Annotated in this window: 52 protein-coding genes (2 of these 52 cut by a window edge); 21 read left to right on the forward strand and 31 right to left on the reverse strand. The window is 36.6% G+C overall.

Annotated features, from left to right (window positions below):
* The 6 genes from GHT08_RS07390 to GHT08_RS07415 form a co-directional block, all read right to left on the reverse strand.
* Window positions 1–202: the beginning of a beta-glucoside-specific PTS transporter subunit IIABC gene (locus tag GHT08_RS07390; RefSeq protein WP_163580793.1), read on the reverse strand. The gene continues 1,685 nt to the left of window position 1, outside the view; 202 of the gene's 1,887 nt are visible here — the first part of the coding sequence; it begins with the start codon at window positions 200–202; the stop codon falls past the left edge of the window.
* A gap of 208 nt (window positions 203–410) precedes the next feature.
* A complete protein-coding gene (locus GHT08_RS07395) occupies window positions 411–1,826 on the reverse strand; it encodes a glycoside hydrolase family 1 protein (RefSeq protein ID WP_163580794.1) in 1,416 nt (471 codons plus the stop codon).
* 148 nt (window positions 1,827–1,974) lie between these two features.
* The gene (locus tag GHT08_RS07400; RefSeq protein WP_163580795.1) at window positions 1,975–3,867 is read right to left on the reverse strand and encodes a BglG family transcription antiterminator; all 1,893 of its coding nucleotides are present in this window, start codon (window positions 3,865–3,867) and stop codon (window positions 1,975–1,977) included.
* A gap of 80 nt (window positions 3,868–3,947) precedes the next feature.
* Complete coding sequence (locus GHT08_RS22550; RefSeq protein ID WP_163580863.1) at window positions 3,948–4,085, reverse strand: CGNR zinc finger domain-containing protein; 138 nt, start codon at window positions 4,083–4,085, stop codon at window positions 3,948–3,950.
* Between the two features lie 6 nt (window positions 4,086–4,091).
* A complete protein-coding gene (locus GHT08_RS07410) occupies window positions 4,092–4,256 on the reverse strand; it encodes a hypothetical protein (protein WP_163580796.1) in 165 nt (54 codons plus the stop codon).
* 9 nt (window positions 4,257–4,265) lie between these two features.
* Window positions 4,266–4,895 (reverse strand): hypothetical protein, encoded by a 630-nt coding sequence (locus GHT08_RS07415; RefSeq protein ID WP_163580797.1) that lies wholly within the window; start codon window positions 4,893–4,895, stop codon window positions 4,266–4,268.
* A 347-nt stretch (window positions 4,896–5,242) separates the two neighbouring features.
* Here GHT08_RS07415 and GHT08_RS07420 point away from each other — a divergent pair, with 347 nt between their 5' ends.
* Complete coding sequence (locus tag GHT08_RS07420) at window positions 5,243–5,773, forward strand: SMI1/KNR4 family protein (RefSeq protein WP_163580798.1); 531 nt, start codon at window positions 5,243–5,245, stop codon at window positions 5,771–5,773.
* A gap of 44 nt (window positions 5,774–5,817) precedes the next feature.
* Here GHT08_RS07420 and GHT08_RS22140 read toward each other — a convergent pair whose 3' ends face one another.
* The gene (locus GHT08_RS22140; RefSeq protein WP_238343518.1) at window positions 5,818–6,621 is read right to left on the reverse strand and encodes an MATE family efflux transporter; all 804 of its coding nucleotides are present in this window, start codon (window positions 6,619–6,621) and stop codon (window positions 5,818–5,820) included.
* Between the two features lie 375 nt (window positions 6,622–6,996).
* On the opposite strand from GHT08_RS22140, the gene GHT08_RS07430 reads away from it, so the two are divergent.
* The 3 genes from GHT08_RS07430 (at window position 6,997) to GHT08_RS07440 (ending at window position 8,804) form a co-directional block, all read left to right on the forward strand.
* On the forward strand, window positions 6,997–7,962 hold the full coding sequence (locus GHT08_RS07430) for a M23 family metallopeptidase (RefSeq protein ID WP_163580799.1): 966 nt from the start codon (window positions 6,997–6,999) through the stop codon (window positions 7,960–7,962).
* Window positions 7,963–8,222: 260 nt separating this feature from the next.
* Complete coding sequence (locus GHT08_RS07435; RefSeq protein ID WP_163580800.1) at window positions 8,223–8,444, forward strand: HI0074 family nucleotidyltransferase substrate-binding subunit; 222 nt, start codon at window positions 8,223–8,225, stop codon at window positions 8,442–8,444.
* Window positions 8,445–8,498: 54 nt separating this feature from the next.
* Window positions 8,499–8,804, forward strand: coding sequence for a nucleotidyltransferase family protein (locus GHT08_RS07440; protein WP_163580801.1), 306 nt, complete (start codon window positions 8,499–8,501; stop codon window positions 8,802–8,804).
* A 315-nt stretch (window positions 8,805–9,119) separates the two neighbouring features.
* Here the strand turns inward: GHT08_RS07440 and GHT08_RS07445 are convergent, their stop codons facing one another.
* The 3 genes from GHT08_RS07445 to GHT08_RS07455 are packed head-to-tail and all read right to left on the reverse strand — an operon-like array spanning window position 9,120 to window position 12,470.
* A complete protein-coding gene (locus GHT08_RS07445; RefSeq protein WP_163580623.1) occupies window positions 9,120–9,257 on the reverse strand; it encodes a sulfatase/phosphatase domain-containing protein in 138 nt (45 codons plus the stop codon).
* Window positions 9,258–9,260: 3 nt separating this feature from the next.
* Window positions 9,261–11,546 (reverse strand): Ig-like domain-containing protein, encoded by a 2,286-nt coding sequence (locus GHT08_RS07450; RefSeq protein WP_163580802.1) that lies wholly within the window; start codon window positions 11,544–11,546, stop codon window positions 9,261–9,263.
* A gap of 60 nt (window positions 11,547–11,606) precedes the next feature.
* Entirely contained in the window at window positions 11,607–12,470 is an 864-nt protein-coding gene (locus GHT08_RS07455; RefSeq protein ID WP_163580803.1) for an AraC family transcriptional regulator, read from the reverse strand.
* A gap of 296 nt (window positions 12,471–12,766) precedes the next feature.
* On the opposite strand from GHT08_RS07455, the gene hpaB reads away from it, so the two are divergent.
* Window positions 12,767–14,194 (forward strand): 4-hydroxyphenylacetate 3-monooxygenase, oxygenase component, encoded by a 1,428-nt coding sequence (gene hpaB / locus GHT08_RS07460; RefSeq protein WP_163580804.1) that lies wholly within the window; start codon window positions 12,767–12,769, stop codon window positions 14,192–14,194.
* Between the two features lie 85 nt (window positions 14,195–14,279).
* On the opposite strand, the gene GHT08_RS07465 is transcribed toward hpaB, so the two are convergent.
* The gene (locus GHT08_RS07465) at window positions 14,280–15,173 is read right to left on the reverse strand and encodes a LysR family transcriptional regulator (RefSeq protein WP_163580805.1); all 894 of its coding nucleotides are present in this window, start codon (window positions 15,171–15,173) and stop codon (window positions 14,280–14,282) included.
* Window positions 15,174–15,320: 147 nt separating this feature from the next.
* On the opposite strand from GHT08_RS07465, the gene GHT08_RS07470 reads away from it, so the two are divergent.
* From GHT08_RS07470 to GHT08_RS07485, 4 genes are read left to right on the forward strand one after another with little or no spacing between them, the layout of a single operon-like run.
* The gene (locus GHT08_RS07470; RefSeq protein WP_163580806.1) at window positions 15,321–16,289 is read left to right on the forward strand and encodes an ABC transporter ATP-binding protein; all 969 of its coding nucleotides are present in this window, start codon (window positions 15,321–15,323) and stop codon (window positions 16,287–16,289) included.
* 3 nt (window positions 16,290–16,292) lie between these two features.
* Window positions 16,293–17,309: an ABC transporter substrate-binding protein gene (locus GHT08_RS07475; protein ID WP_163580807.1), complete on the forward strand. Its 1,017-nt coding sequence runs from the start codon at window positions 16,293–16,295 to the stop codon at window positions 17,307–17,309.
* A gap of 39 nt (window positions 17,310–17,348) precedes the next feature.
* Entirely contained in the window at window positions 17,349–19,001 is a 1,653-nt protein-coding gene (locus tag GHT08_RS07480) for an ABC transporter permease (protein WP_163580808.1), read from the forward strand.
* A complete protein-coding gene (locus GHT08_RS07485; RefSeq protein WP_163580809.1) occupies window positions 19,001–20,080 on the forward strand; it encodes an MBL fold metallo-hydrolase in 1,080 nt (359 codons plus the stop codon). The genes GHT08_RS07480 and GHT08_RS07485 overlap by 1 nt, the downstream gene beginning before the upstream one ends.
* A 235-nt stretch (window positions 20,081–20,315) precedes the next feature.
* Here the strand turns inward: GHT08_RS07485 and GHT08_RS07490 are convergent, their stop codons facing one another.
* Window positions 20,316–20,918, reverse strand: a complete 603-nt coding sequence (locus tag GHT08_RS07490) for an NDxxF motif lipoprotein (RefSeq protein ID WP_163580810.1) — start codon at window positions 20,916–20,918, stop codon at window positions 20,316–20,318.
* 86 nt (window positions 20,919–21,004) lie between these two features.
* On the reverse strand, window positions 21,005–21,601 hold the full coding sequence (locus GHT08_RS07495) for an HAAS signaling domain-containing protein (protein WP_163580811.1): 597 nt from the start codon (window positions 21,599–21,601) through the stop codon (window positions 21,005–21,007).
* 749 nt (window positions 21,602–22,350) lie between these two features.
* On the opposite strand from GHT08_RS07495, the gene GHT08_RS07500 reads away from it, so the two are divergent.
* Window positions 22,351–22,818 carry a UPF0158 family protein gene (locus tag GHT08_RS07500; RefSeq protein ID WP_163580812.1) on the forward strand — a complete coding sequence of 156 codons (468 nt, stop codon included), beginning with the start codon at window positions 22,351–22,353 and terminating at the stop codon, window positions 22,816–22,818.
* 293 nt (window positions 22,819–23,111) lie between these two features.
* Here GHT08_RS07500 and GHT08_RS07505 read toward each other — a convergent pair whose 3' ends face one another.
* Window positions 23,112–25,670 carry a rhamnogalacturonan lyase gene (locus GHT08_RS07505; RefSeq protein WP_163580813.1) on the reverse strand — a complete coding sequence of 853 codons (2,559 nt, stop codon included), beginning with the start codon at window positions 25,668–25,670 and terminating at the stop codon, window positions 23,112–23,114.
* Window positions 25,671–25,919: 249 nt separating this feature from the next.
* Here GHT08_RS07505 and GHT08_RS07510 point away from each other — a divergent pair, with 249 nt between their 5' ends.
* The 3 genes from GHT08_RS07510 to GHT08_RS07520 all read left to right on the forward strand — a co-directional run bounded on the left by GHT08_RS07510 (window position 25,920) and on the right by GHT08_RS07520 (window position 29,340).
* Window positions 25,920–26,108 carry a hypothetical protein gene (locus GHT08_RS07510; RefSeq protein ID WP_163580814.1) on the forward strand — a complete coding sequence of 63 codons (189 nt, stop codon included), beginning with the start codon at window positions 25,920–25,922 and terminating at the stop codon, window positions 26,106–26,108.
* Window positions 26,109–26,776: 668 nt separating this feature from the next.
* Entirely contained in the window at window positions 26,777–27,655 is an 879-nt protein-coding gene (locus tag GHT08_RS07515) for an AraC family transcriptional regulator (protein ID WP_163580815.1), read from the forward strand.
* A 182-nt stretch (window positions 27,656–27,837) separates the two neighbouring features.
* Window positions 27,838–29,340, forward strand: coding sequence for an extracellular solute-binding protein (locus GHT08_RS07520; protein ID WP_163580816.1), 1,503 nt, complete (start codon window positions 27,838–27,840; stop codon window positions 29,338–29,340).
* Between the two features lie 791 nt (window positions 29,341–30,131).
* On the opposite strand, the gene GHT08_RS07525 is transcribed toward GHT08_RS07520, so the two are convergent.
* The 11 genes from GHT08_RS07525 to GHT08_RS07575 form a co-directional block, all read right to left on the reverse strand.
* Complete coding sequence (locus tag GHT08_RS07525) at window positions 30,132–33,200, reverse strand: alpha-amylase family protein (protein ID WP_163580817.1); 3,069 nt, start codon at window positions 33,198–33,200, stop codon at window positions 30,132–30,134.
* A 13-nt stretch (window positions 33,201–33,213) separates the two neighbouring features.
* On the reverse strand, window positions 33,214–34,086 hold the full coding sequence (locus GHT08_RS07530) for a carbohydrate ABC transporter permease (RefSeq protein WP_018930512.1): 873 nt from the start codon (window positions 34,084–34,086) through the stop codon (window positions 33,214–33,216).
* Between the two features lie 3 nt (window positions 34,087–34,089).
* Complete coding sequence (locus GHT08_RS07535) at window positions 34,090–34,962, reverse strand: carbohydrate ABC transporter permease (protein ID WP_163580818.1); 873 nt, start codon at window positions 34,960–34,962, stop codon at window positions 34,090–34,092.
* Between the two features lie 78 nt (window positions 34,963–35,040).
* Window positions 35,041–36,558 (reverse strand): response regulator, encoded by a 1,518-nt coding sequence (locus tag GHT08_RS07540; protein ID WP_163580819.1) that lies wholly within the window; start codon window positions 36,556–36,558, stop codon window positions 35,041–35,043.
* 1 nt (window position 36,559) lies between these two features.
* Window positions 36,560–38,341: a sensor histidine kinase gene (locus tag GHT08_RS07545; protein ID WP_163580820.1), complete on the reverse strand. Its 1,782-nt coding sequence runs from the start codon at window positions 38,339–38,341 to the stop codon at window positions 36,560–36,562.
* Window positions 38,342–38,454: 113 nt separating this feature from the next.
* On the reverse strand, window positions 38,455–39,774 hold the full coding sequence (locus GHT08_RS07550) for an extracellular solute-binding protein (protein ID WP_163580821.1): 1,320 nt from the start codon (window positions 39,772–39,774) through the stop codon (window positions 38,455–38,457).
* Window positions 39,775–39,999: 225 nt separating this feature from the next.
* Entirely contained in the window at window positions 40,000–40,815 is an 816-nt protein-coding gene (locus GHT08_RS07555; protein ID WP_163580822.1) for a ZIP family metal transporter, read from the reverse strand.
* 233 nt (window positions 40,816–41,048) lie between these two features.
* A complete protein-coding gene (locus tag GHT08_RS07560) occupies window positions 41,049–42,299 on the reverse strand; it encodes a TRAP transporter large permease (protein WP_163580823.1) in 1,251 nt (416 codons plus the stop codon).
* Complete coding sequence (locus tag GHT08_RS07565; RefSeq protein ID WP_163580824.1) at window positions 42,296–42,808, reverse strand: TRAP transporter small permease; 513 nt, start codon at window positions 42,806–42,808, stop codon at window positions 42,296–42,298. The genes GHT08_RS07560 and GHT08_RS07565 overlap by 4 nt, the downstream gene beginning before the upstream one ends.
* Before the next feature lie 110 nt (window positions 42,809–42,918).
* Window positions 42,919–43,968 carry a TRAP transporter substrate-binding protein gene (locus GHT08_RS07570; protein WP_238343519.1) on the reverse strand — a complete coding sequence of 350 codons (1,050 nt, stop codon included), beginning with the start codon at window positions 43,966–43,968 and terminating at the stop codon, window positions 42,919–42,921.
* Between the two features lie 407 nt (window positions 43,969–44,375).
* Window positions 44,376–45,251: an SMP-30/gluconolactonase/LRE family protein gene (locus tag GHT08_RS07575; RefSeq protein ID WP_337747248.1), complete on the reverse strand. Its 876-nt coding sequence runs from the start codon at window positions 45,249–45,251 to the stop codon at window positions 44,376–44,378.
* Window positions 45,252–45,737: 486 nt separating this feature from the next.
* Between GHT08_RS07575 and codB the strand changes: the two genes are divergently transcribed.
* Together codB and codA are read left to right on the forward strand one after the other, a co-directional pair.
* Window positions 45,738–46,991 (forward strand): cytosine permease, encoded by a 1,254-nt coding sequence (gene codB, locus GHT08_RS07580; RefSeq protein WP_163580826.1) that lies wholly within the window; start codon window positions 45,738–45,740, stop codon window positions 46,989–46,991.
* A 3-nt stretch (window positions 46,992–46,994) separates the two neighbouring features.
* Window positions 46,995–48,251, forward strand: coding sequence for a cytosine deaminase (codA, locus tag GHT08_RS07585; protein ID WP_163580827.1), 1,257 nt, complete (start codon window positions 46,995–46,997; stop codon window positions 48,249–48,251).
* Window positions 48,252–48,337: 86 nt separating this feature from the next.
* On the opposite strand, the gene GHT08_RS07590 is transcribed toward codA, so the two are convergent.
* Window positions 48,338–49,183, reverse strand: a complete 846-nt coding sequence (locus GHT08_RS07590; protein WP_163580828.1) for a metallophosphoesterase family protein — start codon at window positions 49,181–49,183, stop codon at window positions 48,338–48,340.
* A 253-nt stretch (window positions 49,184–49,436) separates the two neighbouring features.
* Here GHT08_RS07590 and GHT08_RS07595 point away from each other — a divergent pair, with 253 nt between their 5' ends.
* The 4 genes from GHT08_RS07595 (at window position 49,437) to GHT08_RS07610 (ending at window position 51,730) form a co-directional block, all read left to right on the forward strand.
* Window positions 49,437–49,898 carry a GyrI-like domain-containing protein gene (locus GHT08_RS07595; protein ID WP_163580829.1) on the forward strand — a complete coding sequence of 154 codons (462 nt, stop codon included), beginning with the start codon at window positions 49,437–49,439 and terminating at the stop codon, window positions 49,896–49,898.
* Window positions 49,880–50,365 carry an NUDIX hydrolase gene (locus GHT08_RS07600; protein ID WP_238343520.1) on the forward strand — a complete coding sequence of 162 codons (486 nt, stop codon included), beginning with the start codon at window positions 49,880–49,882 and terminating at the stop codon, window positions 50,363–50,365. The genes GHT08_RS07595 and GHT08_RS07600 overlap by 19 nt, the downstream gene beginning before the upstream one ends.
* A gap of 75 nt (window positions 50,366–50,440) precedes the next feature.
* Window positions 50,441–50,737: a hypothetical protein gene (locus GHT08_RS07605; protein WP_163580830.1), complete on the forward strand. Its 297-nt coding sequence runs from the start codon at window positions 50,441–50,443 to the stop codon at window positions 50,735–50,737.
* A gap of 78 nt (window positions 50,738–50,815) precedes the next feature.
* Window positions 50,816–51,730 (forward strand): VOC family protein, encoded by a 915-nt coding sequence (locus GHT08_RS07610; protein ID WP_163580831.1) that lies wholly within the window; start codon window positions 50,816–50,818, stop codon window positions 51,728–51,730.
* Between the two features lie 109 nt (window positions 51,731–51,839).
* Here GHT08_RS07610 and GHT08_RS07615 read toward each other — a convergent pair whose 3' ends face one another.
* Window positions 51,840–53,123, reverse strand: coding sequence for an NCS2 family permease (locus tag GHT08_RS07615; protein WP_163580832.1), 1,284 nt, complete (start codon window positions 53,121–53,123; stop codon window positions 51,840–51,842).
* Between the two features lie 282 nt (window positions 53,124–53,405).
* Between GHT08_RS07615 and GHT08_RS07620 the strand changes: the two genes are divergently transcribed.
* Together GHT08_RS07620 and GHT08_RS07625 are read left to right on the forward strand one after the other, a co-directional pair.
* Window positions 53,406–53,552, forward strand: a complete 147-nt coding sequence (locus GHT08_RS07620; protein ID WP_163580833.1) for a BH0509 family protein — start codon at window positions 53,406–53,408, stop codon at window positions 53,550–53,552.
* Between the two features lie 264 nt (window positions 53,553–53,816).
* Entirely contained in the window at window positions 53,817–54,293 is a 477-nt protein-coding gene (locus GHT08_RS07625) for a hypothetical protein (RefSeq protein ID WP_238343521.1), read from the forward strand.
* Between the two features lie 374 nt (window positions 54,294–54,667).
* Here GHT08_RS07625 and GHT08_RS07630 read toward each other — a convergent pair whose 3' ends face one another.
* The 4 genes from GHT08_RS07630 to GHT08_RS07645 form a co-directional block, all read right to left on the reverse strand.
* Window positions 54,668–55,075: a VOC family protein gene (locus tag GHT08_RS07630; RefSeq protein WP_163580834.1), complete on the reverse strand. Its 408-nt coding sequence runs from the start codon at window positions 55,073–55,075 to the stop codon at window positions 54,668–54,670.
* 128 nt (window positions 55,076–55,203) lie between these two features.
* Complete coding sequence (locus tag GHT08_RS07635; RefSeq protein WP_420370955.1) at window positions 55,204–56,331, reverse strand: MFS transporter; 1,128 nt, start codon at window positions 56,329–56,331, stop codon at window positions 55,204–55,206.
* A gap of 351 nt (window positions 56,332–56,682) precedes the next feature.
* On the reverse strand, window positions 56,683–57,261 hold the full coding sequence (locus GHT08_RS07640; protein WP_163580836.1) for a YdcF family protein: 579 nt from the start codon (window positions 57,259–57,261) through the stop codon (window positions 56,683–56,685).
* 23 nt (window positions 57,262–57,284) lie between these two features.
* Window positions 57,285–57,671, reverse strand: partial view of a D-2-hydroxyacid dehydrogenase gene (locus GHT08_RS07645; protein WP_163580866.1) — the 3' portion only. 576 nt of this gene lie beyond the right edge of the window; the window shows 387 of its 963 coding nt (coding positions 577–963); the start codon falls outside the window, past its right edge; the stop codon is at window positions 57,285–57,287.

Below are 57,671 nucleotides of genomic sequence, written 5' to 3' on the forward strand. Positions count from 1 at the left end.
CATTACCAATAACTACTTGAAATTGACCACTTTGATTTTGGACACGAATGACCCCATCAAGTGCCTCTATCTTTTCCTTATTTGCTAAATCATCATTTTTCAAATTAAATCGCAATCTTGTATAACAATGCGTAACACTTCCAACATTTTCTTTGTCTCCGACAAGAGACAGAATATCTTGGGCAAGTTTTTGTTGATCCATATCATTTCCTCCTTCATCTATATAGAGTGAATAGTAATTAGGGTGTTAGCTCACCTGATCCCACATTTTGCTTTTTTGGTTTTCTTAAATCTTAAAATGTGGGATAAATTAGATAGATAAGCTTTTAACCAATTACTTATAAAGTGTTGAGTTATAGTAATATTTAGGAATTTAGCTACAATAAACCCTTGCTAAATTTATAGAAAAATTACAAATCCTCTCCATTTGAAGCAATTACCTTTTGATACCACTTAAAGCTTTCTTTCTTAATTCTGCGCATGTCTTTCAGATCGAAATCCTCTCGATTTACATACACAAGTCCGTAACGCTTCGACATTCCATTACGTCCACTTACAATATCCAAGAAGGACCATGGGCAATAGCCGAATACTCTTACTCCATCATTAATTGCTAATTGAACTTGTTTAATATGCTCTCTTAAATAGGAGATACGATAATCATCTCGAACAATGTCCCCTTCTTCCAACTTATCATAAGCACCCATTCCATTTTCCGTAATGATAATAGGTAGATTATAGCGTTCATGAAGCTCGCGTAATGTCAATCGCAGTCCAACAGGATCGATTTCCCAACCCCAATCTGTAGCTGCAAGATTTTCATTATTTACAACCTCAAATACACCTGCTTCCGCTTCTGGTAGGAGCGCTTTCTTTTGATACCCTATAGGATATTCTTCTGTAGATGGGAAAGCACGAATAGCTTCAGAGAAATAGTAATTTACCCCTATCATTGTTGGTGGATATTGTTTCATCAAATCCAAATCTCCATCCTCTATAGAAGGTGTGAAATTTCTTTCTTCAAGGTATCTCCAGAACATAAGACTGTATTTTCCATAGCAATGTAAATCCATCAAGTAATTATGTTTGATTAGCATCGCATCCTTACTAGCTAGTACATCATCTGGACTTGAGCTAGCAGGGTGTACCATCGAATAAGAAATGGCAGGACCAATCTTTCCCTCTATTCCCAACTCTTGAAACGTCTTAATCGTTAGGGCAGTCGCAACACACATATTATGGTTGGCTTGATAACCTAGTCGTAGTTGTTCATAATGGTCATCCCCAGTTAATCCGAGACGCGTTGGAATACGGACAACATGGTCTTGTTCATTGATCGTCAACCAGTATTTTACACGGTCACCATATGTTTTAAATAAAAATTCCGCATAGGATCGATAATCTTCAATACTTTTTCTCGATAACCATCCTCCATATTGCTCTACAAGGCTTTGTGGATAATCAAAATGATAAATTGTCACTAATGGTTCGATATTATGTTTTATCAATTCATTAATTAAATGATCGTAGAAGGCCACCCCTTTTTCGTTCACCTCTCCATTTCCATCTGGAAAAATACGCGTCCACGCAATCGAGAAACGGTAAACTTTCAAGCCTAATTCTGCCATAAGGGCAACGTCTTCCTCCACACGATTATAATGATCGGAAGCAACAGAGAAATCTGTTATATCAGGATTTTTTTGCATCACATCAATAACAGAAAGTCCTTTTCCATCTTCTTGAACAGCTCCTTCTACTTGGAAGGATGAAGTGCCTGCTCCCCATAGGAAATTTGGATCAAATGAAGCATATGATTTATATTCCATTAATAATTCCTCCCTTTAAAAAAGTCAAAATTGCTATTAGATTTATCGGATTTTCTATACATCTTGCTATAGTTCTAAAATACCGAAGAAAAAAAGAAAAGACCATTTAGTTTTTTTATCATGTACATGATAAAAAACTAAACAGCCTTTATCGGTCAAGTATATTCTTAAAATCAGAATAGTTTTTGATTTTACCTATTCGATTATTATGAGCAGGATCCATTAAAAATCGAATATACTGATAAAATGGACGCGCTATAGCATGATCATTTGCATGATAAAGTGAGATAATGATCGTATGAATTGCTTTATTTCCATAAGTAATACTCTTTGGCAATTTACCAATAATGATCTTCGACTGACCTGGACGATTTGAAATAAAAGAAGCATATGCTATTTTAGTATCGTTGGGTATGAAATGTTTATCTATCTCGTTGTTATCTATCGATTCTAAGTATCCAAGTTTTTCAAGCATATGGTCGACACACTGGTTGAGTTCCTTATATTTCTCAGAAATCTGTATGAAATGCTCCTGTCCAATTGCTGTATTTTCTATTTCTCGTAATTTCTTCATTTTAGATTTTTTTAAGTAATCTTGTAAAAGAGATTGTAAAAAATCTTGCTCTACTTTTCCAAATAGTGATTGAATGAAAATCACAGCGCAGTTATGATTTACATTAATTTGATCTGTCGTTAAGATCACATCAATATTTTTTAAAAATGCGTCCATATTTGCCTCAAATAAATATCTTGGTATCGTATTTAATATCTGCACAGATGTACCCATCAGGCGCTCAACTTCAGACACAATCCAATTTACTAGTGCAGTATGTTCATCAGAAACAAACAATATATTTAAGGTCGGTTCTTCTGTTTCAATATAGTTACCTAAAAACAGCGTAATATAAGCTAACTCTGCCTCTGAGTAAGTAACTCCCAGTTCTTTAAGGTGTGGTTTGCAATAGGCAACAATACTTGCGGACATTTGAAACATTCGGTTAATTTGTCGTTTATAAAAATTGGTGTAATCATGATTATTTTTAACCCTTTGGTTTAATTGATGGATGTAAAATAGAAAATCTTCTTCAAAATGATGATATTTTTTCAAATCTATTTTAAACAAATCACTTATTGCCCGAGTAAATACTGAAACAATCTGCCTATCCTTTATATCCCAATTATTATTCTTATAGAAATGATTTTGTTCCATAATGACTTGCTGTATGTAAAGCATATCTGAATTGGTAAAAGTGATCCCCACCTCTTTTTGAAAACGTTGCTCTAACTCCTTCATCATTGGTAAAAGGGACTCATCTATTTGGGTGTGTACTATATACCCTAACTCATCACGAATAGCACTAATTAAAAGACTGGCACCAACTAGTCCAAAAGCTTTTCCGGATATGATGAAATCGTGCTTGATCATGATTTCTCTTAATACTTTATTTATATGAGAATATTTTATAGTTATTTCGAAATCCATTGTAGGAAATAAATTTTGCAAAACCGTTTCTATATTTAAGCCTTGGACAATCATTTTAGCTAGCAGATATCGAAAATCTTCTTCTTTTCCTTTAAATTTTAATCCCTTCGTATTAGAAATAGTAAAATGAATACCAGAAATTCTGCTGATGATCCTTTTAATTTCAGTTATATCTAAATTAATCGTAGATTTGGATACGAAGAGCCTATCCGCAAGTTCTTCCATACTTACATAATCTTCTTCAAAGGAAAGCATACCTATGATCGTATAAATCCTATCCCAAACAATATGATTTTCAATATTATTTTTATCTATAAAAATTGGGTTAATTAATAAATTTCTAACCGCTTCCTTTTTTTCATTTTCTATATAACATTGACCTTTATTTGAAATGGACACTTGAGTGTCACTTTCAGAAAGGATTCTGTTAATGTTTTCTAACTCCTTTCGAATCGTATGAATCGAAACTTGAATAATACCAGCGAGTAAATCAAGCTTTATTGGAACATCTATATAAAGAATATAAGATAAGATTATTTTTTGACGTTTACTGAACATTCAAATACCACTTCTTTCTATCTAGATTAGTGGATAAAAATCAAAATTTTTCTAATCACTATCCAACCAAGACAATAACATTACTTTTGTTGCTTTCTCCTTTTTTGGTGACGTGTTACTTTTTCACGATTTACATAGATTTTCATGGAACACCATTTCCTTTTGCCTCGTTTATCAATAAATAATAATATACAGGCTGGATTTGCACAATGATGGATATATGCTCATTTATTGCTTGTATATAGCTGGATCGCATTGTATAAAATGATTGAAAGTAACTCATTAGTAGGATCACCTACAGGAATAGCAATCACAATAGGCCGATAATCATATTTATCATTTGCTGCAATGTTATGTCCCCTTTCAGTTATAAATAAGTTATATTGCATTTTTAATTCTTATCTAACTCCAAATACAAAATGTGCTTCCTCTAATGAATCATCAAAATAATAAGCAAAATTTTGATCGAAATTTTCTGATTCAGTTAAGTATTTAACCTCGATCTCTTGATCAACAATGTAACGATGCAGATCATAAACAGTCGAAATATCGTTCCAAACATTGATACGACTCCCATCGTTTAAATGAATCATGTACTCTTCTTTTACTTTTGAATGTTTGAACGGACTTTCATTCTCTATCGCAACTTTTTGCTCATGATAAATATTAGTTGCTATATAATCTACTTCTTCCCAACTTATGCTATTCGCCCAGCCAAAACGATGCTTGACTATTTTATCTGCCCCCGCTGCATTAAACCAGAAGGTGGTTGAAATAAAAGAAAATAATAATATAACCATGACAATCAAACTGCAAACCTTACCTGCTTGCGTAAGCGTCACATATTTCCTGAAAAGTACAATTAATGTAAAACCTATAACAAAATATTTCGATAAATGCATCATTGGACTTGTAAAACTAAGATATTGATTAGATTTGAAAATAAAATAATAGATTCCTTTTATAAACCAATCTATCATAAAATATTCTATTATGATAAGAATGGCTATATTTATAATCACCTTCAAAGCTGCGTCAACTCCTGTTCAAATTATTTAATGATATTGGCAGGTTGAATCTCTAGTTGATCAGGATTTACATTAATTGCATTAACACACTTGGCCAAGTTCTTTCTTAGCTAATGTTTCGCTAGCTTCTATACTTCCTGACGATTCCCAATCAATGATTGACGCTCTCAGATTTAATTTACCATCAAATGATCCTGAGAACTGAATACAAAATTACAACACTTTTCTTTATATTCATATGTTAAAATTTACTAGTGTCATAAAATAAATTCGACTGGAATAAGAACTATCAATTACAAAAAAATATCATAGAACTCATGCTGACAACTAAAAGGAGTGTGTGTTAAATGGAAGAAGGTCAAATTATTAGAAAAACTTTGCACGGTTTAAAACAAAGATTAAATAGTGATGGAATTATTACTATACAGCAAGAAGTTGGGGGTATTTTTGAACTTGCTTGTTCTTTTCAAAAACCAGCTACAAAAGAACAAATTGAAAACTTCCAATCCGAGCATAATTGGATTTTGCCAAAAGATTATCAGAGTTTCCTGTTAGAACACAATGGAGCAAGAATTTTTGAAGACTTAGATTTATATAGTTTAGAAGAATTAATTACTTTTAAATACCCCAACTTACCCGAAGGGTGCTTTTGCATAGCCAGTTTCTTAGATACTCGTATCGTAATAGATACTAGAGTTTATAAAAAAGGAATTAATGATTATTTGTTTTGTTTGGATTCAGTAGATGGGTTTGAAGATGCACTAAAATTGAATGCAAATTTTGAACTATGGTTGGATCGTTTAATTATTGCACAAGGAGTAAAATATTGGGAATGGAAAGATTCTGATACTTTCTATTACCGTTGGAGTATTTCATGATTGTTATCACAAATACCCCCTCTTAAATTAAGAGGGGGTATTCTTTAATTATTTGTCCACCAAGAGTTTACTGTACCTCGATGAAAAGATTTAGGAAGCGATATTAAATTGGCCGGGTCATTACTACCACCATAGGCTCGGGGAATAATATGGTGAATTTCAATGTTATTCCAACTTCTAATTCCATACTGAGATTCATACCAAGTTTTATAGATTTTTCTTTCAGTAGGTCCCCACTTCACTCTTTGATCCTCAGGTACTTTTTTGTACTCCGCTGAAGCCGGAGCTAATAATGTTTTACCAGATTGCTCATCTACAGATGAAGGGTACCATACACCTTTACTGTCACGACACACAGCAGTTGAAATAGCCACCCCCATTACTCCTAACTTCGGTAATCCGAATGGTCCGAAAATAACGAAGTAGTTTCCAATAATGTTGAGATTATTCATCCCTAGTGCTACATACATTACTTCTTTAGTAAAACCTTGTGCCTGTAATACTGAGAAAAGAGTCATCACCATTGCTTGAGTAAACAGTGTTCCACCAACAATCAAGATATAAATATCTGCATATTCAATCAATTCTCGGGACATATGGAATATATTTAGAAATTGGTAGCGGAATATGACGATCATGCTACTGATAAAGAAACCAAACAATAAATTAATAAAAATTGCATTCGCGATCGTTTTACTAACATCATTCAGTTTGTTTGCTCCGACAAACTGTGCTACAACCACACCTGACCCCATCGCTGTAAAGTTAAACAATACAAAGGGAAACATCATCATTTGATTGACGACACCAATGGCAGCAACCGCTTCATCTGACACAAAACTGAGCATGAAAATATCTGCTATTCTCATGAAAGTGTTTAAAAATACCTCAATAAAGATGGCCATGTTATCGCCAATAAGCCGACCTTTTTCAAAGTTTGCTTTTCGTTGTTCGCTTTTGGCATTTTACCCTCACCACTTCAATGAACCGACATTGTAACTTCATCTTTGTTTAACGACTAAACTAAAGCGCTATCATTTATGATTTTACATGATATTATAGATATACTCTAGCATAATGCTTCACTAGATTTTTCTTTATTGAGTAGATAAATTCTTTTACGCTGTTCATTTACATGAATTATTGTTATTCTTTCCTTAACGCATCTGTACATTTTGTGTAGGGCTCCTGCAAATAGGAGAATACTAGAAGGAGAGTGGGATATGAAGATATTTTCATTAGTTGGTATGGGGGTATTATTCGGGATAATACTAGTTGCATGTAGCAATGATAGTGAGAATGTACAAGAGGAAAGTAATTCCAAAGAAAAAACGATTGCTGCTGATCAATTTGCAGACGAATTTCTAGCAGGGAATTTTGATGTAATTTATCACCAGACAAGCGAATCGTTTCAAGATATGGTGACATTAGATGAATTCCGTGAAGTAGGTAGTGACTTTAATAGTGGAGTCACTAACTTTGAACTTCTATCTGAGATGCCTATTCAAAATGTAACAGAATACCAATGGATCAGTGACGAAGGAGACAAAGGTATTGTAAGTCACTTTGCAGACGATCAAACAATCGAAGGGATTCAACTTACACCTATCAGTAGTCACCCGGAAAGTGATGAAGTATATACAGAAAATACATATCAAATGCCCATGATCGGAGAGTGGTTCACTTTTTGGGGTGGTATAAATGAGCTTGTCAACTATCATTATGCAGTAGCAAGTCAGAGATATGCCTACGATTTACTTATTGTAGAAGATGGTTTCACCTATAATGGCGATCCTACAGATAATGAAAGCTATTATGCATTTGGGCAAGATATTGTCGCACCTAGAGAAGGAACAGTTGTCTCCGCAGAAAATGACATACCAGACAATACACCTACAGTTGATACTAATGCTGAGGAGCCACTTGGAAACCATGTTATCCTGGAGCATGAAAATAATGAATACAGTTATATTGCCCATTTCAAACAAGGATCTCTTGAAGTGGACGAAGGCGATCAAGTCAATGCTGGTGATTTGTTAGGAAATGTAGGTAACTCGGGGAATTCCAGCGAACCGCACATTCATTTTCATGTAGCAGATAGCGATAATTTAGAAGAAGCTACTTCTATTAGGATTAAGTTAGAAAATGGAGAAGAGCCTACTCGAGGGGATATTGTTGAGGGATTCTAAAAAAATATGTGTTATTTTATTAAGGAAATACTAATAAGGATGCAAGGATTTGGCTACAAGAAGTGTATCTTCAGAACAGCATTTGTGCTTATTTATCCGCGTCCACTTCTAGGCTCTAAAGTTAAAAATGCACAAAGAAGTTTTCAGTAGCAATTAGAATTGTGTATCCAGTTCCAATAGAACAAGAATGGGTATTAAGTTAAAATATAGTTATCACCATATTGTGGGGAGATGTAAATGGATCCATTAAAAGAATTAAGATGGAATCAACGATCGAACTTAGTTGGAAGCTACTAAAAGATTATTTAGAATCAGAAGGATATATAGTGAAAAGCCCTAGAGAGACGATTAAACAGGCTTTCCAAATGGAACTAATTGATAATGGCCATATTTGGATGGATGCACTCGCTCAAAGAAACCTAACTACTTATACTTACGATGAACAATTAGTGATTAAACTAGTCGAACAAATCAGAAGTTAATTTGTCCCGATATTACACCAATTATATGAACGATTAAAAAGGGAAAGATAGTATATGTTTGGTTTATTGGAAAGAGATCAACAATATATAATAGCAGCATTAAAACAACATCCTGAGATAGAGCAAGCAATCATTTTTGGTAGCAGAGCAGTAGGAAATTATAAAAAAGGATCTGATATAAACCTAGCTATAGTTGGAGATCATATCAGTCAATCGACATTATTACAATTACATGACCTATTGGAAGAAAGCTATCCACTTCCCTATTTCTTCGATATTGTTCATTATGACCAATTAGAAAATCAACAATTACGAGAGCATATAGACGAATTTGGAAAAGCTATTTACACTTCTAGCTAAATCAATAAGGTTACATTTAAACCACATGAAACTTTCTCATGAATAGGTTGCAATATAGCTTAAATTGCAAGCAAAAAGTATCTGTCATTATTTTTACTTAATGACAGATACTTTTTTTACAACCATGTACTTGTGATTTTATTTTTCTATCATATGGTATCCTGAACAAAAGAAATTAACATTAGCATGTTTATAAAAAATAATTGATAAATATCCCTCTTCCGCCGTTTCTCCTTCTACTCTCCGAATGTAGTCTACTAATCTCTCACGAAAATATTCTTTGACCTCACTAATCTGAATATAGACTTCATTTTTTCAATTTGTTACTTTATTCGTAACTAACGGTAAAAAGGATCTTCCCGACAGATCTTCTGGTACATCAATACCAGCTGCATCTAATAACGTCGGCGCGAAATCAATTAGAAGTGGCGTGGTTTTTTTACTCTTATTCAATTACTATTTTTCCAGTTCTATGTCTGTAAAGGTTGCCGTAGTATAGTGAATCAACTGGTTAGGGTTTTGTGAGCCATCAACTGCAAATCCGATATAAATGTTGTCGGACATATTGATTTGCTGCTGACCAACTTCTACCCAGTTTTCTCCGTCTTCAGATGCATATCCTGTCATCAGATTACCTTCTCGTTCAATTTTTAACCAATATGGGATATCAGTGTTTAATAGTGATGGAACTCCATTTTCTTCCGGTCTATCGTCTTCACCCGGTGCAATGATATCCGCTCCTTTCTCATCTCTCGATGAAAAATGTATCGCATACAATGTATCTTGACGGTCTGCCTTTACAACAGAAGTACTGATCATCGCTGTTTTAGCATTAGGTGATAGTTGATCTCTTACCATTAAACCAGATATCGCATTGTTATTTAATTTGGTTATACTAGAAACTTTTGCGGTTAAAGACCCATCACCTTTCAATTTTTGATAAGCAAATTGAAATTGATCTTTATCTCCGATTATACGGCCGGTGCCTTTTACTGTTAGAGCATCATCTTCAAGACTAGCGTTACCTTTAACTGCAACTCCTCCGATGTCTTTCGATTTCCATTCACCAGATTGATTTTTGGTATTCACATAAATAGGAGTAGATGTAGTCTGAGTAGCACGTCCGTTTTTATCTATTGCTTTAGCAGAGACATACCATGTTCCTTCGAGAGCATTTTCCCATGTGAAGGAGAATGACTTTCCTGAACTTTCCCCCATTTTTTCATCATTTCGATAATATTCTACTTTCTCAATGTCTTGTTTATTTTCTAGTTTCACGTTAAACGTGATATCCTTATTTGTCTCATGGATACTATTTACACGAGGAGAAACCAACGCTACATCCGGATTTTCTGGTTCGTGTTCCATATCTACTAATGAATTCAGATACAACTCCAAATTGGAATATCCAGATTCCGTGATCTCCTTTCCATCCTCTGGATTTTCAGGATCAAGTCCATTTTCAATCTCCCACGCATCCGGTATTCCATCATGGTCGCTATCAACTGGTGCTTCTTCTGATTTCATTTCCGGGAAACCACCTACCTCCAGTTCATTGTTAATGATACGACCTGTACCATTTTTGACATCGTTAACAATACGTGCATCTACGGGATCTCGTTTCGGCAAAGTGGCACCCGCTCTTTTTAACACGAGCTCATATGCTTCCTCTGCCGGTTTCACATTTAACTCATCCTGATAGGCAACTGGATAAGGTTCGTCTCCAAAGGTAACATCCTCTTTAATATCTTCTACCCCTAAATAATTATTAGCCGTGACAGCATCATTATTATGCATCACATTGCCATCAATATAAAACCAGCCTGGTTCACCATCACGCCCAGGGCTAATAATTCGCTGGCTGACATTGTTGTAAGTTGCCGGACCCGGCTTATAGTAGTTGTTCATAATGTTATTCCGCTGGTTTTCCCCACCATACATGGAATTAAATCCCCAATTATAAATGACATTATTAACCAGCTCATCATTTGCTACTGGATGAATTGTATTGCCACCATTACCAAGTGCAGGTGTACGACTAATATGAGTTGCGATTAGATTATTGCTGAAAGTCGCATTATGTCCGCCCCAGATTCCGCCATAGCCATGTCTGCCTTTCGAATGGCCAGAGATTAATAGACTCTCACTTATCATACTCCATTGTACCGTAGTATTTTCATTTCGATATAAAGAAAAAGCTTCATCAATCCCCCAACTTGCAGAAACATGATCAATCATGGCATCTTTTATATCTCGTCCGCCAAATGCATCAAATTCCATGTGAGTATTAGCACTACCTGGGCGAAATCTCATATATCTGATAATAATATTTTCTGAATTACTAATATCTGTACCATAGCCTGCTACAGTAATACCGTCTCCAGGTGCTGTTTGCCCAGCTATCGTCAGGTTTTTCCTGTTAATTCGCAATGGTTGTTCCAAATGAATGGTACCTGACACACGAAAAACAATCGTACGATTATCTTCACTTACTGCATCTCTCAGTGATCCTTTAATCGGTTCTTCTCCTTCACCGTAGTCCTCTGTTGTTGTAACTTCATACACATCATAACCTCTTCCTCCAGATGTGTATTTTCCTCCGCCTTCTGCTCCAGGAAAAGCAAGTACTTTCTCGTCTTCAGCTTCTTCTGCTTGTACCATATTAACTTCCATCAATGGAACCAGTAAGATCATGATGATTGCAATCATCCACATGTGCCTTATCTTCTTTAAGTTTTTCATTTCAGCATTCACCTCCATCATTGATTAACTTTATTTTATCAATGACTAGATTACATTTTTTTATGCTTTGTTTTTGAAACGCTTACATTTAGTTGTTTCTTGTTGGCGATAGTTATTTGGTGACATGCCGGTGAATTTCTTAAAGATTCTCCAAAAGTGAACATGGTTGGTATAGCCAACTTTCCTCGTAATTTGATTGATTTTCATCTTTGTTTCCGTTAGTAGCCTCTTCGCTTCCGTAATCCGTACCGCATTCAAGTATTCTGTAAAACTACAGCCAATAGATTGCTTGAATAATTTACTTATCGATTGCTCATGAAGAAAAAACGTATCAGCAAGGATGGACAATGTGATATCTTGGTGGAAACGTTCATTGATATAGGTGATCATATCATTTATTAATGCATGTTGATGACGATTAGCAGTTGCATGTTCTATAGACGTTTGACTTCGGATCAGTCGTTCACATTCCATTAGTAGTTGTGACAGAAGTAACTGTAAGTAACGATCACTGTGAGAATGATCGAGGAAATATTCTTCTAACATCTTTTCTAAAATGGTTTGAAATATGGTTGGATTTTTAACTGAGAGCAGATGAGGGCCATTGTTAAACAAAGTAGAAAGAAGGATTTGATCAGCTTCCAAAAGAAAACAATCCCGGAAGTTCAAGACGATTCGTTGATAGTTATGATCATTAACGATGGTTTTATGTAGGATGTTTTTATTAATCAGCATCATAGTATCTTTTTTTGCTACATATTTCTCTCCATCTATCAAGAAAATTTTCTCCCCTTCAAGCAAATAAAAAATCTCATAATCCTGATGAAGATGATAATGTTGCATATCACGGCTATTTTCATACCCACGGGAATAATCGATATAAAAAGACTGATTTCGTAAAGACACATTTACCTTATCTGCCAAAACTATTCCTCCTCTATTTTTATTATGGAAAGTAATTTTAGCATATCGAATTACCTTTCATATGGGAAGTGCAATAATACCTAAGTCTAAGGTATTGTAATCGTCAGTATAACTAGGGAATGTCCCTGCTTGAAACAAATACTATTATCCCTTAACCACATCATTTTCCGCCGGACTCCTTTCCTTTTTCAATTATGTCGGCAAAACTTGTTTTCAGCTATTTGCTAACCGGAACATATTTCTCCCTAAAAAATATAATAATGTAAGTTTATTTTTGTGATAAGGGGTGTAGAAGTATGCCAGCAATAACAGGGGAAGAATACCGAAATCGAATAAAAACACGACAAATAGAACTTTGGCACAATGGAAAAAAAGTTATTAACATTCTTGAACATCCTGCCTTTAAAAAGATCATTAACAGTCAGGCCTCCCTTTACGACCTACAACATAAAGAAAACTTCATGACCTATCCTTCACCTGTAACAGGAGATTTAGTTGGTACTTCTTACTTACAGCCAACTATAACGGAAGAACTTATAAAACGCAGAAAAATGATTCAACAGTGGGCGAAGATGAGTGGAGGTATGCTTGGTAGGAGTCCTGATTATATGAATACTGTATTAATGACTTTTGCTGCTTCGGCTCAACTATTAAATGGTAAAGAAAATTGCTTCCCCGAACATTTGATTAATTTTTATGAAAAGGCAAGAGAAGAGGATTTATCTTTTACACATACATTTATAAGCCCACAAGTTAATCGATCACAACTTTACTTTGAAGACACTGATGAACCAATCGCAGCGAAAGTGGTTGCCGAGAATGAAGAAGGAATTGTCATTAAAGGAGCTCGCTTACTAGCAACCCAAGGTGGCATTACCGATGAAATTATTGTCTTTTCTCCTGGTGGTATCTCTGATAAAGCTTACGCATTTGCTTTTTCCATTCCAAGCGAAACAAATGGATTGAAATTCATTAGCAGAGAATCCTTTGTCGGAGGGGAGTCAACTTATAATTATCCACTCAGCTCTCGGTTTGAAGAGTCAGATAGTTTAGTGGTATTTGATCATGTAGTCGTCCCATGGGAAAGAGTATTCTTTTATAACAATATAGAAGTATCCAACACCTTTAAGAATGCAAGTGGATTTGCTCCCTTTACCTTACATCAAATCGTTAGCAGACAGGTTATTAAAACAGAGTTTATGGTGGGATTGGCAAAGTCTATTGTCAATACGATTAATATTAGTGAATATCCCCACGTTCAAGAAATGATGGCTGAAATGATAACAGCACTTGAAACGATGGAAGCCTTATTAATCAAAGCAGAAACCAATGCAAAAAGAGACGAATTTGAACTAATGCGGCCAGAACTCACCCCTTTACAAGTTGCGACCTCTACTTTTCAAAAAGTATATGCTCGACTAACGGAAATCGTTCAATTACTAGGATCAAGCGGACTGGTATCTATTCCAACCGAGGCTGATTTTGAGTCCGAGATTAGAACAGATTTAGATCAATATTTGCAAAGTGCCACACTAGAAGCAAAAGATCGTGTACAATTATTTCGCTTAGCTTGGGATACAACAATGAGTTCATTTGGAAGTAGACAAACCCAATATGAACGCTTTTTTCTCGGAAGTCCGAATCGATTAGCAAGTGAGTTATACAAACAATATGATTTTACAAAACATACAGACTATATTAAAAATTTTTTGACATACGATTAAAGACGGGAGATGAATGGCTGTCCCCGTCTTTTTTGCACCTTCTAACCATCTACTGAAGGCGTAAAATTGAATGACCAAGTTCACATTAGTTAGTGATTTCTGACCTCTCACTCAACCCCAAAACAAGCTTCTGAAAATATCGAAACGGGCCACTTATCCATAAATTACGATGATAAACAAAATGAATTTGCCTTTCTAAGTCTTGATTTTCAAATTCAATATAAGCTAAATGATCTTCTTTTTCTATTAACCTTTTCGAAATCAATGCTACAGCTTTCCCATACGATAGCATTTTAATAATAGTCGAAACAGAATCTAGTTGAATCATTTCCATTTGTAGCTTTTGTTCTTGTAACCATGATTTGGAGAAATGTCCTGTTGAACTTGATAGTCTGTGCACGAGCAATGTTTGATGAGATAAATCACTTTCACCTAAGCCCTCCTTCCCAGCAAAAGGATGCGTCTTGCTAAAGGCCAAGACAATTTTGTCACTCGTGATTGGTTCATATACAAGGTCTGGCTCCTTATTTCCCGTTTCCATTACTAACCCACAATCTAGTTCTTGAAATAGTAGTTTTTTTTCTATTTCTGGGGCAGTTTTAACATCTAATGATACCTTGATACGCGGATACCGTTCAGCAAGCTGGTGAATTAACTCCGGCATAAAAAGCTGGGCAGGTACACCACTTGCCCCTAGTTTGATAGAGCCGTTTTCCCCATTCTTATAATCTTCCACACTTTTTTCTAATGCATCATTGATTTGACTCAATTGCTTGGCATAATGATAGAGCATCTCTCCTGCGTCTGTCAGTCTATACCCTCCCGCATTGGTACGAAAAAGCTTAATGCCGTACTCTTCCTCCAATGATTTAATATGGAAAGATACAGTAGGCGTAGACAAACCTAGTAAATTGGCTGTATCTGTCATTTTCCTCGTTTCTACCAATGAGATCAAGACATGTAATTTTTGAATATTCACTTTATCCTCCTAAAGTATTTTAGATTTTTTCTAACAGTACGTTGATTTTATCAGATTCTTTTTAATTTAATGTTAACAGTTAGTTAATATTCTCTAAACAATTGTTCTCTACACTTAATAGTGAGGAGAAAATGAGGAGAGGATAACATGATTATTCGCTTAAAAGGCATCGAGAAGAAATATGGCAATATCCAAGCAGTAAAACCGATTGATCTAACGATAGAAGACACCTTTGTTACGATTCTCGGTCAATCAGGTTGTGGCAAAACAACATTATTAAAAATGTTGGCAGGGCTGACAGAACCAACATCTGGGGAGATCCTTTTCGATGACAAGACCATCTTTTCTAAATCAAAGAAAATTAATGTAAAACCAAACAAGCGCCAAATTGCCATGGTATTTCAAGATTTTGGGCTATGGCCGCACATGACAGTCTTTGAAAATGTTGCATTTGGTCTACGAGGAAAGGTACCCAAGTCTGAACGAGCTGATATTGTTCACGACGCCCTGTTAAAAGTAAAACTAGATGCAAAGGCAGCCATGAAACCTGGGGAATTATCAGGAGGACAACAACAGCGTGTAGCATTGGCTCGAGCTATTGCCATTAATCCGAAACTTATCCTTTTCGATGAAGCGCTCAGCGCACTCGATGCAATCTTACGTGAACAGATGCGTGAGGAGATTTTAGCCATTGTCCAATCGATTGGTGCACAAGCGATCTTTGTCACACATGATCAAACAGAAGCAATGGCGATGTCAGACAGCATGATTGTGATGGATACTGGAGACGTTGTCCAAACAGGATCACCCGAAGAAATCTATCATACTCCAGCCAATCCATTTGTAGCAAACTTCATTGGCAAGACCAACTGGGTAGAGGATAAAGAGAAAATGATTCGTCCAGAAAATGTTCATCTTTATCCACATACAAATACAACATTAAGATCGGGGGTTGTGAAGAAAAGTACGTATGAAGGTGACCGTTACGTCATCTTTGTCGAAACAAATGGTCAGTTGTGGAAATTTTATGACCATCACCCGCATGAACAAGGCGCTAAAATTAAGCTTTATGTCGAAGAAAATAATATTCATTCTTTAAGAAAACAGGAGGCGTAACCTATGAGAAAATTAAAACGGACTGCAATGGCAGGAATCTTTACTTCCGCATTACTACTAAGTGCTTGTGGAGCTGACTCTGAGGAAGCTTCAGGTGCAGAAAACAACACTTCTACTGATGAGAATACGATTACCGTTTATTCTGCTGGACCAGGAGGGCTAGCAGAAAATATTCAAGAAGCTTTCGAAGAAGAAACAGGTATCAAAGTCGAAATGTTCCAAAGTACTACAGGAAAAATTCTATCTCGTTTAGAAGCAGAAGCAAATAATCCAGTTGCTGATGTTGTTGTACTTGCTTCTGTTCCATCAATGGAAGGTTTAAAATCCGAGGATAAACTTCAAGCTTATGAATCGGAAAACGGTGAAAGCATGAACCCTGAATGGAGCGATCCTGATCATTATTATTATGGATATAGTGCTGCCGCTCTTGGTGTTGTTTATAACACTATTCAAGTGGATTCACTTGATGCTGATTGGGATGAGTTTAGTGATTCAGAATGGCAAGGACGTGTCGCAATGCCTGACCCAACTTCTTCTGGCTCTGCTGTTGATTTTCTATATGGCTTAACGAATCAAAATGATAATGGTTGGGACACAATTCAAAACTGGCTAGACAACAATTTACTAATAGCAGGAGCGAATAAAGAAGCATTAAACTCTGTCATCACAGGAGATAATGATGTCGTTGTTTCTGCAGTAGATTATATGACTTATAAAGCAAAAGACAGTGGAGAACCAGTTGATATTTACTATCCGGAAAGTGGCACAGTTATTAGCCCACGTGCTGCAGGTATATTAGCAGATGCGCAAAACGTTGAAGGCGCACAAGAATATATAGATTTTCTTTTATCTGACACTGCGCAACAATTGGTTGCAGATGCATATATTTTACCTGGTAATAATGAGATTGAATTGAATAACCGCGCTCCTTTGAGTGATATACCTACACTTCCATTAGACTTGGAGAATATCGAGGAAAAACAGGTAGAAACATTAAACAAGTTCACATCAATGGATTAAAACTTCTACGTGATGACGTAAGATAATGGAGGAATACGTATGATTCTACGTAGACATGCCCCTTTTACGGCGTTGTTTATCATACTTACTATCTTAGCTGTAGCACCACTTATTGCGGTGCTCGGCTATACTTTTTTTGAGAATGGCACTTTGTCATTTGACTCATTATTATCGGTTTTACAAAATAATAGCATTGTCCAAACCATGAAAAATTCTCTATTACTTGGTGTATATGTCATTGCTCTTACAACATGTATAGCACTTCCGCTTGCTATTATCAGAACCAAAACCTTTCTGGTCAAAAGTGAATGGTTAGATATTGTCTTTATCATTCCTTTTATGACACCACCCTATATTGGTTCAATGGGTTGGATTTTGTTTATGCAACACAATGGTTATTATGAGCAAATCTTTACTACAGAGGCACCATTCACCTTTTTCAGTGTAGCTGGAATGGTCTTTATTATGAGCATGCATCTGTATCCTTTTCTTTATTTAATGCTGAAAAATGCACTGATGAGAATTGACGGTTCTTTTCAAGATGCAACAATGATTTATGGTGGTAACCCTGTCTTGAACTGGATCCGAGTGATCTTGCCATTACTGATTTCAAGCTATGTGATGGCAGCATTACTCGTCTTTATCAAAACATTAGCTGAATTCGGAACACCTGCCACTTTTGGTAAAAGAATTGGCTATGATGTTTTTACAACAGAGATTCATGCCTATTTATCACGCTGGCCGATCAATATATCAGCAGCCACCAGCTTATCTTTACTATTGCTGAGCGTCTGTATGGTGATTTGGTATATCCAGAATGTAATTAGTCGTAAATATACGTTTGGCACCCATTCTGGTAAATCGATGAGTTCTAACCAACTGAAAGATTCACTATTGATTCGAATCTTTTCTAGTGGATATGTAGTGATTATCATCGGACTATCAATTGGTGTACCCTATTTTTCAATCATTGCTACTTCCCTATTAAAAGTTCGTGGAGAGCCGCTTAGTTTAAGTAATGTAACACTCAGTCACTATGCTGAGCTATTTACTGTTGGTTCATCTAGCTTCACAGCGCTTATGAATAGTATTAACTTTGCCTTTGTTGCTTCCACTATAGCCGCTCTTATCGGATTTTGTGCAACACTATATATTAGAGATGCTAAAAAGAAGTCACAACAGTTCCTTGATTTTACTAGTCTATTGTCCAATATCATTCCTGGTATTGTCTTTGTCGTTGGCCTGATTCTATTCTGGAATGCAGGATGGCTTCCAGCAACTATCTATAATACTAACTGGATGCCTATCGTTACCTATATTGTGCTATTCTTACCTTATTCTGTTCAATATACGAAATCAGCATTGTCCCAACTTCATCCATCCATTCACCATTCCAATGCGGTGTTCGCTCACAACTACTGGATGATTTTATTAAAAGTATGGTTACCGCTATTGGGACAAGGGATATTAGCGGGTTGGATGATGACATTTATTATTTCGATGCGTGAATTAGTTGGTTCTTTACTTATTCTCCCTCCATCAGTGGAAACTAGTGCCACCTTTATTTATAGCCAATTTGAACAAGGTGATGTATCAAAAGGAATGGCAATGGCAGTAATCACTGTATTATTAACGGTGATTTGCATTTTTCTCATTGAACTCTTACAACGAAAGGCGTTACACACAAACTAATGATTGATGTGACCGTGCTTGGAGGAGTACGAGAATATGGTCGAAACTGCTTTTTAGTAACAGACCAAGCAACCAACACACGCATTATGCTTGATTGCGGCGTAAGAAATGGAAACCCAGAAGTATATCCAGTCATTACAGAAGAAATAGCACAATCGATTCAAGCAGTATTTATCTCTCACATTCATAACGATCACATTGGTGCACTGCCCTTATTAGCGGAAAAGGGCTTCCAGGGTGACGTATGGATGAGTGAAACCAGTCTACAGCAATTGCAAAACATCATACCAAAATGGCAAGGTACATCACTAAATGCTTTGCGTTTTCGCTCTTTTGATAAACGTACAAGAGGAAAGCTGATTACTATATCAGACAATCTTTCATTCATTTGGGGTTATAGTGGACACATGCTTGGAAGTGTATGGTACAGCTTCTATCTAAATAAGCAATCTATCTTTTTCTCCGGGGATATCACACTTGCTTCCCCGCTATTAGTAACAGATACACCTGCTATACTCTCTTATGATGTCGCATTGATAGATAGTGGACATGCTGCTCAAACTATGCCTTATGAGAATAGTATCCACAATATCTTATCGATACTAAAAGATCCATCTGAAAGCTATCAGATTCCAATTACGATCTCTGGAAAAGCCTGTGATCTGTTATTTTTGCTCTATCATGCACTTCCTGATAGAAACTTTGTGATCGATCATGGATTAATGGAGCATTTACATTGTTATCTCAAAAATCCTGATAACATACATAAAGAAAAAATCAATGAATTAGCTGCACTGATGCAAAGTGAGCGTGTAACCATCTATGAGGGGAAAAAAGAAACGGGGATCTATCTATTATTAGATAAAGTAGCTGGCTTTCCCGAAATAAAAACTGGTGTTTATCAGGATGAAAAATCACCTTTTTATAAATCACATCCTGATAATCGAGATTTAAAGACATTGGTGAGAACAATCGATGCCGAAGAATATATTTTTTTTCATAGTGAGAGAAATGATTTGAAGACAATTCTAGATGGGTTACGAACCGAAAATTATATCCTTGATAACCTTGTTCAATAACGTGAGACTTTAATCAGTGGATGCTTTGATTATTAACGAACCTTTTGCGGTGTGTTAGCGTCTGTTATCCCCCCACTTTAACTTCCTTGAAACTTAAAGTGGGGGGTTACAAACGTTAACGGATTGGAGTTAATTTGGAATCGAAAAGAGTTCAAATCTATCAACCAAAATCTGTCTAGTTTAGTCTAGCATTTACAAATATCTTTTCCTTCCATGGTTTAATCTAATTTAGATTTTACTCACGACCAAATGCTTTCGTTTCAATATTCTTCTCATCAAGAAACTTTTCTATTTCCTTTTGTACTCTCCCAGTTACCTGATTGATGTTATCTGGAACTATATTAAAATCTTCTACTGAAATATTCCCATCACTTATATTGTCTACTAAATGGTCAACATTCTCATTTATCTCAACAATAACCTGATTGCTATTGGTAATATAATCGCTAATCCTCTTCACATCTTCTTGATATCCTCTTGGCAAGGTATTGTTTACAATATAATGTGCAAAATTCTCGTCATTTTCTTTTACTAGCTTGATAACCTCATTTAATTTTTCTGTTTCCTTTTCACTCAATTTTTCGTTAGCATATAGTATATCTTCGAATTGATATGTTGCGATGAATAGCTCTTCGTTCGTGTCTAAGTACTTTATAATACTTGCTTTCATTTCTTCTTCATCAATGGAACTATTCTTTTTTTCTGATTGAAAAACGGTGGTAGGTACTTCTATATCTTTTAGCTGAGGAATTTTTTCTTCTGTATATTCAACATCTTCTTCTGGATAACACGCACTTAAAGTGAAAATAATTAAAATAATGAAACAACCTTTTCTCATCACATTCTCTCCTTCTTATTTGCTACTGCCATCTTTTAAAAAGAGCTTTTGGAGGTGACTAAAAAAAAACGGAATGTCCGCATCAATTAATGAGTACAACCAATTTTCCGTGTTTTTAAATTTATAGTTTCCTTATACCTAGAAATATTCCATTCTAAAAAGTTAATAAGAAGTTTAATGATAAACTTCCCAAAGTAGAATCCAATAATCGCCAGTAAAGAACCAATAGTGATTCCTCTTAAAACTTCATAGATTTCACTCATTCCTAATGTATTAAATCCATTAATAAACCCCATTACAATTAAGATAATTGGAGACACAATCATAATCGGTACACCGATTAAATATGCTAGGATAACAGGTGTAAATAAAAGCAGGATAAATAAACTTGCAATTATAATAATGAAATTCATAACACTTAAGGCCATAACCGAAAATAAAGCTTTAGAAATACTTTTAATACTTAAATTATTTTCTATTTCATGGATAGTATTGACAGCATTTAATTCTTTAGCTATCTCTTTAGGTTTTCCTAACTTTTTGCATATTTCCTCTTCACTCTTATCTTCATCCACTTCCACAGCAAAGTACCTAGAATATTCTGCAACAATATTTTCTTTTTCTTTTTTAGAAATATACTTCAAATTACTCTTTAGTAACTTCAAAAACTCATCTTTTTTCATTTACATCACTCTCCAAAATAAAGCAATTAATTACTTGCTTGAACTCATTCCATTCAGAAATTAGTGTGTCAAGTATATTAATTCCTGATTTTATCACGATCTTTGTCTTATATTTTCGAATACAGAAAAGATGATCTTAAACAGAGATTGTCATCCCAAATCAACTGGTTATATTCGATTTTCAACATCTAAGACCATAAATGTGGATTATTGATTTACACTGTATAGTATACTATATTTTCCTTTTTTTAGGTGATTAATTACATAAAATTAATATTTGTACAGTTTGTTAGGGTTATGCTGAATTACTCAGTCCACATTTGGGCTATATGAAACTTCTTAGCTCAGTTCGGTAAACATTATAATTATCGCAAGAAGAGTATATTCAGTACTAGGACAAGCTATCCGCAGTTCCTTAATCTGGAAAATGCGGTTGGGTAGAGGATAAATATGGAGTTAATGGGAGATAGCAAAAATTTAAATGGACGAAATAATGAGAATAGGCCCCCTGAACAAATATAGCACGTATTAATCAGCGACCCTGACATTTCCTTCCTGTTAAAAATAAAGCGAAGTGTCAACGTGTTTATTGATACGGTTCAGTCAAAGTAATTGATTTTTTCATTATCATTAGAAATATTCACGATAAAATTGTTATCATAAAGTAAACCTTACATTAATAGAACGGTCAGCACCGTGATAGAAACCAAAATCTCTCTGAGCAATGAATTAAAAAGGAGGATAACTTGTTGAGCAAAGTATCGTTACAAGAGCTAGTCGATGTATTGGAGTTTAACTCTGACGAAATGGGATTTTTCGTCAACAAATCGAACGGGAAAATTGTGTCTGTACAAAACGAATTTTTTCGTAAAGCTGAAAATATCGAGGAATATGATGATTTACCTGAATGGCATCAAGAACAAATCGAACTCGCCATCGATATTTTAGAAGATGGAGAGGATAAGTATATAGCTTTACCTTCCTCATTTGAAATCGATGAATACGAGATGATTGAAAATTTCTGTTTTCAAGTTAAAGATTCACGAAAAAGAGAAATTTTACTAGATAAGATTAAAGGTCGAGGTGCATTTCGCCGATTTAAAGATACTATCTCAGCATTTGGCTTAAATCAAGAATGGTATGATTACCGTAATCAGTGTTATAAGGAATACGCAATTGAATTTTGTGATAGGTTTGATATTGCTTATAAGGATTAAGTAAAGTATAAAATTGATGCCTAACTTTTCCCGATGGATATCGCTTAATAAAAGCTATCTATCATCCCCTACTGCAATTATTACGGACATTTAGTACGCTATTCCTCCTAATGTTTGCTTATTAAAGAATGTAGCGGACATCTATTCCATTATGAAGTGCAAATAACATTGAATGAACACTTATTTAAAGAAATAACGGAACAGATGTCCATGAACACCTTCAAATTATTATTTTTATTTGAAATAGCGGAATATGTGTCCGCAGAACTGTTGACACTAGCAATCTCCTTCTACTATTTCAATCGCTCAAGAAAAGTTTCAGCCGCTTCCACTAATACTTTCTTAGCATCCTCTGAAATATGCTTCTGCATCGATCGTTTCTCGATTTGAGTTAAATACTTTTCAATAAACTTACTTGCTTGATCTATTGAACCTTTTTCATAATGATGAACTGCTTGTCGATACGTATTTGTCAATTGCTTCGCTAATGGACCAGATAAATCACCTGATTCCATATAACGATCCATTAAATCCTGCAGAGCTGATGTATCGATTGGAAGCCAAACATCCCTTATTGGTACTTGAGACCAATCCATGTCAGAAGCGAGATAAAAGCTCGTATACGCAGGCTGATTATAGCTCGTATTTTGTCTAGCTACTTCAGCTCGATATTGTGGATCATGCATTAACGTATATAGCTTGCGATCCGTCAATTCTGTACTTAAGTAGATTCGAATTGCGGAGCTATCTTCCGTTCTTACAAGTAATTCTTCTCGCCAATCCCCAAAAATATCAGCTACTAAGCTTGGGTTTCCTTTTGTCCAATTGTTCGTTCTCGTTCCTTCAGCAGTTAGAACTGTTCCCTTTTGCCAGTGGTCAATTGTTGGTGTTTGGTCTCTGGAACCGTTAATGATTTGGGTTGTCATATCTCCTGACCACCTAATGCTCATGTTCGTTCCCGGAATATCTTGCCAGCTATCGGCAATTTCTCTTCCATCTGCTGTATGCATACCAACTGCCCATGTTTCTAATCCAGGTTCATCAGGAAGTACGTCACCAATCATGCCACGCCCAGTATCGCGACCAGTATAATCACCATAAATCACTTCACCAGTTGCTGCATCACGGAGTGCATAGCCATACGGCGCCCAAGCTCCACCTTCAAATACCATGAACATTTCCAAACCAGGCCGATTTGGGTCAATGTTAGCTACATGCATTGCATCACCATGACCTAACCGTGCCATACCCTCCGCTGCTCCTTCTTCTGGCATTTCAGCGAACGTACTATATAACAATGATCCATCATGATCGATTGTTGCACCACCGTAAACAATTTCATGCTTGCCATCTCCATCGACATCTGCTGCACTTAAAGAGTGGAACCCTTGTGTTGTTATCGTTCCGAACTCTTCATCTGTTCCATCTACACCATGAGGCCCATCATTAAAAGGGTTACTCATTGGGGTCCAGCCACTATCTACATACCAATTTTCCTTTAAACTCTCTCCATCCCAATCATAAGTAACAATGGTTGATCTCGTATAGTATCCTCTTGCAAAAACGGCGGAAGGTTTTTCCCCGTCTAAGTAGGCAACTCCAGCCAGAAAACGATCAACACGATTTCCTGGTTCAATACGAGACATCGCATAATCTCCCCATCTCAAACCATCGTCCTCACGTGCAGGCTTATAATGGATCGTTTCTAACTCGCCTCCTGTTTCACCGTCAAACACGGATAAATATTCTGGTCCTTCTAAAATAAAGCCCTCGAAGTTTCGAAGATCATTATTTCCGCTTCGTGACGGGGCATACTCATCCATGAAGTAATCAGCTAAACTCTCTGCGTCCTCTCTAGATAATGGATAATCATATTGCGGTTCCATGTCAAAAGCTTCTTCTAAAGTAGCCGGCCATTCACCTTTTTCAACTTCTTCTTGGTCATGCCAACTCATAAATAAATCAACAACATGCTCATAATAATCATCGCTACTCATCCGGTAATCATCATCGTGGCTAAATCCTGCTTCGATATCTTCTTCAGGCATTGTAATATATTCTTCCGAAGCTACCTCACCAGCTTCATCGTACTTGATCACCTTTGTTCCAGGAGCAGTTTTAAACATGATTTCCGACTTACCATTCCCATCAAAATCATAAACTAAAAATTGCGTGTAGTGTGCTCCGGAGCGAATATTAACGCCTAAATCAATTCGATAAAGTAATTCTCCATTAAAAGTATACGTATCTAAGTAGGTATTGCCCGTGTAACCAACCTGTGATACATCCTTAGCGTTGCTCGGCTCCCATTTTACGACATATTCATATTGACCATCACCATTCACATCACCAACACTCATATCATTTGCATGATACGTGTATGACTCCCCGACCGGTGTTTCACCGTCCGCTGGTTTTTGTAAAGGTAAATCATAATAGCCTTCATCCCATGGAATCGTTGTTTTACTCTCATCGATTTCTTCTCCATCTACTGTTGCACGAACGACATATTGATCATCAGAGGAACCTGCCGTATCTAAATAATTCGTACTATCCTCAACTGTTTCCAGTTTTTCACCGTTGCGATATACATTAAAATCCACACCTGTTAGACCATTATCTGAATATCCGGATACTTCATTTGCTAGAAGGCGCCAGCTTAAATAAATACCTTCAGAGGTAGATGCAGCTACTAAACCTCTGTCTAAATTCTCTAACTGGATACCTTCTGTTGCATTCGTTTGTTCGTTGGAGTTATGTTCATTTGCTGATACACTTGCTGCACCTGATAGAAGTAAAGTCACAGCTGTGATTGAACTAAATACTCTTTTTGTGAACGATCGATTTCCCAAATAATCACTCCTCTAATTTTTTGAAACTTTTCATACCACATAACCCTGGTAAACGCTTACATTTACTGGTATAAGAAAGTTTGCTTAGCTCAACCTACTCGCCTCCCTTCGTGAACACGATTATATCAGAGAAAGCGGATTCAGTAATTCCAAATATCAGAGGAAAATGATGAAAAAACAGAGGTCAATCTCTTATAAAGAGAAATATGTTAAACTAGAAATGAGTTTGCGATGGTAAAGGAGAATTCGATGAAAAAACATACTCTGTTCGGCAAAGTAATTTTTTGGTTAGGTTTTCTGATTTTTATTGCAGGATTTATATTTAATGAATCAATAGGTACCATTCAAGATGTTCCTGCGAGTGTTTATTCCCTCTCAATACCAGCGATAATCATTGGTATCATTCTAATCATTATTTCTAATGTCTTTAAAAAATAATGAATGATTATTTATTTTCGATTTTAAAGTCAAATGTTAATTATTAATCTTCTTATTGCGATGACTTGCGCTAATGTTAGAAAGTTTCATTTCTATCTCCACACTTACTACGGCCTTTTTGATGAATTGCGGAGTTAGCTTAATATTTTTTTAATCTAATCACATTGAATAAATTATTTATAAAATAAGCTTGCTACATAACCTTAAATCAACATCATTTAAATATTTAGCTAATGCTAATTGTTTCTTGAAAATGAAATTGGCAAATTATTTCACCCTTTACTCATTTATTTCTGCAAATTATAATAAATATAAAATAGAATTAAGCAATGAATGGCGAAATATATAAATATACAAAACTAATTCACTGATTGTCTCACTACCAAATAAGTTAGAATTTTGACTAGAGACGCATTAGCTTATAAAAAGTATTCTTTTATAGAGCAGAACAAAAACAATTTTTATAAAGTTAAATGTATGCGCTTTCAAACAGAAAGAATACACATATTTTAATTAGTGAACAATTAATTGGTTTCATTGAACAGTTTATCCTTTTATGACAACTAGAACAGAATCGGAATAGTATAACCTATTAAAATGTATTTATTTGAAGTACCCGCTGACCGACATGCTCCATATTTTTTAAGTAGTGACGGGAGGTTATTAAATTGAGAAATAGAAATATTATTAACATCTCACATCGTGAACACTCTTTCTATTTTCATTACGAGAATAAAGGGTCCTCAAAAGGCATGATATCTTACCATTTACACAATGATTATGAAATTTACTTTTTATTGGAAGGAAAAAGGAGATTCTTAATTGATAGTACGGAATATTGCATTGAAGAGAATAGTATAGTCTTTATCAATAAGAATGTCCGTCACATGACATGCACTACAAAGGATTCTAGACATAAACGATTTGTACTTAATTTTAATGATGGATATATTCAAAAAGAGGCATCCCACTTAATAGAGTCATTATTTATAAATGGTCCTACTATTATTAAAGTCCCAGATGATAAATCCCATCAATTTCTTGACCTATTATATAGGCTTGAAAAAGAATATACGGAAGAACATTTAAATTTCCCCTTATATATTCAAACGTTACTAATACAATTTCTTATTGCAAGTAAACGTTTATATAATGAACGGAAAACTATTAACTCCAAAAGTTCACCAAGAACTAATTCCGAAAATAAGATTGTTGCTTCCATTATAAAATTTATTAATGAAAACTTTCATCGTACATTCTCATTGACAACAATATCTCAAAAGTTCTATCTAAGTGAAGGATATATATGTCAATTATTTAATAGGCTAACTGGTTATACAATAATTCAGTATACACACTTAGTACGTATTATTGAATCTAAAAAGTTGTTGCACGAAACTGACCTGAAAATAAGTGTCATTGCGTCCAAAGTTGGTTTTTCAAGTCATGTTCATTATTGTCGCGTTTTCAAAAAAAATGTTGGCAAGACCCCTACACAATATCGTACAGATACTAAAGAAGTGGATAGTCTAATTACACTTCAATAATTTTATTTGTCTACTTTTTGAAACAACGTATTTTTTGAACCTGTTTATGAATGTTAACAATATGTTAAACGAGAACGTAAAATGAATAATATAGGTAAAGAAACTCCTCATACAATTAAGTTACAGGAAGGAGACATTTAGCAATGGTGAAACCATTAATAACAAATAAGAGGAGGTAATTTATGCTTAATAGAAAAAGACTAGTGCAAATTGTATTTTTAGCTGCTATTTTATGCTTTTTGGGTGCTTGTAGTAAAACAGAAGAGACAGACTCTAAAAACTTAGATAACGATGAATCTGATGAGATCTCTATAATGGTACCGCTTCACACACCCGAAGTTCCAAATGATAAGTTAAAAAACGAATTAGAAAAGGCAACAGGCTTTAGTTTAGATATCACTTGGATTCCAGCATCTAATTACGATGATCGAGTAAATTCAGCTTTTGCAACTAATTCCCTTACACAAGCTGTTCCCACTGGATATGGAACATTCATTCAATTTATAGATGCCATACAAGACGGACAATTTTGGGAAATAGGTCCCTATTTGGATGAATTCGATAATTTAAGTAAACTAAACGAAGATATTTTATCTAATCAACTAGTGGATGATAAACTTTATTCTTTATATATGGGTAGACCTCGATCTAGGGCTGGTATTATTTATCGAAAGGATTGGGCTGATACTCTTGGATTATCCACTCCAACTAATACCGCTGAGTTATATGAAATGATTAAAGCCTTTACAGAAGAGGATCCAAACAAAAGTGGGGAAGACGATACTCTAGGTTTAGTCGATCGTACAACTTTAACAGGTGGTTCATTTAAAACTATGTCGTCCTGGTTTGGCACTCCAAATAATTGGGGTGAAGTTGATGGCGAATTACTACCTGAGTTTATGTTCCCTGAGTATAAAGAAACACTTAACTATCTAAAAAAAATACACAGCAATAATTATGTTAATGAAGACTTTCCAGTAACTAGTAAGACTGACCAAGTTGAAATGATGGTGAACGGTACAGGTGGAGTGTATGTTGGTACTATGGGCGATGTTCAAAGCATGTACAATGATGCAATAGAACTTAACCCAGATGTCGAGTTTGATGTTCATAATTATATCGAAGGTCCTGACGGCGAGTATGGGGTGTTCTCTAACCCTGGATTTGGAAGTCTTGTTTTATTTCCGAAGTCAGCAATTGAAACAGAGGAGGAACTTAAAAAAGTACTCGAATTCTTTGATTACTTAATGACTGAAGATGGTGCTAATTTAATTATTTGGGGCATTGAAGATGAACATTACGAAGTTGTAGATGGAAAAGCAAATATTATGGATGAAAATCAACATCTCCATGACTTAGAAGTAAAACCTTATTCCTCCTTCGAGATAGGAGAGTCAGCATCTAACGGACGTTATGAAGGATATTATAGTTATGAGCCTAGGACAAAAGCAGATATGTTATATGAAGATAACGATAATTATTTAATTGAAGATCCTGCATTTACTCTTATCTCGGAAACATATTTAAATAATGGTGGCCATTTAGATCAAATTATCGAGGATGCTACGTATAATTACATTATTGGTCAAATAGATGAGGCCGGATTTGATGAAGCTGTTGAAAATTGGAGAAACAGTGGTGGCGACGCTGTAATCTCTGAGTATAATGAGGCTTACAAAAAGTAGATTCATACATTTTGGCAGAAACATCTTCCATTTCATTCAATTATCTAGTTCTGAACATACAACAAAATCTTTATACTTCAGTCATAATTAAACCTTTTTACAAAAAAGAGACTAAACGAATGGACTGAAGTTTCACCAATTGATAATATAAGGCAATGACTTTGGGTAAAGTTGATTATGAACAGACCTCATTAATGAAGATCCAGTTAGGTGTACGGAGAAAAAGGGGTAGAACTAATCGGGAATTCAAATTCCAGCAACATTATAAACAACTTGATGACTTATTTTTATCGATCCATAACAACCAAAAGAGTATAACGTACTATAGTTACCCATACAAGAGACTCCATTACTAATTGAAATAGGAATCCCCCGCCGGTTAACGTAATTCCATACGGAAAAAGGGTAAGTATACAAAGTCATTTGTGAAACCTAGTTTTACCAAGAGACAGAGGATAGCAACACCATCCTCTGTCTCTTTTCTATATATTGTTTATGTGAACTGCTTCATGTCATGTAATTTCTTCCAAAGTGTATAATCAAGGTTAAGAATTATTGTTTATAACTTGATTCACATACCTTCCTTCCTCATTCTGTAAAATGCATAATATCTACATTTTTTACATCCACTTAGAAATATAAAGATTGGCTTCTCCTAACTAATTTCTTCCATCTTACGGAGCAATCACATTATAATCTTCAACCTAAAGTTCGACAGGTCGTTCCCAATTTTAAGGAATATAGATATTGTCTTGTTTGCATAAATACTTCGATCTAGGAATTTTCAGCGGTTAAAGCATAATATCATGATTACGATAGGATGATGTAATCCTACCTTGTTTATCTGTCGCAAATAAAATAGATCGTTCTTTTTCCAACATAAACTGAAATACTTTCCCAGTTGCAGGGTCCTTTATTTTTACGAGACTATCAACGGCATACTCAGAGACAAATGTATACAGATATCCATCGCGGAAGGTCAATTTCCTTCCATAGATCCCCGGAAGATCGCCACCTTCGAGCCATTCTAGTTCTGCTTCTACACCTGCACCACCTAATGCTTTTTGATATAAAGCTATTAACACATTTGTTCGCTCATTCAATTCAACTGGCAGTGGAGACCATAACAACGTACCTTTCCCCATTGCTATTTCTACTAGATTAGTATTCTTACCTGCTATTTCTTTATTGACTTCTCCAATTCTGCGATCACCGAACGAAACGGGATAATCAATACCATCAATCGTTAATACTTCTTCACGTACAACATTAGATAATTGATAATCTCCTAGTTGTTCTGTTAACTTCTGTGAATGCTCCCAGTACTCATCAAGTCCTAATGGCCCTGTCCATAAAAGAGTTGCACCGTTTTTTTCAACATAGTGAAATATTTTCTCGGCTACTTCCTTACTAAAATTATGGGCACTAGGTACAATCAATAATTTCGGCGGTTGTTCCTCCAATGCCTCCAGATGATACTCACCCATTGCTCGAAATGGTACATTCATTTGATAGGCAAGTACCCTCGTTAATTTAGTCGTAGCGTCAAAAGCAAATTTACGATTGGAAAAGTCATTTGAATAGGGAAACACGACGGCAACTTCTTCTAATTGACGATCAACAAACAAATCACGGATTTCACCGATAAACCTTCCAAAGTCATACGAGACATCTGCTTCCGGTTTTTGTGTGCCATCTGCTCGCAGTGCACCGATATTGGATTCATTAGTATTATTCATGTAAAAGTTCGTATTCCACAACCACTGTACAGCACCAGCCCCACCAGTAGAAAAAGAATAGGCATATTTCCGTTCCAAAATATTACGTAATTCTTCCTCTGATCGTTTCGCTTTACTGTCTGCTGTTTCCACATACATAATCCCCGTTTCCTGAATCAGATTCGGTTTAAATGGGGTTTTGGTAAAAATACCATCCCAAACAAGCTGATCCATCAACCACCATGAATGGACTGTTGTATAATCTACAGCTTCCTGATAGAAAAAAGGTGTCGGTCGCTGACTGTATAATGCTTCATCCTGACCGACTGTCACTAATTGCTTGGAAGTAATCGACTTAATCGTTGCCGTTAATTCTTGTGCCCACTGATTATGCATATCCATCGTAAATAACGTATAATCCAGCCAGCGCAGACCTTGCTTTGGTCGTTTCATATCCTCCATGTCAAAATTAATCTCTTCCTGTTCTGGTAATTTCACGGACTCAAAGTTGGGTAATTCCGCTGGTGTCATATCCCAGCGTTCCTGAAGTTTCGTAATCGATTCGTGCCTTTCTTGCAACCATTTCACAAATGCTACATGCTCAAAACGATCCTGTGCCGAGCGTGGCCCCTGGAAAAAGCGCTTCGGATCAAACATCGACGGTTCATTAATCAAATCCCATTGCACATTGGTTGTTTCTGCATGTCTTGCTACCAATGCACGAATAAATCGTTTCTGTGCTTTTACGCTACGAGGATCCAGATACGGGTTCTCACCCTCATAGGCAATAGGTGTAAAAGCAAAGAAATTAAAGGTTACTTCGATATCATACTTTTTAGCGGTAAGTAGAAAAGCATCAATCGCCCGCAATACCTCTTCAGATGGGTGACCATCGATAAACATCATATGGCGCCATGCCGTCCACAGCCCTGTGCGAATAAAATTAATCCCTGCCTTTTTCATCGTAGCCATATCCTGATCCCAAGCTGCTACGTTTGGCATAAAGATAAACTTACGTGCAACATCAGAAGTCATATAGGTTTGCCCAACTATTGGGAAAGGTCTGCCATCTTTCCAAAAGTAATCTCTTCTAGCTTCCATCACACTTCCCTGTTGTAATAAATCCGGATCATTTCCCCAGAAGCCTTGTGTAAAAATACGCTTTTCACCTGACTTAGAAGTAGCATGACATTCAATGAGGTACTGACCTTTTTGAATCGGTACATCTACAGGTATTCGCAAAAATTCTAGCTCATCTGTAGCTGTTATTGTTTCACTCCCTGACCAGACTAATTCTGATTGGTGTGTGATTGTCATATCAAATTGCCATTCCTCTGTTTGCTGAACCATTCTCTCAATTTGAATCGTAATAGACGCCTTGTCACCTGGCTCATATGTTGCATAATTTGGTTTTAGCCAGATTTCCGTCACACCTTTTCTAACGAAAGTTGCCCATTCTGCAATTGCTTCTATTCCGCCATTTTGCCAAAACCGATCATCAACTATTTGATTGATCAATAACCACCTGCCACCAACAAAATCACCCTTCGTATTTTCTACTAATACTGCCGGTGCAGCTACTTCTCGATTATCTTGGGAAATTCCTTTCAACAGTGGATATATATGCGCATCCATCGGGCCACTGGAGCCATTTTCTTCTGGGCGATCGCGAAAACGTGTTACATGCAAGATCAGATTATGTGTCGGCTCAACTGAAAAAAGTGACTCTTTTCCTTCCATAACCGGTATCTTCTTATCCGCAGCTAATTTTTCGATGGGGGCTTCATCAACCGGTAATACTTCATGTATCTGTAATTGACGATGATAAGCTGTTTGTGCTCTTTCTATCTTCCATTCTCCTTGTTCCGATAGGTGCACAGGTTTGCGAAATGGAGCACCTCCGATATGAAGTAAACCATGTCCTTTTTTGAAAAAGGCTAATAAATCCGGCCATGCTTCTTTTGGAAAGTATGGCCCATGTAAATGCATGTAACTATTGAATTGATGATTGCCTAACGCTTCTGGTAATTGCTTAGCATTTACCACCTCAAATGAATCATTTAATTGTTGCAACCAACTATTAGAAGGTCTGACACCATCGTATGGAAATCGTTCATCATAAAAAATTAATGTCTTTGTCACCAATAATCCTCCTCTAACCTTTTACAGCACCTTGTGTCATGCCATTGACGATTTGTTTTTCCATGATCAAATAGAACAAAATGGTTGGAATTAATACAAGCGTTAACCCTGCCATTTGTGCAGTATAATTAGTGGTGTACTCACCAGCAAAATTCGCTAAACCTAATGGTAAAGTGCTTAAAGCTTTATCATTAATCAATACTAAGGCAAATGAGAATTCATTCCAGTTATTAATAAAGTTTAAGATAACAGCAGTGGCTAGCGCTGGACGACTCATCGGCAAAATAATCGACCAGAAAATTCGAAAGGGTCCACAACCATCCATAATGGCTGATTCCTCAATTTCTTTCGGAAAGGAACTCATAAAACTAGTTAATAGGAAAATCGTAATCGGCAAATTAAATGCGACATAAGGAAAAATCAGTGCCAAATGTGTATTTAAGAAACCAAGCTTTTGCATTAAGATAAACATCGGCACCAATGTAGCATGAATGGGCACTAATAAACCGACAACAAAAAAGCCGTATAATAGATTTCTTCCCCTAAATTGAAAGCGAGACAAGAAGTAGGAAGCAAATGCACCAACCAATATGCAAATAAGTAAAGCGACAATGCCGACAAATAAACTATTAAAGAAATATGAACCAATATTGGCGGTTACCCATGCTTCCACATAGTTGGTAAACACCCACTCGTTTGGCAAACCAAATGGATCAAAGGAAAATTCCTGACCTGTTTTAAACGAGTTCATAATCATCCAAAATATTGGATAAGCATTGACTATGGTAAACAAAAATAAAATCAAATAAATCGTACTGCGTTTGACGATTTTTCGCTTGCGTGCCTGTTTAGAAACCGTATCATAATGAACTGCTGATTCTCGCATAACCTACACCTCTCTTCTACGGAGTAATTTAGTTGTTATCAGGATAAGAGCAATACTAAAGACAAAGATTAAAACAGAAATCGCGCTACCATAGCCGTAACGAAGCCCCTCAAAGGTTTTACCATACATATAAGTGGCCATCACCTCTGTTGAATTGGCTGGTCCTCCTGAAGTCATCACAAAAATCAAATCAAAAGTTTTCAAGCTTCCGCTGATACATAGAACGACCGAAATTAAAATAATATTCCATATCGACGGAAGCACCACATGAATAGTCTTCTGCCATTCGGAAGCACCATCCAAATCGGCTGCTTCTAATATTTCACTTGGTACCGTTTGCAAAGCAGATAGAAAAATAATAAAATACAACCCAACAAACTGCCAGATAATCGTGATACAAACAGCAACCATTGCCCATGTTGGATCACCAAGCCAGTTTTGCTGAAGAAACCCTAACCCTATTGCTTCTAAAAAGTTATTAATCATACCATATTCTGAATTGTAGATCATACGCCAGGTAATCGAAATAACAACAGTAGATATAACGACTGGCATAAACCCGATCGTTCGAAAGAATTTAGCACCTTTAATTTTTCGATTCAACAATAGCGCTAATGCTAAAGCTATTGGAATTTGGCCAAATACAGAGGCAAGGACAACTAATATATTGTTTCTTACTGATACCCAAAAAACAGAATCCTGAAATACTTCTTTAAAATTCGCTAAACCAATAAACTGCATTTCCGAAAAACCATTCCATGACATCAACGAATAATAGAAAGAAATAAAGATTGGAACAATGCTAAAAATTAAATAAATCACCAAAGCTGGTATAACACCCACCGCGATAATCCACGGTTTCTTTAATAAATGCATGTGATCACTCCCTGCAACTACTAACTTTCCTTCATTATAAAAGGGCTTACATTATTCTAAAATCCTATAAAGTTAACATTATATCTGTTTTTCTATGGAATGGAGCCGACGAAATTGCGTAGGAGTGATCCCAACATAGTTTTTAAATACTTGAACAAAATATTTATACTCTCTGTATCCGACATACTCCGCTATTTCAAACACTTTGTTGGAGGTCTCGGTAAGCAACTCTTTTGCTTTATTAATTCGAATCGTATTTAAGTATTCTGAATAACTGTAACTTGTCTCTTGTTTAAAAAGCATACTGAAATAATTGGGGGTAATATAATGAGCTTCCGCCACCTCCACTGCTTTGATATCTTTCTGATAGTTTTTCTCAATATATTGCTTGGCTTGTTGAATGATCCAGTGATTGTCGCACGAGATTTCTAGATAATCAATCATTTCTTCTAGATCTTCTAATAGTAAGGTTTGAAGAGCCTCTACACCATTAAAAATAAGTAAATCGATTTCCTTATTCAGCCTAAAAGTTTGCTGTTCAAAAGTAGTCTCCTGACCTTTTTCTTTGATAGAATCTAGCAGATCCAGACATACATCTTTTATTTGCTCAAGGGTTAGCTGTTTTTGTGATACTTCAGTAAATAGCTGATCTGCCTTTTTCGTTGCTTCTGCCTTGTCCTGTTGAAATACAGCATCACTAATCTCTACAACTAATTGTTTGTCTAAGTTGTACTGTTTTTCAGGCGGGATAGCTTCTAAATCCGTCACTACCTTGGTGGCTGTACCACGATAAAAGCTTAACCTCTTGTTTAGTTCGTCATACAGAACAGAAATCTGGTTTAAATCCTGACAACTGGAGGAAATAGCGATAACAACTTCGTTATCCAAAGTTTCCATCATTGCAGAAGTGAGACGGTTGATTGCTTGATCCAAAATCTCCTCGTCATCATAAAGAAATAGGGCTAATTGGTTTTCATGTGTCTCGATAAAAATGGAAGACACCTCGTATTTATCCATAACGTGTTTTATATGCTTGGATGATAATAATGATTGATCTGTTTTATAATAATTTATCGTCTCCAGTAACATAAGACGAAACGGATATGCTTGATCTTGGATTCTTTCTGCGAGATGATAGCTATCAGGCAGATGAAATAGCTGCTGAGTCAAATAGTTGGTTAACAATGTTTCTTGCTTGACCTGTTCCTCCTTTCTCGTATCTTGCATCTGTTGTTTTACCCGCTTAACTAATGTCATTAATTCATCAATATCAACTGGTTTTAATAAATAATCCTGGACACCCATACGAAGTGCTTGGCGTGCATACTCAAATTCCTCATAACCACTAATCATAACAATAGTCACATCAGGGAAACAATCAACAATTGCTTTCGACAAATGAAGGCCATCCATTTCAGGCATATAGACATCAGTAATCACGATATCAACCTTCTCTTTCTCCATTATTTCCAATGCTTTCTTGCCATTAGGAGCAGCACCGACCACATCGATACCTACTTCCTCCCAAGGAACTGTATCGGATAACCCTTGGCATATTAACGGTTCATCATCTACGATCAACATCTTTAATGTCATTTCATCTGTCATCTCCTTCTATTAGCTGATTCAATATTCGCTCATCTTTTATCCGAGGAAGGTTTAATCTGACACATGCCCCTTCTTCCACATCTATTAACTCAATCCCAAAATCCTTGCCAAATGAATTGGTAATACGATCATGAACATTTTTCAAAGCATAACTATCTTGTTCTTCTGTCGTATCAAGCATTTTCCTAACTTTTTCCGTATCTATTCCGTTACCATTATCTAAACAATCAATCATCATTACCTCACCTTTTAGATAACAACGGATCGTAATATTTTTATTTTCTTGTGATTGTGGAAAGCCATGTTTAAAGCTATTTTCCACAAGTGGTTCCAGAATTAATTTGAGAACAATACTATCGGCTAATCCTGCCTCGATAAAGATGGCATACTGAAAAGTATCACCTAATCGTTTCTTCTGCAGCTCCATATAGCTTTGGACATATTTTAGTTCATCTCTTAAGGGAATCCATACTTTGCCCTGACTAAGTGTAATCCGAAACAACGTCGATAAATCCTCAATGCTTTTACTCGTTTCCGGTGCCTTTTCCAATCGAGCTGTCCAGCGAATCATGTCTAGCGTATTATAAAGAAAATGGGGGTTAATTTGACTTTGTAACGCTTTCAATTCTGAATACTTATTTTGAATTTCAAGTTTATATTTATTGTCAATTAACCGCTGAATTTGCTCAACCATTGAATTAAATCGATAACCTAGCTGACCTACTTCATCTTTCGATCGAACTTTCACCTGTGCAGTAAAGTCTCCAAGCTCTAACCGCTTTGTTTCTCTTGTTAATTCCAGAATTGGACGAACGACAAAGAATACAAACCCAGCAAACGTCATTAATCCCATAAACACTGCGATCAAAATCATATAACCAAAAGTAGATCGGATGTCTTTCATTTCTGATAAAATATAGGTTTCACTAACTACTGAAACTAAATGCATATCAATCGGTTCGATATATCTCGAAACACCATAATACACGTCACCATTTGATTCTAATTGGAAACTTTCTCCTTCTGATTGAATATGATCGATAAATGCTTGATAGCTAAATTCCGGTCCGATATCTGAAGACGTAATATTTTGTTTCTGATTATGAACAAGAAAGGCTTGGTGCTGTTCACTTGTAAAACCTTCTGTCACATGTTGATAAAGTGATTGTAGATCAAGACGAATGCGGATAAGTCCGATTTGCTCTCGAATATTATATAGATTGTTAATAACTCGATAGAGGCTGATCACTTCTTCATCTTGGCTGGTTCGTAGATTATACAAAGGATAAGGCGTGGTCCACAGTATTTCTCCTTCTCTCTTCTTTGCCTGTTTAATCCATCGAGCTTCATTTCCTTCAACAGCCTCGCCAACAGACAGTACTTGTTTATTTTGCCCTTCGATTTCAACAGAATGAAAGTAATCTTTTTCCGATTGATGGAAAACGAAAAAACCATTGAGATTGTTACGAACTTGATTTAAATGGTTATAATCTTCCCCCGTAACGGCCGGAGACGTCATAAATTCCCGAAATTCCTGACTGTAAATCATATACCTTGAGATTTCTTCCACTTCATCGATCACATTAGTCAGTTGAGACTCCATATTATTCAAATTCTGATGAGTCGTCGTAATGATCTGTTCTTTTAATATTTTGTTAGATTGATAGAGAACAATTGATCCGATAAGTCCGCTTGGAATGGTAACAAGCAGAAGAAAAATAATAACCGATTTCCATTTTAAGCTGTTTTTAATATAATCAATATATCGCATATTTATTTGCTCCTATTTACTCCATCTTTCATTATAAGTAGAGTATACACTTTCATATGCGCAAAAAGTAGAGTATCCCGTAAGACACTCTACTTATTTGCTCATGCTATCAACTACTGCTGTTCACTTTCTTGTACACGTTGAATGTTTTCAGCTGCTTCTTCCGGAGTCGAACCACCGACCGTTATCGATTGCAGTTCATTTTCTAATTGATCGTTCACCGCCGGGATCAATGTTGCATCATAAACTGGTGCTGGATCAGACTCTGCAATTAAGTCGAGCATTTCTTCTTGTAGTGGATGAAGTTCTGCATCATCAGGCACCTCTACATTTGCAATAACCGGTCGACCAACTTTAATTAGTTCTTCCCACAAGTCTTGGTTGTAAACATATTGCAAGAATGTATGTGCTGCCTCTAATTTTTCTCCTTCCAACTCACTGTTTATCGCAACACCTGTTCCTGCTACAGTTGACATCGTCTTTTTATCATTTAGCGGAATCATGGAAACGCCAACATTTTTATCTTCTGGCATATTCTCCAAAATTGCAGAAATACCCCAGTTACCGTCCATTACCATTGCTGCTCTTCCTTGAAGGAAATAATCAATCATTTGCGAACTGTCTATTGTGTTCAAATCTTCATTAAAGGCTTCCTTTTTTACTAGTTCATCAATGACTTCCAGTGATTGTACAAAATCAGAATCAGTAAATGCCCTTTCACCATTTGCAACACCTTCTAAGAAATCATTACCGGTAAATCGGTCAGCAATCGTAGAAATATAAACCGATTGCAAGACCCAAGCATCTGAGTTACCTAATGCCATTGGTGTAATATCATTCGCGTTCAAGTCATCTATGAGTTGTAGAAATTCCTCATATGTTGACGGAAACTCCTCATACCCTGCATCTGCTAACATGTCTTTATCATAAAAGATCATATGTGTTGGATTGGTGTTAGCTGGTACTGCATAAGGCTCACCATCCACCGAAAAGTCTTCAAAATCCTCTTCATCCAATAATTCTGTTTCTTCTGTCCAATAGCTGACAATGTCGTCAATTGGTTGCACGGCACCACCCTCAACAAGCGGCTCTAACTCTGCTCCCGGCCATACTTGGAACACATCAGGTAATTGTCCACCAGCAGCCTGTGTATTTAAACGTGTTCGGTAATCGGCATTAGGTGTCGTATCCACCTGCAGATCAATGTCTGGATGCTCTTCATCAAATTTTTCTACAATATCCATAAATGCTTGGTAATCTGCTCGACCAACATCTTCTGACTTCCAAAATGTCAATTCAACAGCATCGTCATTTGCGTTACTATCTCCATCATCGGATGCCGTTTCCTCTCCACTATCTCCTGAACATGCTGTTAATAAGCTAATGAATAGAATAATCAATCCTAAAAATACATGCTTGCTCCACCTACTCATAAATCAACCCTCCATTTTGTTATCGCTTTCAGAAGGATTATCTCACATCCTATCATTCTAAAAAATCCAACAAAGTTAATATAATATCCAATAATTTATAATCTACTAAAATACATCCATAAGAATGAAGTTACAAACTCCTATTAGCGTGCTAACTACGACAAAACACGAACATCAGGATGGATGCTCGTGTTTCTGTTCGTTAAGTAGATATCCTGAAATCAATTAACCTAGTGCTACATCAAGAATCATCATTAATGTAAATCCGATCATTAAACTCATCGAAGCCAAATCTTTATTTCCTTTTTCTTGTGAACTTGGAATCACTTCTTCTGCTACAACAAAGATCATTGCACCAGCCGCAAAGCTTAATGCGTACGGTAATAATGGTTCAATAAAGGAAACAGCAAATGCACCAATGACAGCAGCAATCGGTTCGACCATTCCCGAAAATTGTCCGTATTGAAAGCTTTTAGCTCGGGACATCCCTTCCGCTCTTAATGGCATCGAAACTGCGACACCTTCGGGAAAGTTTTGGATACCAATTCCAAGTGCTAATGTAATAGCACCGGCTAGAGAAGCTTCTGTTCCGCCATTTGCAAGGGCACCGAAAGCAATGCCAACTGCCAGACCTTCTGGGATATTATGCAGCGTAATCGCAAGTACTAGCAGTGTACTTCTTTTTCTTTTTTTCTGATGAATTCCTTCCGCTTCTTCAACAGGGGTATTAGGATGTAAGTGGGGTAAAATCTTATCAATCCCCCATAAGAAAACACCACCTAACATAAAACCAATGGCTGCTGGAAACCACGCTCCAATTGTGTTTCCTTCAGATAATTCAATCGATGGACCTAACAAAGACCAATAACTAGCAGCAATCATGACACCACCAGCAAATCCCAACATACTATCCATTAATCGTTGATTGATGCTTTTCGTTGCAAAAACGAGACTCGCCCCTAATGCAGTCATTCCCCAAGTAAATAAAGTAGCGATAAGTGCTTGTATGATTGGATTAAAATTCTGAAAAAATTCAATCATGATGAAGATAGGTCCCCTTCCTTAAATGTTAGAGAGTTACACTATTTTAAATAACTAGTTACTACAGTTTAACACTAATTTTACTAGTATCTAAATTTAAAGTTCCAGAAAAAAGAAGAAACAGTACCTAGTTGATGGTACTGTCCTTTTTAATCTTATCTTCCAGTAAGTTTGAATTTGTATCGAACTTTAGATGAGAGAAAACGATCTATGATTTCTTGATCATCACTAGTTTAAATCAGCAACAAAGACAATCCCGGAATAAATAAAATAAACAACGCAGCAATAATCAGAACGATAATAAATGGAAAGGTTCCTTGAACAACATTAGAAAAAGGCGTTTTACTCACACCTGAGGCAACAAAAAGATTGAGTCCAAATGGCGGTGTTAACATCCCAATCGCTAAGGTAACAATCATAATAATTCCAAAATGAATCGGGTCAATGCCAAATTCGTATACAATCGGCAAAAACAACGGAACAAAAATTAATACTGCTGCACTTGTATCCATGAACATCCCAACCACTAACAAAATGACAAACACCATAAGCAAGAAAATAATCTTAGTATCTGCATATTCTAAGAAAAAGGCAGCGATTTCTTTTGGAATATTCTCATAAGTTAGGTACCAGCTAAACACATTTGATGCTGCAATCACTAACATGATCATGGATGAGGTAATGACAGCTTTTCGAGTTACACGATATATTTTCTTCCATGTAAGTTCTTTGTACACAAAACAACCAACTAGCAAACTATAAACAATTGCTACAGCAGCCGCTTCTGTCGGTGTAAAAACACCAATATAAATACCACCTAACACAATAACTGGTAACAAAATCCCTAAAAATGCGTTCAAGAACGATCGTATCAGTTCTCCGAAGCTTACTCGCTTCTCTGGCTGATGCCCTTGTTTTTTAGCAATCAGATAGCTGACTACAATTAAAACAAGACCGATAAAAACCCCTGGCATAATTCCTGCAATAAACAGATCTCCAATTGACACTTCAGCAGCAGAACCGTAAACCAGAAGTGTAATACTTGGAGGAATGATAATCCCTAGAGATCCGGCTGCTGTCATTAAACCAACAGAGAAATTTCTAGAATAATCCGCTTCACGTAAAGAAGGAATCATAACCCCACCGATAGCTGCTACTGTAGCGGGGCTAGAACCTGACAATGCCGCAAATAGCATGGAGGACATCACCCCTGCGATTGGTAATCCACCAGTCGTCCACCCAACCAATTTACGAGCAAAATCAATGATTCTTTTCGATGTTCCACCAGACAACATCAAATCTCCAGCGAAAATAAAAAATGGTATTGCCATCAATGTAAAGGAATCAATCCCAGAAAAAAGTGTCCGTGCAAAGACATCAATTGAAATTCCTTGCTGATACATCGCCACAAAGCTAGCTATTCCAATAGCAATAGCAATCGGTGCACCAATCAACAGCAAAGCGATAAAAATGAATAAAATCATTTCTCCACGACCTCCTCTGGGTGCTCTTCCTCATCAGAATAAGACCGCTTCACATCTATAAATAGCATTTGAAGAAAACGAAACAGCATCAACCCTCCACCAACTGGAATGGACAAATACGGTATCGCCATTGGTACACCTAATGCTGGTGTAACATTTCCGAGCTCCACTACACTGGAAACCATCTCAACACCTGTCCATATCAAGATCAAGCAAAAAACAATCCCTGCTAAATTAGCGAAGACAGAAAACACCTTTTTTCCTGCCGGCGGAAGAAAGGTAACTAGTGCATCAACTGTCGCATGTCCTTTTTCCCTGACTGCAATGCTGCTACCAATCAAAACTAGCCAAATAATTAAAAAGCGAGCAGTCTCCTCCGACCAAATCAAAGAATAATTAAACAGATAACGTAATACCACTTGTATAAAAATCAAAATAGAAGCCATTATCATAGAAATAACAGCAATACCTTCTTCGATATGATTAATAAACTGATTGACCTTGCTCATACAAAGCCCCCTTAAACTTAGCTTATATTATCAGCCATCTAATTAAATACATGGTTATAGTGCAAAATAAGAGCGATCACTCGCTCTTATCCCACCTTAATGATGTCCTTCTATTCAATTAACTCAATGATCTTATCCGCATCCTCAAATTTATCATGGAATTCATCATATACTCCGCTTAAAGCATCCTTAAAAGCCTCTTTCTGCTCACTAGTCAACTCATTTATTTCCACATCAGACTCTTCTAATATCTGCATATACTCCTCTTCATCACTTGCTGACACATCCCATTGCCATTCCGTTACCTCCATTGCCACCTCTTCAACCGCTTCCTGCAGATCAGCGGACAAACTGTCATAGAAAGACTGGCTAATGATAAGAGGGTATCCCATGTAACCATGTGCACTTAACGTGACATAATCTTGCACTTCATAAAATTTTTGACTAATAACGTTCGACAAAGGATTTTCCTGACCGTCGACAGTACCTGTTTGCAAGGAAGTATACAGTTCAGAAAAGTCGATGGACACCCCACCTGCATTTAAGGCTTTAAATTGTGAGATTAATAAAGGACTTTGTGACGCACGCATCTTTAAGCCATCTAAATCTTCTGGCGTTTCAATCGGCCTTTCCGAGTTTGTAAAATGCTTAAACCCGCCATCCCAGAAACCAATTAGTTTTAAGTTTTGTTCCTCTAACTTCTCACTTAGATAGTCCCCTAACTCCCCATTCACTGCTTCAAATGCATGCTCTCGATCTTCAAAAAGATAAGGTAGATCAAATACTTCAAACTCTTCTACAAAAGTTGGAAGAACACCAGTGAACGGAGCATTCATATGAACTGTACCAGATTGCATTTGCTCCAAAATCTCTCGGTCACTGCCCAGTTGAGAGTCCGGATAAATTTCTACTGTTATTTGCCCATCCGTCCTCTCTTCCAGTAACTCTCCAAATTTCTCTGCCCCTTTCCCCTTTGCTGTAGAAGGACTGACCACATGCGCAAATTTCAAGACATATGCTTCATCATCTTCGTTATTAGCTTCTGTTTCCTCATTGGTTTCGGTGTTGTCACTATCTGTATCGCCACCATCATTATCTCCATCCGTTTCTGAAGAACCACAAGCAACCAATGTGAGTAAAATCAATACCATCATACTCATAATAAGCCCCTTCATACCAAAACCCCTCTCTATAATTACCTCCCCTTACTCACTATATGAAGCTCGTCCTGAAAAATAACTAATTAATAAAGTGAACATAATCTCCTTGTAAATGAAAAGCATACAAAAATCCCTGATCAACTCTTTAAGAATTAATCAGGGAAAATACGTAATCTATTTCGGGTATTCTATTGTTTATTGCTCTAAAATAGACCGGAACTCATAGCTCCCAGATTCCACCTCATACACAGCCTTACCGTCCTTATATTCCACAAAAGTAACACCGTCAACCTTTTTAGTCGGCTGATTAGACTCTTTTACTGTGTTTTCATTGTATACCAGGTAGATAATAGAGGAGAAGAACCCAAAATCACAAACTCATTCTGGGACTTCTGTTATGCTCTGTATCAGTTTTTAAACCGATTTGCTGGCAATCCGCTTACATTAGGTTGAATAGAAAATAGACTTCCAGACAGCGGTAGATAGGCCAGTCCCTCAGCAGTCATACCCTCTCTTGCAGTTGTTATGTAAAGTGTGTCAAAATCATCTCCGCCAAAAGCACATGAAGTAATGTTTTGTGCCGGTACTTCTACCGTAGACAAAACCTCTCCTGTATCCGGATTCCAACTACTTACTTTTCCTGCTCCCCACCCTGCAATCCAGAGCATACCTTCCGCATCAATCGTCATCCCATCTGGAAAACCATAATCTGCGGGGAACTGAAAGGCTACACGTTGATTCGTAATAGTTCCGCTTTCCAAGTTATAATCAAATACATAAATATTTCTAGTCGGTGTATCGATGAAATACATTTGTTGTTTTTCCAAATCCCACGCCATGCCATTGGAAGTTCGCAGTCCAGACAGTTTTGTTTCTATTTCAAGTGCATGATCTAAACAATACAACGAACCTTCAGGATCATTATTATTCTTTTGCATCGTTCCTGCCCAAAACCTACCCGCAGGATCGACCTTCCCGTCATTGAATCGATTATCTGGTCTGTCAGCTTCCGGATCATGGATTGGGGTCATTTGTCCTGTTTCTGTATCATAAAAATAAAAACCATGTTCCGCTGCCAAAACTAATCGCCCATCTTCAGCCACAACAACCGCACCGACCATCTGATCGATCTCAAATGTGTCGTTCTGCCTTGTTTTCGGATTGAACCGATGAATGGCCTTACCTGAAATATCTGTCCAAAACAAAACTTGTTTTCTTTCATCCCAACAAGGACCTTCGCCGAGCAATGCTTTGAACTCATAAACTAATTCTGCTTTCATCATGATTTTCCTCCCTTTTCATACGCATTCAGATATTCGAACCTATATCAATGGTTTTTCAATGCTATAGACTTTATTTAGCGATTATATTTTCTAGTTTTATTATAGCATGCAGAAAACGTAGCATGAACCAAGAACATGATTATACGGATTAGCAACCTGAATAATCCATGATTCTGTTATTGACAAAGATCGACAATCTTGAGATAATAACTTCAATTAAATATTGGTACCTTTAATTCAGTCCCGTGAGGCTGACAAGGACAACGGATTGGAAAATAGGCTACACGTGTATATATTTACAAGACACATGTATCTATTTGTCAAAAGCTTCTTGTCAGTCGGGCAGGAAGCTTTTTTTGTTAATAAGCTTGGTGGGAAATCTTCCAAACTCGTTGTATGAGAATTTCCCCTCTCTTATCATTGTCTCTTATCATTGAATAAACTGCTCGACGCTGGTACCAGTAATAGGACAAGGGGGAACTTATAATGGATAAAGAATTTTCACTTCAAGCAGTACCACACTCCTATCGAAATGGCTTCTTAAAAATGTTTGTCGTGATGCTAGGATTTACGTTCTTCTCTGCAAGTATGCTTTCTGGTGGAGAATTAGGACTTGGTTTAACGATGGTAGAATTTATATGGATGGTTTTACTAGGAAACCTGATTCTTGGATTGTATACAGGGGGACTCGCTTATATAGCTGCCAAAACAGGTTTATCTACTCACTTACTTGCACGTTATGCCTTTGGTGAGAAGGGGTCTTATCTAGCTTCTTTCTTATTAGGTGCCACACAAGTAGGCTGGTTTGGTGTCGGATTAGCCATGTTTGCCGTACCAGTTAATAAAGTAACAGGCATTGATATGTTAACATTAATCATTATTTCGGGAATTGTCATGACTTTTTCTGCTTTCTTTGGGATGAAGGCATTAGCCATTCTGAGCTTGGTCGCAGTTCCAGCAATTGCGATTCTTGGAAGTGTGTCTGTTGGTATTGCGATAAGTGATTTAGGTGGGCTACCTGAGTTATTTGCCTATCAACCGGAAGCAACGATGAGCTTAGCGGCAGCACTTACTATCTGTGTCGGATCCTTCGCAAGTGGTGGGACATTAACACCAGACTTTGCTCGCTTTGCTAAGACAAAAAAGACTGCTGTTATCACAACATTAATCGCCTTTTTTATCGGTAACTCATTAATGTTTCTGTTCGGTGCGGTAGGTGCCATTTCAACTGGTCTCGGTGATATATCAGAAGTAATGTTTGTCCAAGGCTTGATTGTACCAGCCATTATCGTATTAGGGTTAAATATTTGGACAACAAACGATAATTCCTTATACGCTTCTGGCCTAGGCTTTTCCAATATAACAAAAATTAAGAAAAGTAAAGTAGTCATCTTCAATGGAATTGTCGGGACTATCTTTGCCATGTGGCTATATAATAATTTTGTTGGTTGGTTAACCTTACTCGGAGCAGCACTTCCACCCATTGGTGCTATACTATTAGCTGACTTCTTCTTGTTAAGAAAAGGTCGCTATCCAGCATTAGAAGAAATGGCATTTCAAGTGATTCGTTGGCCTGCTATAATTGCTTGGGTAGGTGGATTTGCAGCAGCACAATGGTTACCAGGAATACCACCATTAAATGGCATAATAGGTGCAATTATGTTATATGTAGGTTTGACACTAGTAACAGAGAAGGTATTTAAAACAGAGAAAAGTATAGTGTTAGGAAAAGAGGTATAAATCGTGATTATTCAAAATGCAACATTGCCAAAACGAGAAGGGCTATGGAATATCTATATCGAGAATGGAAAGTTTTCGAAAATAGAAGAAGCAAAAGACATAGAAGGCGCACTAGATATAGAAGGTAAATTAGTGAGTGCTCCTTTTATTGAACCCCATGTTCACCTTGATACGACATTAACAGCAGGTGAGCCAAAATGGAATGAAAGTGGTACACTTTTCGAAGGGATTTCCACTTGGGCCGAACGAAAGAAATCACTAACGGTTGCAGACGTCAAAGCTAGAGCGACAAAAGCGTTAAAATGGCAAATTGCACAGGGTATACAGCATGTTCGAACGCATGTCGATGTATGTGATCCAACATTGACGGCGATGAAAGCATTGTTGGAAGTAAAAGAGGAAATGAGGGAATATATTGACCTTCAGTTGGTTGCATTCCCTCAAGAAGGCTATTTGTCTTATCCAAATGGTGCTGAGCTTGTAGAGGAAGCATTAAGAATGGGTGCTGACGTTGTTGGTGGAATTCCACACTTTGAATTCACTCGTGAATATGGTGTGGAATCCATGAAAATTGCATTTGATTTAGCAGAAAAATATAATCGTTTAGTTGATATTCATTGTGATGAGATCGATGATGAGCAATCTCGCTTTATTGAGGTTGTCGCTGCAGAAGCATATAAACGTAACTTAGGCAGTAGAGTTACAGCTAGCCATACAACTGCTATGCATTCCTATAATAGCGCCTATGTATCGAAATTGATGAAGCTTCTTGGGCTTGCTAAGATTAATTTTATTGCTAACCCACTTGTTAATATTCACTTACAAGGGCGCTTTGATGATTACCCAAAACGACGTGGTATAACCCGCGTGAAAGAATTAACAGAAGCAGGATTAAACGTTAGTTTTGGGCATGATGATATTTTTGACCCATGGTATCCACTTGGAACAGGGAATATGCTGCAAGTATTACATATGGGAATACATGTGACGCATTTAATGGGATACCATCAGATTATAAATGCTTTTGATTTCATTACAGAAAATAGTGCGGTAACCCTAGATATCCAAGATAAATATGGAATAGAAGTTGGCAAACCAGCTAATTTCATCATCCTAAATGCCAGCAATATTTATGATGCGGTTCGAAAACAAGCAGAAGTATTAGCATCTTATCGGAATGGTGTAAAGCTAGCAGGCACGAAGCCAAAAGAAACAGCTATTTATTTAGATGTAGAAGAAACAATTGATTTTGAACGATAATGTGCACCGTGTAAAGGGATTGTCTTAAGCCTTTGATAGACCTAGGCCAATCCCTTTTAACTAGCACTATATATTATTTATACATGTTAAGATGTTATTTCACTAACTGTATGAATAGGAAGTACACATTGTATATCTTTCTCTGTACCTGAGGCTTCTGGTGTAGGGTGAAAATAATTCATATGTTCGGATATAAATGCTGCATGGTTCGACATTAGAGGATTAGTGACTTTATGATGGGAAATGATGATATGATTATCTGTGAGCTCTACCGCACGCCATGCTTGCTCATCTAAACAAGCCGCAACTTGCACAAATGTCCAGTTACCTTGGTGCACTATAGAGTTTTGATGGTTATGGCCATTAAAGTAAACAGCTTGCCCTTTTTTCTTTTCTAAGACGCGCCACATATCTATGTTGGAGTCAATAGATAATTTATCGATATCAGAGCGGGAGGTTGTATTGTATACCGGATGGTGTGCAAAGACAAATAGTGGTTTTGTTCCAGATGCTTCGACGACTTCTTCTAACCAAGCCAATTGCTCTTGGTTAATTGATCCACCCCAATCCTCATAATCCATTTCTTTTGCAGTATTCAAGAAGGCAAAAATCGCATTTCCTTTAGCAATGGTATGGTATAAAGGTTGACCAGTTATTTTTAAGACATTCTCAATAGATTGTGCATACAAATCGTGATTACCTAATACATGATAGAAATTTCTATCTTTACTATTAATGATCTGATAAACTTCTTCAAGCTCATCTGTAGGACCATAATGAGTTAAGTCACCAAGAGAAATATGTAGATCCGCTTCACTACCAAGAAAATGATCTAGAAAAGAACGATAGAAATCCCTCTTCGCTTCTTCTAATCCTTCAACACTAGAATCAACTTTTGGAAAATGCAAGTCACCTATAACAGCAAATTTCATCTAATCCCTCCTTAGTTAAAGAATACCTTATTAATGTTAATTGAACATAAACATTTAGTAAAAAAACGTAAATTTACTACAAAAGATATTTATCTTTGTTTACTAGGTTAAATTTGGTATCATTAAATCAGAACGTATGTTTTGTATAAAAAAAGATTAATGAACTCTTACTCCATTCCCTAACTCAGCAGGCAGACATGTAGCTATTATGCAAGCACCTACGGGAAAATAAGGAGAAGCAAAGGACGAGAATATGGAATTTAAAGAAGCTATCAAAAGTTCATTTGTATTAATTGGTTTTAGCGGAGCTGGAAAATGGGATGGAAATATTGTTAATCCTATTCCGGAATTATTAGAGAAATCATATCGTTTTTTTAGTAAATACAAGATAAGTAAAATAGTTGGAGTATGTCTTCCGCCAAGAAGTGACCATTATTTCTACACTTGTGGCATGGAGATAGAGTCTGTTGATTTCCACAAAGTTGAACAAGGAATGACATTACATACCTTTCCTTCACAAAAATATGTAGTATTTAAACATATTGGTCATGCTAAAGAAATTCCAAATAGTTATGGAAAACTATGGAACATATTTGAAGAGCAAGGTTATAATATAAAAAAAGGAATGCCCGAAATTGAAATTGTAGCAACTAATATGTTCGAAAAAGAAGAAACAAATGAGTATGAGATGGAGATTTGGATACCAATAGAATAATATGCTATAAGTTTTTATTTCTTTTAAAAGGAGAGATTAGCCTGATTCCGATAAAAAAAGCTTACGGCTATGTGACAAGGCTTAGAGAAGGAAAAATGCAATTATTGGTTTTTCAACATTCTATTTCTGAAGCTGGAATACAAATACCAAAAGGTACAATAAAGAATGAAGAAGAAACACATCATGCTGTGATTAGAGAAATTCAAGAGGAAACAGGATTGGAACATTTTGAAGTGGAACAATTGATTGCGGAAGACTACTGGAAAAATAATGATGGAGCTATTCATCATAGGTTTTTTTACAAAATAAATATCTCTGACGCACCCGATGAATGGAATTACCAGCCAACAGGTGGAGGAGAGGAAGAAGGACTAACCTTTCATTTCTTTTGGATTTCATCAAAAGATGAAGTGAAGCTTATACGTGGTCATGGAGATTATTTGAGCATTATCTTTGATGAATGGTGATGTTAGACTTAGCGCTCTTGTTATCCCTCTTTCATATTCTTTAATCTAATCTTTGTTTAAAGAAAGGAGAGTTTTTTGCTAAAGACATCTGTGAAAACATGGAATTGGTTAGGGTTTATCTTTTTGCTTCTCTCGATTTCTAGCGCTCTATTAAATATTTCTGTGTTTGGCTCAACCTATATAGTTTTTTATGGACTTAGTGTTATTGGTTTTATTATTGGATTTACTGGCTGGTTACTTCTCAAGTCTCAACCAGTTGATTCCATAACTAGAATTGCAGGGAATATTGGATGCTTTGGTAACTTAGCAATTGTCATCTTATTTTTTCTTCCATTTTACTTCCTTTGGGGGACTTATATTTTTGGCCCCTAAACCATGGTGGATATAGCAATCTATAAGAAACACACCCCGAATCCAAATGGTAAACTAAAACAAAAAGGAGGAAGCTCTATGTCCATACTTAATCAAGATATTATTCCCCATTTATGGTATGACAAGGAAGCGAATGAAGCAGCAACGTTTTATACTACTATTTTTCCTGACTCCAGAATTACAAATCGTACAGTTCTTAAAGATACTCCATCAGGTGACGCTGATTTAATCTCATTTGAGCTCTGGGGACACCAATTCATGGCAATTAGCGCAGGGCCTTATTTCACATTTAATCCGTCAGTGTCTTTTATGGTTAATTTTGATCCTTCAAGAGAGAAAGACGCGAGTGAGAAATTAGATAACGTTTGGAACCAATTGTCCGAAAGTGGCACGGTATTAATGCCACTTGATAAATATCCATTTAGCGAGAAATATGGTTGGATTAAAGACAAGTATGGTCTGTCCTGGCAATTAATCCTCTCCGATCCAGAAGGTGAAGAGCGCCCGACAATAATACCCTCGCTAATGTTTGTTGGAGAAAGATGCGGAAAAGCGGAAGAGGCGATTCAATTTTATTTGTCCTTATTTAAAAATTCACGGCAGGGACAAATTGTCCGCTACCCTCAAGGGATGGAGCCTGATAAGGAAGGAACAATTATGTTTGCGGACTTCATGCTCGAAAATAATTGGTTTGCGGCAATGGACAGTGCTCAAGATCATGCATTCAATTTCAATGAAGCAGTCTCATTCATGGTATATTGCGACACACAAGATGAGATTGATTACTATTGGGACAAACTGTCTGCGGTTCCTGAATCCGAACAATGCGGATGGTTAAAAGATAAGTACGGAATTTCATGGAAAATAGTTCCAAAGGCAATGAATGAAATCATGAGAGAAGGCACACCAGAACAAATTGAACGTGTTAATCAAGCTACTCTTAAAATGAAGAAACTTGATGTGGCGGAGTTGCATAAAGCGTATACGAGGTAGTAATATCCATAAGAAAAGGAAGGCTTATCGACAAGCATAGCGAAAAGCCTTCCTTTTTTAATACTATAAAGCTTTCCATTATAAAAAGAGCCTTTGAAAATTCAAAGACTCAAACAGCAAAGTGAATAATGAAATGAAGTAAAAACAGACAAGCGATCACATAAAGTGTAAAGGATACTTTTCGTGCACTCCCTGTACTTAATTTCAAAATCACATAAAGAATAAATCCAATCGCAATTCCATCTGCAATGCTATAGGTGAAAGGGATCATCGCAATAATAAATATCGCAGGGAAAGACTCACTTAGATCACGCAAATCTAATTTCTTTATATCTTGAATCATAAGTCCTCCGATGATCATCAATACCGGCGCAATCGCATTGGCAGGAATCATTTGGATATATGGAATAAAAAACGTAACAATTAAAAACAAGAAACCTGTCGTAATCGTCGTTAATCCTGTTCGGCCACCTGCCGTAATAGCTGCCGTTGTTTCCGCAGTTGATACGGTAGGACTCGAGCCAAAAAGACCAGATAACATAACCGAGATTCCATTTGCCTGAAAAGCTTTTTTAAACTTCTCAGGGCGATTCGTTGCAGCTACATGGCTATACGTTAAACCAACATTCTCAAATAACACCACCATAGTAATTGAAAATACCGCAACTAAATACGGTAATGTTGCCCAATCGACAAAAGAAAAAGCTCCAAGTACTTCCTGATATCCTTGCAAGGAAAATGACTCATTTGTTTTAGAAGGTAGTACTCCTAATAAAAAAGCAATTCCAGTTCCAAACAGTATCGTCCATAAGAAGTTACCTTTGACATTGCGAATAAATAATATTAACGCAATGATAAACGTAACGATTGTCGCAAAGACAGCAGGATCACTGAAATCTCCCAAGGCAATAATAGATTGATCGCCGCGCTCAACTAGATGCCCCTTCTCTAAACCGATCAACATAAGAAATAGTCCAATTCCGATATTGATCGCCAGCTTAATCGATTCCGGAATCGCATTTTTTATCACCGTTGTCAGCGATGAAAATGCAATCAATGTGAAAACAAGACCAGATACAGTAGTAACTCCGAGCGCTTGCTGCCACGTAAGCTCCATCGACTGTACAAGCGTATAAGTAAACATTGCATTGATCCCCATACCTGGAACGACTAGAATTGGAGCATTGGCATATAGCCCCATTATCAGACAACCGACAAAAGAAGTAAGGATGGTTCCTAGTACTGCTCCTTCTAAAGGAACACCCGCTTCTGATAATATCAAGGAATTCACTGCAATAATGTAAGCAATCGTGAAAAACCCGATTAATCCCGCAGACAATTCTTGTTTTACGCTAGTCTCATGTTGTCTTAATTGAAAAATATCTTTTCTCAATGTAATTCCTTCTATTCAATTATCCCTCTCCCGACCCGCTCTAATAAAAGAGCCAACTTATATTGTATTAAATTTAAGGAAGTTGTCAACTCTAATTTGCCAATCGGCCCAGTAATCACAGAATTTCTGCTAACTATAACAACCTCATATCGCTTCATGTCCAATAGTTCTCAAATTGATATTTGTATTATCTCATATCGCGATTTATAATAAAGACAACAGCATGAAAACGCTTCATAAAATGTATAACTCTTTGAAAGAAGAGCATGAGGAGGACTTCATATGAGCCAATTAGAAAGAAATGACAAAATGGAACACCTACTAGAGAAAAACAAATTTACTGAAGAAACCATCTTAAACATGACAGACGAGCAAATAGAATATTTTCACTGGCTCTATTTCGAGGAATCTGTATATGATTTAATGTAAGATGAAATATAAAATATATTCACAGCTCTTGGTTGAATGAATCCGAGAGCTGTTTTTTAATGCTGTCTCTGTAAACCCATTTGTAATTGCTGCCGTCTGAATCAATCGAATTGAAAGATAAGGACTTCTTCTTTATCCTATTTATTATTGTTTTCCTCATTACAGCAAAATATGGAAAGTAAAAGTAATCCAGGAATGGTAAGTTGTTATCATATCAGATCTTAAGAATCTGTTGATAATTAAAATAAGATGGAGATAAAACAAATGATCAATAATAAGGGAAGGATCACAAAAACAGGTCTCATTCGTTGGACAGGCTTATTCGCTATTTTGGCAGGGATTTTATACATCGTCATTCAGTTTATTCACCACCCAGCAGATAATATATCTTCAGTAAACTCAGACTCCTGGGTAATAGTTGCGTGCTTGACAGTTGCGATGTCCATCTTTAACTTAATTGGAATCATTGGAATCTACTCGAGACAAGTAGAAGAGAGCGGATGGCTTGGCTTAGTTGGATTTTTAATCTTTAGCCTATTTTGGTTAGATTCGACGGCATTTAGTTTCATCGAAGCTTTTGTATTACCAATGCTCACTAAAGATACTCCGGAATATGTGGCAGGTTTCTTAGGGATCTTTGGCGGAAATGAAAGCGAGGTTAATCTTGGCATTAGCACCGATAGCAGGAGGACTGTATACAATTGGCGGCCTTTTGCTAGGGATCGCTACTTTCCGTGCTAATGTCTTACCACGGTTGGCCGCAGCCCTGCTTGCTATTGCTGCAGTGGTGACACTCGCTGCTGCAATCATCCCCCATCCACTCGACCGGCTATTAGCCATACCTATGGGAGCAGCACTAATTTGGTTAGGGTATGCTCTTTGGTCAGGACGTGAAAAAAGCATCAAAAAATTATCAAATCTCTCATTAGAGGTGTAAATTTTTCTCCTAGTCGACGTTTGTAAAAGTACTTAAGCCTAATTTCTCGCTAAAGATACGGAATTAGGCTTTTTGCTCTTTTGCGTTGGATACATGCGAACTGTAGAAAATTATAATCAATAATAATAGAAACTATTAAGTTACAATTCTCTGCATCATTTTCTTTTGATGGATAAGTCTATTTATTTAATTGTGGAGAATCTGGATGTAGTTGCATGAATTCAATCCGGTTACCATCAGGGTCTTTTATCCAACATTGATGATTTAAATCTAATCCTTGCTGTGGCTCTACATCTAATGTTAACCCTTTTTCTTTTAAGTGGTCTGCAATTTCATTTATATCGTCTACTTCTAAACACAAATGATTATAACCAATAGTCTCACCATCTATGGTAGTTTGTTTCTTACCTCCATAGAATAATTCGATAAATTGTCCTTCACAAACTTTTAAATAAATAATCCACGGCTCATTATCTTGATTATGTAATTCAAACAGCTTTTCAAAACCCAATTGATCACAATAAAACTCTAATGATCTCTCCATATTTTGAACAGTAAACGCAGTATGACTGATACCTTTAATCATCTTTTCTCCCCCTTTTATTGTTATCGCTTTCTTTATTTTAACACATTACTCAGATTCCTAACAAAATAGCTGCTAAGAGATAGGTCTCAACAGCCTGAAAATTCGTCTTATTTTATCCATCAATCTCCTCAAACCGCTCCTTTCTCCCGAACTTTCCTATCTTTTACCAACAAATATACATACAACAAAATCGAAATCGTCGCTGAGACGGCACCTGTCATGTAAATATAGCTGTAACCAAAACCGGAAGCAATGAAACCAAATCCAATCGCACCAACTCCAACACCTAAATCAAAGAAAGAAAAGAAAGTCGCATTTGCCATTCCTTTGCGGTTATCCGGCGCTTGGTTTACTGCCCATGCTTGAAGTGCAGGTTGAACAGTACCAAAACCCAAGCCATACAAAGCAGCAGCTAAATACATAACAAAAGAATTTGGTAGCCAAGCTAATAATACCATAGCGATTAAAATTAAAAACGTCCCTGGAAGAAACACGACAATATGCCCTTTTTTATCATACAATTGTCCGGCAAATGTTCTCGTGATCATCAAGAAAATCGCAAAAACTAAAAAGTAAACCTCGATTCCTGCTATTCCTTCTTGCTCCGTATATAACGGCAGAAATGAAGCAATTCCACCAAAACATGTTGTAATAAAAAATAATAGTAGCGAAGGTCGCAGTGCCTTTTTTTCCAATACATCAAACCTTGGAGCAACTACCTTTTTCGCCTCCGGGTCAACAGGTTTATATCTAATTTGGCTAGACAACAAAAGCGCTACTAACCCTAATGCTGAACAAATTAAAAACAAGGTCGTAAATGAAATATAACCGTATAAAGTAAGTCCTAATGCTGGCCCGAAGGCAAGCGCAATATTACCGGATAGACCGAAATAGCCCATTCCTTCTCCCCGTCTACTTTCTGGAATCAAATCTGTCGCAATGGTACCAGTAGCTGTTGTCGAGAAGCCCCAGCCTAACCCTTGGACACAACGCAGAATAAACAAAAAGACAATACTAGTAATAAACGCATAAGATCCAATAGAAATAACAAAAATCCCCAAACCAATCATATAGACAAACTGCCTTCCCCTAGTTTCCAACGCATGTCCGGCAGTCGGACGTAAAAGTAATGCAGAAAAAGTAAAAATACCAGTAATGATGCCTATAAACTCATCACTTCCGCCTAAGTGCTGGACAAACAGTGGAATCGTTGGCAACGTCATCTGAAATCCTAAAAAGATAAAAAAATTTGCCATACAAATCAAGGCAAAATCCTTTGTCCAAATCTTCTCTTTTTTCTTTAGCGATTGACTCACAAGCAGGACTCCTTTATTTCGATAGTCGAAACATATTATAACGCAAGACATATGCCGATGAAAACATTATGCCTATTAAGTAAGGTATATCCTATAACTTATTGGTAAAAAATGATACATGTACTTCGGAGAAAGAAAGGGTCATGCAACATGTGGTGGATAATCGGTGGAGTAATGTCGTCGATAACGTTCGTGTTATATTGCTGTCTAGTAGTAGCTGGCAGGGCTGATGAAGCAATGGAACAGTATATGAAAAGGAAGTAAGGTTTGGTATCCTACTTCCTTTTTTGGTTATAGTCGCAAAAGTTCCCAAATAAATTTTAGTACCTCACTTGCCCCGTGCTTTCTTGATTCATGATCCTTCCACCAATTATTGTCATAAACATCTTCACGAACAGGGACGGAAATGACTTCGATATTTTCATCTTTCAATGTTTTTTGGAAGATCCATTTCGCTCGCGCTGAATGATATTTGTTGGTTACAAGAAGCAAGGTATCAACGTTCAACTGACGCAGCAAAGGGATGGACAGTTCGGCTTCTTCTCTCGTACTTGTTACTTCCTTAAATGAGTGGATAGCATCTGCCGGCACACCTAATTCGATCAAATGCTCCGTCATAATCTCTGATGTGTAAGTTTCCCAACCTACGAGCGCACCAGTGACGATAATAGTATCACTCCACCCTTCATGGTAAAGCTTAGCTGCCTCTGCCTCTCGCTCACCTTTTCCACCGCTTAATACTAAAATAGCGTCTGCTTTTTTTGGTTGTTGTTCTAACACCAGAAGTTTATGTAAATTAACTAAGATAATCAACCCAATTACTAGCAATAATAGAGGAACTGAAAGGAACATCCACTTTTTCCACCCCATACCACCACTCCTGAACCAATATTTTAATATCCCTTATTATAATCTACAATATTTACATTTGGTGCACCAGACTCAAGATAATGCCTTAAATTCGGAATAAAAATATTTCGAATAACACGCTCTGTGTAGTGTTCTGTTGCTCCAGCTGTGTGCGGTGTTACGATAACATTCTCCATCGTCCATAATGAACTGTCTTCCGGTAAGGGTTCCGTCTCAAACACATCAAGTCCAGCACCGGCAACTTCCTGATTTTCCAACGCTCGAATCAGCTCATCCTCTTTCACAATTGGTCCTCTTCCAATATTAATGAGAAAAGCACTATTTTTCATTAGACGGAACTCTTTTGCCCCGAACATGCCAGTTGTTTCCTCTGTCAACGGAAGTGTAATGACGACATAGTCACATAAAGG

This window comes from Gracilibacillus saliphilus (assembly GCF_010994085.1).
Taxonomy (GTDB): Bacteria; Bacillota; Bacilli; order Bacillales; family Amphibacillaceae; genus Gracilibacillus; species Gracilibacillus lacisalsi.

What these genes read in the sequence shown, in the direction of transcription:
- GHT08_RS07395 (WP_163580794.1), bottom strand. Translation starts at nt 1,826, where the DNA reads ATGGAATATAAATCATATGCTTCATTTGATCCAAATTTCCTATGGGGA.
- GHT08_RS07420 (WP_163580798.1), top strand. Translation starts at nt 5,243, where the DNA reads ATGGAAGAAGGTCAAATTATTAGAAAAACTTTGCACGGTTTAAAACAA.
- GHT08_RS07440 (WP_163580801.1), top strand. Translation starts at nt 8,499, where the DNA reads ATGTTTGGTTTATTGGAAAGAGATCAACAATATATAATAGCAGCATTA.
- GHT08_RS07545 (WP_163580820.1), bottom strand. Translation starts at nt 38,341, where the DNA reads ATGCGATATATTGATTATATTAAAAACAGCTTAAAATGGAAATCGGTT.
- GHT08_RS07540 (WP_163580819.1), bottom strand. Translation starts at nt 36,558, where the DNA reads ATGACATTAAAGATGTTGATCGTAGATGATGAACCGTTAATATGCCAA.
- GHT08_RS07410 (WP_163580796.1), bottom strand. Translation starts at nt 4,256, where the DNA reads ATGCAATATAACTTATTTATAACTGAAAGGGGACATAACATTGCAGCA.
- GHT08_RS22140 (WP_238343518.1), bottom strand. Translation starts at nt 6,621, where the DNA reads ATGCTCAGTTTTGTGTCAGATGAAGCGGTTGCTGCCATTGGTGTCGTC.
- GHT08_RS07485 (WP_163580809.1), top strand. Translation starts at nt 19,001, where the DNA reads ATGATTGATGTGACCGTGCTTGGAGGAGTACGAGAATATGGTCGAAAC.
- GHT08_RS07400 (WP_163580795.1), bottom strand. Translation starts at nt 3,867, where the DNA reads ATGTTCAGTAAACGTCAAAAAATAATCTTATCTTATATTCTTTATATA.
- GHT08_RS07510 (WP_163580814.1), top strand. Translation starts at nt 25,920, where the DNA reads ATGAAAAAACATACTCTGTTCGGCAAAGTAATTTTTTGGTTAGGTTTT.
- GHT08_RS07570 (WP_238343519.1), bottom strand. Translation starts at nt 43,968, where the DNA reads ATGAGTATGATGGTATTGATTTTACTCACATTGGTTGCTTGTGGTTCT.
- GHT08_RS07610 (WP_163580831.1), top strand. Translation starts at nt 50,816, where the DNA reads ATGTCCATACTTAATCAAGATATTATTCCCCATTTATGGTATGACAAG.
- GHT08_RS07630 (WP_163580834.1), bottom strand. Translation starts at nt 55,075, where the DNA reads ATGATTAAAGGTATCAGTCATACTGCGTTTACTGTTCAAAATATGGAG.
- GHT08_RS07495 (WP_163580811.1), bottom strand. Translation starts at nt 21,601, where the DNA reads ATGAAAAAAGATGAGTTTTTGAAGTTACTAAAGAGTAATTTGAAGTAT.
- codB (WP_163580826.1), top strand. Translation starts at nt 45,738, where the DNA reads ATGGATAAAGAATTTTCACTTCAAGCAGTACCACACTCCTATCGAAAT.
- GHT08_RS07565 (WP_163580824.1), bottom strand. Translation starts at nt 42,808, where the DNA reads ATGAGCAAGGTCAATCAGTTTATTAATCATATCGAAGAAGGTATTGCT.
- GHT08_RS07470 (WP_163580806.1), top strand. Translation starts at nt 15,321, where the DNA reads ATGATTATTCGCTTAAAAGGCATCGAGAAGAAATATGGCAATATCCAA.
- GHT08_RS07640 (WP_163580836.1), bottom strand. Translation starts at nt 57,261, where the DNA reads ATGGGGTGGAAAAAGTGGATGTTCCTTTCAGTTCCTCTATTATTGCTA.
- GHT08_RS07620 (WP_163580833.1), top strand. Translation starts at nt 53,406, where the DNA reads ATGAGCCAATTAGAAAGAAATGACAAAATGGAACACCTACTAGAGAAA.
- GHT08_RS07475 (WP_163580807.1), top strand. Translation starts at nt 16,293, where the DNA reads ATGAGAAAATTAAAACGGACTGCAATGGCAGGAATCTTTACTTCCGCA.
- GHT08_RS07555 (WP_163580822.1), bottom strand. Translation starts at nt 40,815, where the DNA reads ATGATTGAATTTTTTCAGAATTTTAATCCAATCATACAAGCACTTATC.
- GHT08_RS07635 (WP_420370955.1), bottom strand. Translation starts at nt 56,331, where the DNA reads ATGGCAAATTTTTTTATCTTTTTAGGATTTCAGATGACGTTGCCAACG.
- GHT08_RS07625 (WP_238343521.1), top strand. Translation starts at nt 53,817, where the DNA reads ATGATCAATAATAAGGGAAGGATCACAAAAACAGGTCTCATTCGTTGG.
- GHT08_RS07575 (WP_337747248.1), bottom strand. Translation starts at nt 45,251, where the DNA reads ATGATGAAAGCAGAATTAGTTTATGAGTTCAAAGCATTGCTCGGCGAA.
- GHT08_RS07435 (WP_163580800.1), top strand. Translation starts at nt 8,223, where the DNA reads ATGGAATCAACGATCGAACTTAGTTGGAAGCTACTAAAAGATTATTTA.
- GHT08_RS07490 (WP_163580810.1), bottom strand. Translation starts at nt 20,918, where the DNA reads ATGAGAAAAGGTTGTTTCATTATTTTAATTATTTTCACTTTAAGTGCG.
- GHT08_RS07560 (WP_163580823.1), bottom strand. Translation starts at nt 42,299, where the DNA reads ATGATTTTATTCATTTTTATCGCTTTGCTGTTGATTGGTGCACCGATT.
- GHT08_RS07430 (WP_163580799.1), top strand. Translation starts at nt 6,997, where the DNA reads ATGAAGATATTTTCATTAGTTGGTATGGGGGTATTATTCGGGATAATA.
- GHT08_RS07590 (WP_163580828.1), bottom strand. Translation starts at nt 49,183, where the DNA reads ATGAAATTTGCTGTTATAGGTGACTTGCATTTTCCAAAAGTTGATTCT.
- GHT08_RS07530 (WP_018930512.1), bottom strand. Translation starts at nt 34,086, where the DNA reads ATGCGAGAATCAGCAGTTCATTATGATACGGTTTCTAAACAGGCACGC.
- GHT08_RS07550 (WP_163580821.1), bottom strand. Translation starts at nt 39,774, where the DNA reads ATGAGTAGGTGGAGCAAGCATGTATTTTTAGGATTGATTATTCTATTC.
- GHT08_RS07450 (WP_163580802.1), bottom strand. Translation starts at nt 11,546, where the DNA reads ATGAAAAACTTAAAGAAGATAAGGCACATGTGGATGATTGCAATCATC.
- GHT08_RS07535 (WP_163580818.1), bottom strand. Translation starts at nt 34,962, where the DNA reads ATGCATTTATTAAAGAAACCGTGGATTATCGCGGTGGGTGTTATACCA.
- GHT08_RS07520 (WP_163580816.1), top strand. Translation starts at nt 27,838, where the DNA reads ATGCTTAATAGAAAAAGACTAGTGCAAATTGTATTTTTAGCTGCTATT.
- hpaB (WP_163580804.1), top strand. Translation starts at nt 12,767, where the DNA reads ATGCCAGCAATAACAGGGGAAGAATACCGAAATCGAATAAAAACACGA.
- GHT08_RS07480 (WP_163580808.1), top strand. Translation starts at nt 17,349, where the DNA reads ATGATTCTACGTAGACATGCCCCTTTTACGGCGTTGTTTATCATACTT.
- GHT08_RS07595 (WP_163580829.1), top strand. Translation starts at nt 49,437, where the DNA reads ATGGAATTTAAAGAAGCTATCAAAAGTTCATTTGTATTAATTGGTTTT.